The sequence below is a fragment of the Cellulomonas hominis genome (assembly GCF_901521055.1).
GTDB classification, from domain to species: domain Bacteria; phylum Actinomycetota; class Actinomycetes; order Actinomycetales; family Cellulomonadaceae; genus Cellulomonas; species Cellulomonas endometrii.
The window spans coordinates 1-57270 of record NZ_CABEGA010000024.1 but is presented as its reverse complement, the minus strand read 5'-3'; the positions used below and the strand labels follow the sequence as shown (position 1 = coordinate 57270).

The window sequence follows — 57270 nt, the reverse complement described above, 5'->3', positions numbered from 1 at the left end:
CGAGCCCGGCGGGCGGCGCGGGCCGGGCGGCGGCGACGCGGGCGTCCAGCTCGCGCAGGCCGGCGTCGTCCGCGGCGCGCGGCGTCCGGTCGCCGTAGACGACGTCGTCGAAGAGCGACGCGGCCGCCCGCAGGTCGACGGCGTGCGGCGGCAGCCGGAGCCCGGCCACCTCGACGGCCTCGTGCGCGGTGCGGCCCGGTCGCTCGTCCAGGACGGCGCGCTCCTCGAGGGAGCGCACGACGGCGCGGAACCGCTCCGCGACGGCGGTCGCCCAGTCCTCGCGGGCCGCCGCGGCGTCGGCCGCCGCGCGCAGCTGGGCGGCCGTGCGGGTGTCGTCGGCGCCGAGCACGGCCCCGGCGGTGCCGCCGACCCGCCGGCTGCGCCGCACCGGGCCGGTCACCAGGAACGTGACGAGCACGAGCGCGGCGACGACGGCGAGCACGGTGACGAGCGTGCCGACGTTGCCGATCGGGACGCCGTCCGCGTTCTCGAACAACCGGCCGAGCCAGTCGAGGAACCGCTGCGCGAGGCTCGGCTGCTGGTGGTAGACCGGCTCCGCGAGCTCCCGCTCCAGCCACTGCCGCGCCTGCTCGGCGTCGGGCACGACGGGGACCTCCGTCCCCACGAGCAGGCCGGACGCGACGAGGGACCCCGGCGTCACCGCGTGGGCTCTCCCGCCGCCCGCGCCAGCTCGACGTCCAGACCCTCGCGGCGCATCCGCACGTCGATGTAGGCCAGGGCGATGACGCCCGCCATGAACACGGTGCTGATGGTGCTGGCGATCGCCTGCCCCACCGCGACCAGCGCGATGGACGCGCCGCTCGTGAGGAACGGGTCGTTCAGGGCGACGCTCGCGATGGTCGTGACCGGGAACGTCACGATCGACGACACGATGCCCACGAGGATCGAGATCAGCAGGTACAGCCCGAGCAGCCGCCAGAAGCTGCCGCGCGTCAGCTTCCACGCGCGCGCCACGGACGACCAGAACCGGCCGCCCTCCAGCATGATCGCCGCCGGCGCGAGCATGGTCCGGACGGTGAGCCAGAACGCGCCGACCACCACCACGAGCAGCGCCAGCAGGCCCGCGACGACGGTCAGGCCGGCGTTCTCGGTGCTCGCCCACACCAGCGCGACGAGCCCGGTGAGGGCGCCCATCACCAGCAGCACCACGACGAACTGCAGCAGGCTGAACGCGATGACCCAGACGATGCGCTTGCCGGAGCCGCGCACGACCTCGCCGACGCCGACGCGCTGCCCGATCACGGAGCGGCTCACCGACAGGATCAGCAGGCCGGTGAGGATGGACGTCGCGAGCGCCGTCAGCGGCAGCCCCGCGTACGTGCCCAGCGAGGTCCCGATGGAGTCGCCGAAGATCTCCGACTCCGAAGCGGTCACCGCGCCGGTGCCGGAGAACCAGCCGTTCACCTCGTCGGCCAGGAGGCCCGCGACGTACCACTGGATCAGGGCGCTGAGCGCGGTGGCCACCGCGACGACCGCCGCGGTGAGGCCGAACATCGTCTTGGGGTTGTGCCGGATCGCCCGGAACGCGCCGTCGAAGATCTCCCAGATGCTCAGCGGGCGCAGCGGCACGATGCCCGGCTGCGCGACCGGCGGCTGGTAGGGCGCGGGGCCCCAGCCGTACGGGGTCGGGCCGGGCTGCTGCCCGTAGCCGGGGTGCTGGTACCCCGGCTGCTGGTAGCCGGGCTGCTGGTACCCCGGCACCGGCGGGTACCCGGGCTGCTGCCCGTAGCCCGGCTGCTGCTGCCCGTACCCGGGCGGGTACCCGGGCTGCTGCCCGTACCCCGGCTGCTGCTGCCCGTACCCCGGTGCCGGCGGGTACCCCGGCTGCGCGGGTGCGCCACCGGCGGGCGCGTCACCCGGACGGCCGCCGCCCGCCGGGGTGGCGGCGCCGCCCCACGGGTTCGCCTGCGGCGCGCCCTGGCCCGGCTGCGACGGCTGCGGCGGCTGCGAAGGCTGCGCGGCGCCGGGCGCCTGCCACCCGGGGGGCGCGTACTGCCCGTACCGGGGTGCGGGACGCGGCTCCTCGCCGTACCGGGGGGCGTCCTCGGGGCGGCCCTCGTCGCGCGGCGTGCTCATCGGGTGGCTCCCTGGGGTAGTGCTGGGGCGGAGCGCCGGGTGCGGCGGTCGCGGCTGCGGCCATCGTGCCACGTCAGCACCGGCCCCGGGGGTGCGGCCGTTCGGGCGCCACGGACGGCGGACGCCCGCCGCGGGGGCCGCCGGGTGCGATCATGGTGCGATGAAGGGACGCGTTCTCGTGGTCGACGACGACACCGCCCTGTCCGAGATGATCGGCATCGTCCTGCGGTCCGAGGGTTTCGAGCCGGTGTTCTGCGCGGACGGCGACGAGGCACTGGAGATCTTCCGGGCCTCGCAGCCGGACCTCGTGCTGCTCGACCTGATGCTGCCGGGCAAGGACGGGACCGAGGTGTGCCGGCTGATCCGTGCCGAGTCGGGCGTGCCGATCGTCATGCTCACGGCCAAGGCCGACACGGTCGACGTCGTGCTGGGCCTGGAGTCCGGCGCCGACGACTACATCGCCAAGCCGTTCAAGCCCAAGGAGCTCATCGCCCGCGTGCGGGCGCGTCTGCGCCGCAGCGACGAGCCGGCGCCCGAGCACCTGCGGATCGGCGACCTGTCGATCGACGTCACCGGCCACCGCGTGACGCGCGACGGCGCGGCGATCTCGCTGACCCCGCTGGAGTTCGACCTGCTCGTCGCCCTGGCGCGCAAGCCGTGGCAGGTGTTCACGCGCGAGGTGCTGCTCGAGCGTGTGTGGGGCTACCGGCACGCCGCCGACACCCGGCTGGTGAACGTGCACGTGCAGCGGCTGCGGTCGAAGATCGAGGCCGACCCCGAGCGCCCGGAGATCGTCGTGACCGTGCGCGGCGTCGGCTACAAGGCGGGCGCGACGTCCCCGTGAGCGGTGCGGTCGGCGCGCGGACCGGCCCGGTGGGGCGGGCTGCCCGCGCCTGGCGGCTGGCGACGGTGCGCGCGGGGGCCCGCGCGCGGCGGCTCGCGCGGTCCTGGCGGGGCTCCCTGCAGGCGAAGGTCATCACCTGGACGCTGGCGGCCGGGATGGTCGCCCTGGTGATCATCGGCGGCTACCTGTCGGTCAGCGTGCGCGACGGCCTGTTCGACGCGCGCGTGGACCAGGTGCTGCGGGAGTCGGCGCGGGCGGCGTCGCAGGCGCAGGAGACGTTCGACGCGTCGACGGCGACCACCGCGCCCGAGGTGCAGCAGCTGCTGAACGACCTCGTCCTCGCGCTGCGGTCCGGCGGGTCCGGCGAGCGCGAGGTGTTCATCCTGCGCACGCGGGGGCAGCAGCAGCCGATCCTGGTGACCGGCCAGTCCACGGACTCCAACCTCGTGTTCCTCGTGTCGGACGACCTGCGGGACGCCACCGCGCAGGACGAGGGCCAGCGCTGGGAGTCGGTGGCCTGGCCCGACCCGGCCTCGACGACGGGCGCGGTGCAGCCCGCGGTGATGGTGGGCCAGGTCGTCACCGTGCCCGCGGCCGGGTCGTACGAGCTGTACTTCCTGTACTCGCTGGAGGCCGAGCAGGACCGGCTCGAGTTCCTGCAGCGCGTGCTGTCGTTCGGCGACCTCGCGCTCGTGGTGCTGCTGGTCACGATGACGTGGCTCGTCACCCGGCAGGTGGTCCGGCCGGTGCGGCTGGCCGCGCACGTGGCCGAGCGGATCGCGGACGGCAGCCTCACCGAGCGGATGTCCGTGCGCGGCGAGGACGAGATGGCCCGGCTCGGGCGGTCGTTCAACGAGATGGCCGAGAGCCTGCAGGACCAGATCGACCGCATGGAGCACCTGTCCACGATGCAGCGCCGGTTCGTCTCCGACGTCTCGCACGAGCTCCGCACCCCGCTGACCACGGTGCGGATGGCCGGCGAGATGCTGTACGAGTCCCGCGAGGACTTCCCGCCCGCGGTGCGCCGGTCCGCGGAGCTGATGCAGACCCAGCTCGACCGGTTCGAGGACCTGCTGGGCGACCTGCTGGAGATCAGCCGGTTCGACGCCGGTGCTGCCGTCCTGGACGCCGAGGCGCGGGACGTGCGGGACGTCGTCGCGGCGGCCGTGGACCAGGCCGTGCCGCTCGCCGCGGCCAAGGGCTCGTGGTTGTCCGTGACCGAGCCGGAGGAGCGGTGCGTCGCCGACGTCGACCCCCGCCGCGTCGAGCGGATCCTGCGGAACCTGCTGGTGAACGCCGTCGAGCACGCCGACGGCACCGACGTGGAGGTCACGGTTGCCGCCGACGACCGGGCCGTGGCGATCACCGTCCGGGACCACGGCGTCGGCATGACCCGCGACGAGGCCGCCCACGTGTTCGACCGGTTCTGGCGCGCCGACCCCGCCCGCGCCCGCACGACCGGGGGCACCGGCCTCGGGCTGGCCATCTCTCTGGAGGACGCGCACCTGCACGGCGGCTGGCTCGAGGCCTGGGGCCGGCCGCGGCAGGGCGCCTGCTTCCGGCTGACGCTGCCGCGGCGCGCGGGCATCGTCCTGGACGGCTCGCCGCTGCCGCTGGAGCCCCCCGCGGCGCCCGACGCCGAGCCCGCCGCGCAGCGGCACGCCGACGGCGTGGACCCCGCGGCGCTGCCCGACCTCCCGCCGACCACCGGGTCGCTCGACGTGATCGACCGGGTCCGGCACGCCGTCGCGCAGCGCGGCGGGTCCGACACGACGACGGGGGACGGCCGATGAGCCGCTCGCACACCGGCACGCCCGCCACGCCCGCCACGTCCACCCGCACGCACCGCGCCCGGGTCGCGTCCGCGGCCCTGCTGACGCTCGTGCTCGCGGCGCTGTCCGCCTGCGTCGGCATCCCGACGTCCGGGCCGGTCGAGGTCGGCGTGGAACGCGTGAGCGACCAGGGCGCCGTGGAGCCGCTCGGCGACCCGCCGCCCCAGGACGGCGCGCCGGAGGACATCGTCCGGGGCTTCCTCGGCGCCAGCGCGGCCGGGTTCAGCCGCGACCCCGAGGGGTCCGAGACGGCGGACGACTTCCGGAACGCCCGCGAGTACCTGTCCGGGGAGACGCGCCGGTCGTGGAGCCCCCGCGAGCGCGTGGTCGTGTACTCGACGGCCTCCAGCCCGGACATCCGGCTGGAGGGCGAGTCGCAGGTCCGGGTCGACGTGCGGGTCGCGGCGCGCATCGACGCCGAGGGCCGGTACGCGCAGGCGGGGCCGGACGCCCAGGAGACGCTGATGTTCGACCTCGTGCAGGACAGCGAGGGCCAGTGGCGCATCTCCGGCCTGGAGGACGGCGTGGTCCTGTCCGAGCCGAACTTCGAGGCGATCTACCGGTCCGCGACGCTGTACTTCCTCTCGCAGGACGCCCAGTACCTCGTGCCGGAGACGCGCTGGTTCCCGTTGCGGAACCTGGCCACCTCCATCGTGCGGGCCCTGCTCGCGGGGCCGTCGGACTGGCTGCGCGACGCGGTGCGCACCGCGATCCCGGAAGGGGCGGCGCTGCAGCCGGACGCGGTGTCCGTGGACGAGGACGGCGTCGCGGCGGTGAGCCTCGCCGCGGGCGGGCTGCCCGTCGAACCCGACGACCGGGCGCTGATGCAGGCGCAGCTCGAGGCCTCCTTGCGGATCGCGCGCGTCCGCACGGTGGAGGTGTCGGCGGCCGGTGTGGGGCTCGGCGCGGACGCCGTGCAGCTCGCGCGCGGCCAGGACTGGGGCGGCTCGCTGGAGGCGGTGCAGGGCGACGCGCTCGTGGAGCTCTCGGGCGGCTCGCTGGTCCCGGTGGAGGACGTCGGCTCGCTCGCCGGTCTCGACGCGCGGGACCCCGCCCGTGACGGCTCGGGCGCGCTGCGCGTGATGCTGTCCGGGCCGGACCGGCTCGTCACCGTGCCGACGGCCGAGGACCCGTCGCAGCTCCTGCTGACCGGCACCGACCTCGTCGCCCCCTCCGTCGACCGCCTCGGGTGGGTGTGGACCGCGTCCGGCGACGCCCAGGGCGGGCTGGTCGCGGTCGATCCCGGCGGTGACGTCGTCGACGTCGAGGCGGAGTGGCTCCAGGGGCGCACGGTCCGGTCGGTGCGGGTCGCCCTCGACGCCAGCCGGGTGGCCGTGGTGTCCAGCGGCTCGGACGGCGTGCACGTCGACGTGGCGTCCGTCGTGCGCGACGACTCCGGCACGCCGCAGGTGCTCGGGGCGGCGTGGCGCACCGGCGTGACGCTGGTCGACGCGACCCGGGTGGTGTGGGTGGACGAGTCGACCCTCGGGGTGCTCGGCCGGTCCGGCAGCACCACCACGGCCGTGTACCACCTGGTGCCGCTGTCCGGGCAGGTGCAGGCGCGCCCGGCGATCGTCGACTCGATCGACATCGCCGGCGGCAAGGGCGACGGGGTGCTGTACGTCGCCACGTCGCGCGGCGAGCTGTACGCGCGGTCCGGGTCCAGCTGGACGACCGTCGGCACGGGCGTGCGGGACCCCTCCTTCCCGGGCTGAGCGGCTCCCGCCCCGCGACGAGCGGGAGCCGAGGCGTCCCCAGGTCCGTCGGGGGCGCGGGACGTCGACGACCTGGGGACGACCGCACGGGGACCCGGCCGGGCGCTGCGAGCGTGGGGGCGTGCCACCACGTGACCTCGCCCTCGACCTCCTCGACCTCGTCCTGCCGGTGACCTGCGCCGGGTGCGGCGTGCCGGGGCGTGCCCTCTGCCCGGCGTGCCTGCTCCGGTGGGCGGGGGAGCCGCGCCGGTGCGAGGACGCCGCCGGCCGGCTCGACCGCATGGACGGGACGACGCTGCCGGTGTGGGCGCTCGCGGAGAACACCGGACCGGTGCGCCGAGCCGTCGTGGCGTGGAAGGACGGCGGCCGCGCCGACGTGACCGCGTGGCTCGCCGCGCTGCTCGGCCGCGCGGCGGCGTGGCTCGCGGCCCGCGGCGCGATCCCGCCGGGGGTCCTCGTCGTGGGTGCGCCGCCCTCGGCGGCCGGTGCGCGCCTGCGGGGAGAGGACCTCGTCGCCGCGCTCGCGACCGCCCACGCCCGGGCCGTGCCGGGGGCCGTGCCCGCGCGCGCCCTGCGGCTCTCCGGCCGGGGTCGCGACCAGGTGGGCCTCGGCGTGCGGGGGCGTGCCGCGAACCTCGCCGGGCGCGTCCGGGTGCGGGAGCGCTGCCGCGCGGAGCTGGCCGGCGCCCGGGTCGTCCTGGTCGACGACGTGCTCACCACCGGGGCGACCCTGGCCGCGTGCCGGGCGGCGCTCGAGTCCGCAGACGCGCAGGTCGTGGGCGCGGTGGTGCTCGCCGTCACCCGTCCGCCAGGGACGCCGACCGCCTGGTTGGTCGCGTCGCCCCACCCGGGCTAGCGTGGGGTCCCAGAGCGGTCGGGCGGCACGGACGTCGCCCGGCTCACGGGACTCGGCGGGCGTGCCCGCACGAGGAGGTGGTGCCGTCAACCCGCCCCACGAGGGCGTTCCGCGCATGCTGCCGGGCGGGGATGGACCCGCCCCCGGACCTCCAGGAGGTATCCCATGGAGATCGTCGTCGCAGGCCGTCACACCGACGTCCCCGAGCGGTTCCGTCGACACGTCGAGGACAAGCTCGCCAGGCTCGAGCCGCTGGCGCCGCGCGCCCAGCGCATCGACGTCGAGGTGACCCACGAGCCCAATCCCCGGCAGGCCTCGGCCGCCGAGCGGGTGGAGCTCACCGTGGTCGGCAAGGGACCGGTGATCCGGGCCGAGGCGTGCGCGGACGACCGCTACGGGGCGTTCGACCTGGCGATCGACAAGCTGGCGGAGCGGCTGCGGCGTGCCCGCGACCGCCGCAAGAGCCACCGGGGCAAGGTGCCGACGCCCGTCGCCGACGCGCTGCCGCCGCTGCCCGAGCCGGAGGCCGAGCCCGCCGCGCCCGAGCCGGACGAGGACGGGGTCACGGAGACGACCCTGGGGGACTCGCCCGTCGTCATCCGCGAGAAGGTGCACCTGGCCCGGCCGATGACGGTCGACGACGCGCTCTACGAGATGGAGCTGGTCGGTCACGACTTCTTCCTGTTCGTCGACGCCGAGACCGCCCAGCCGTCCGTCGCGTACCGGCGGCGTGGCTGGAGCTACGGGATCATCAAGCTCGACGCCGCGGTGACCTCGATCGGTGACGGTCAGGGCTCCGGCGGCGTCGCCGCACCCGCGGGGGCGGCCGCCGGCGCCTGAGCGCCGCCACCCCCGACGGACGACCGCGCCCGCCGACGACCCTCCGGTCGGCGGGCGCGGTCGCGTCCGGGGTCCGTCCGGGTCCGTCCCCGGGTCCGTGTGCGGTCTGGCCGGGGTGCCGCTCCGGGTGCCGCTCGGGTCGCCGTGTCGGTGGCGCGGGGCACGATGGGGCGATGACCACCAGCTCCGTCGTCGTGGCGCCCGCCCCCGGGCAGGCGCGGGGCACCGCGCACCGCCCGGCCGGGACCCTGTCGCTGTCCCAGGCCCGCCGGGTGGCCCTGCACGCGCAGGGCCTGGACCGTCCGCGGCCGGCCCGCTCCGGCGCCGCGACCATGCGCCAGCTGCAGCAGGTCGTCGACCGGCTCGGGCTGCTGCAGATCGACTCGGTCAACGTCGTCGCGCGCGCCCACCTGATGCCGACGTTCTCGCGCGTCGGGCCGTACGACACGGCGCTCCTGGACCGCGCGTCGGGCCGTGCCCCGCGCCGGCTGGTCGAGACCTGGGCCCACGAGGCCTCCTACGTGCCGCCCGAGACGTACGCGCTGCTCGGCTGGCGGCGGCGCGCGTACCAGGAGTACGCGTGGGGCTCGATCCGCGAGGTGCCGCTGCGGCACTCGCCGCTGGTCGGCGAGGTGCTGGCGATGATCGCCGACGACGGCCCCCTCACCGCCAGCGAGGTGCACGCCCGCGTCGAGGGCGACCTCCCTCGCTCCCGCCCGGAGTGGGGCTGGAACTGGACGGCCGCCAAGCGGGTGCTGGAGTACCTGTTCTTCACCGGCCAGGTGGCGTCCGCCCGCCGGAACCCCCAGTTCGAGCGCTGCTACGACCTCACCGAGCGGGTGCTGCCACCGCACGTCCTGGCGGCGCCGGTGCCGGACGAGGCCGAGGCCGTCCGCACGCTGCTGGACATCGCGGCGCGGGCGCACGGCGTGGCCTCCGAGCGGTGCCTGCTGGACTACTTCCGCATCAAGGGCGCCCGCGCCCGCCAGGGCGTGCAGAGCCTCGTGGAGGACGGCACCCTCGTGCCGGTCCGCGTCGAGGGCTGGGAGCGCCCGGTGTACCTGCACGCCGGCGCCGACCTGCCCCGCCGCGCGACCGGTCGCGCGCTGCTCAGCCCGTTCGACCCGCTGGTGTTCGAGCGCCGGCGCCTGGAGGAGCTGTTCGGGCTGCGGTACCGGATCGAGATCTACGTGCCCGAGCCGCAGCGGGTGCACGGGTACTACGTGCTGCCCTTCCTGCGCGGGGAGGGCCTCGCGGCGCTGGTCGACCTCAAGGCGGACCGGCGCGCGGGGCTGCTGCGCGTCCACGCCGCCCACCTCCCGGAGTCGGCCGCGCGGCCGGCGCGCGGGACCGACGACGGTCCGGCGGCCGTGGCGGACGACCTCGCGGCGGAGCTCCGGCTGCTCGCGACGTGGCTCGGTCTGGACGACGTCGTGGTGGGCGACAAGGAGGGCGCGCCGCGCGGGACGCTGGCCCCGGTGCTCACCGCCGCGCTCGCGTCGGCCTGAGAGGGCCTGCGTTCGCCACCGGCGCAGGCGCGGTGGGTTGCTGTCCCTCGCGGTGGCTCACCTACGATGGTCGGGGCCCGGCTGTGCAGCCGGGACGCCGGGACCCGGTGCGGACATCGCGCGGGGCGCAGCGAGTCGGGAGTGCACGTGCCAGCGATCCTCGAGAAGGTCCTCCGCCTGGGCGAGGGACGGATCCTCAAGAAGCTGTCGGGCGTCGCCCAGCAGGTCAACGCGCTGGAGGACAGCTTCACGTCCCTGTCCGACGCGGAGCTGCGCGAGGAGACCGACCGGTTCCGGGCCCGGCTCGCCGACGGCGAGACGCTCGACGACCTCATGGCGGAGGCCTTCGCCGCGGTGCGCGAGGCCGCGCGCCGCACGCTCGGGCAGCGGCACTTCGACGTCCAGCTCATGGGCGGCGCAGCCCTGCACTGGGGCAACATCGCCGAGATGAAGACCGGTGAGGGCAAGACGCTGGTCGCCACCGCGCCGGCGTACCTCAACGCGCTGACCGGCAAGGGCGTGCACGTCGTCACCGTCAACGACTACCTGGCGAGCTACCAGGCGGACCTCATGGGCCGCGTCTACCGGTTCCTGGGCCTCACCACCGGCGTGATCGTCACGGGCCAGACGCCCGCCGAGCGCCGCGTGCAGTACGCCGCGGACATCACCTACGGCACGAACAACGAGTTCGGCTTCGACTTCCTGCGCGACAACATGGCGTGGAGCACCGAGGAGCTCGTCCAGCGGGGCCACCACTTCGCGATCGTCGACGAGGTCGACTCGATCCTCATCGACGAGGCCCGGACCCCGCTCATCATCTCGGGCCCCGCGTCGGGCGACGCCAACCGCTGGTACGCGGAGTTCGCCAAGGTCGTCCGCCGGCTGCAGCCGGAGCGCGACTACGAGGTGGACGAGAAGAAGCGCACCGTCGGCGTGCTCGAGCCGGGCATCGAGCGGGTCGAGGACTACCTCGGCATCGACAACCTGTACGAGTCGCTGAACACGCCGCTGATCGGCTTCCTGAACAACGCCATCAAGGCCAAGGAGCTGTTCAAGCGCGACAAGGACTACATCGTCGACAAGGGCGAGGTCCTGATCGTCGACGAGCACACCGGCCGCGTCCTGCCGGGCCGCCGGTACAACGAGGGCATGCACCAGGCCATCGAGGCCAAGGAGGGCGTGCCGATCAAGGCGGAGAACCAGACGCTCGCCACGATCACCCTGCAGAACTACTTCCGGCTGTACGACAAGCTCGCCGGCATGACCGGTACGGCCGAGACCGAGGCCGCCGAGTTCCAGGGCACGTACAAGCTCGGCGTCGTGCCGATCCCGACCAACCGCGGGATGCAGCGCATCGACCAGGCCGACCTCGTCTACAAGGCGGAGGAGGGCAAGTACGACGCGGTCGTCGCCGACATCGTCGAGCGGCACGCGAAGGGCCAGCCCGTCCTCGTCGGCACCACGAGCGTCGAGAAGTCCGAGATCCTCTCGCACAAGCTCCGCAAGGCCGGCGTCCCGCACGAGGTGCTCAACGCGAAGCAGCACGCGCGGGAGGCCTCGATCGTCGCGCAGGCCGGCCGCAAGGGCGCCGTGACCGTGGCGACCAACATGGCCGGCCGTGGCACCGACATCATGCTCGGCGGCAACGCGGAGTTCATGGCGGTCGCGGACCTCGCCGCCCGGGGCCTCGACCCGAACGAGAGCCCGGAGGACTACGAGGCCGCGTGGCCGGCCGCGCTGGAGAAGGCCAAGGAGGCCGTCGCGGCCGAGCACGACGAGGTCGTGGAGCTCGGCGGCCTGTACGTGCTCGGCACCGAGCGGCACGAGTCCCGCCGCATCGACAACCAGCTGCGCGGGCGCTCCGGCCGCCAGGGCGACCCGGGGGAGTCCCGGTTCTACCTGTCGCTGCAGGACGACCTCATGCGGCTGTTCAACTCCGGCATGGCCGAGTCGATGATGACCCGCGCGGGCTTCCCCGACGACCTGCCGCTGGAGTCGAAGATCGTCACCCGCGGCATCCGGTCCGCGCAGTCGCAGGTCGAGGCGCGCAACTTCGAGATCCGCAAGAACGTCCTCAAGTACGACGACGTCCTGTCCCGGCAGCGCGAGGTCATCTACGAGCAGCGCCGCCGCGTCCTGGAGGGCGAGGACCTGCAGGACCAGGTCCAGCACTTCCTCGAGGACACCATCGACGAGTACGTCACCGCGGCCACCGCGGACGGGCACCCGGAGGACTGGGACCTCGACCAGCTCTGGACGTCGCTCAAGGCGGTGTTCCCCGTCTCCATCGAGGCGGACGAGGTCGTGGAGCAGGCGGGCGGCATCGGCCGGCTCACCGCCGAGCTGCTGAAGACCGAGCTGCTGTCGGACGCGCGCATCGCGTACCAGGAGCGCGAGACGGCCCTCGGCGAGCCGAACATGCGGCAGCTGGAGCGCCGCGTCGTGCTGTCGGTGCTGGACCGCAAGTGGCGCGAGCACCTCTACGAGATGGACTACCTCAAGGAGGGCATCGGCCTGCGCGCGATGGCGCAGCGCGACCCCCTGGTGGAGTACCAGCGCGAGGGCTACCAGCTGTTCCAGGCGATGACCGACTCCATCAAGGAGGAGGCCGTCGGGTTCCTGTTCAACCTCGAGGTCAAGGTCGCGGAACCGGCCGAGGGCGCAGCGGCGCAGGCGGCCGGCGACGGCGTCCCGGCCGCGGCCCCGGCGGGTGCCTCGTCCGACGGCGCTCCCACGATCGGTGGCGCGCCGGTGCTCGTCGCGAAGGGCATCGACGGCCCGGAGCGCAAGGTCCCGCTGCAGTACTCCGCGCCCAGCGTGGACGGCGACGCGCCCAGCGTGACCCGCAGCAGCGGCCGCCGGGCGGCGGGTCCGGCCGTGGCACCGGCCGCAGGGGCGGCTCCCGCGGCCGCGCCCACCGGGGACGGCCCGGCGGACGACGCGGCCGGGAACCGCGAGGCGCGCCGCAAGGCGGCGAAGCAGCAGCGCCGCCGCGGCTGACCCGCCGCACGCGCGAGCACGACGCCCGCCCTCCTACCGGGAGGGCGGGCGTCGTCGCGTCCGGCGCGTCGCTCCGCCGTCAGCCGACCACCAGCGCCGCCGGCCGACCACCCCGCCGTCGGCCGACCACCTGCGCCGTCAGCCCACCACCAGCGCCGATGCGCGCCACCGGCCGGTCGCACGGGTGAGCCGCACCGCGACCGCCCGCACCCGGTCCGCGTGGGTCACGATCACGGACGCCTCGACGACGTGCTCGCTCACGGGGAAGGCGCGCACCCGCCGCACGGAGGGCCGCCGCACGGCGCCGTCCGGCGGCCCCACGTCGGCGCTGCCGGCTGCGGGGTCGAGCACGCGGCCACCCGGTGCCGTGAGCGCCGCCCGGCGGGCCAGCGAGTCGTAGACCTCCGGCGTCACCCACCGGGCGAGCTGCGCGAGCGGCCGGCTGCCGCTCAGCACCTCCACCGCGGCGAGCGCGACCATGCAGCAGGCCTGGCGCGGGTCGAGCGACGCCACCCCTCCGGCGACCGTGCCGGAGGGCAGCGCCGGGAGGCCGGTGGTCGCGACGGGGGAGCGGGGCGTCGCTGCGGCGTGGGTGTAGCTGGCGACGGTGCTGCCGCCGAGCCGCTCGACCGTGGGCTGGCTCGGCCCGGGTGGCGGCTCGGCCGCGGCAGGCCGCCGTGGAGGGGCGACCTCTGCGCGGTCCCGGGTCCGTCCCGGCGGTTGCGGCGCGGCCGGCCGGCGCGACGGGGTGACCGCTGCGCCCGCAGGCGCCCGTTCGCGGGTCGCCGGGTGCCGCGCCGGCGTCTCCTCGCCCCCGCCGTCCTCCGGGGACCGCTGCGGTGACGGCAGCACCGCCGACCGGGCACCGGCGGCCTCCGTGCGGGGCACGGCCGGCAGCGCGGGTACCCACCGCACCGTCGGCAGTGCGGGTGCCGACCGCGACGTCGGCAGTCCGGGTGCCGGCCGCGACGTCGGCAGTCCGGGTGCCGACCGCACCTCGGGTCGCGCCTCCGGTCGCGTCTCAGGTCGCGCCTCCTGACGCGCCTCCTGTCGCCCGGGGGTGCGGGGCGCGGTCGTCGTCCGGGTGGTGGGGCGTTCGGTGCTCATGGGTCCTCCGTCGCTGCCGGTTCGCACACGGTCCGCGGCCCGGTCTACCCGTGGCCGCCCGCGCAGACCAAGCCCGTCCCGTCCCCTGTGGACGACGACCGGGGTGTCGCAGTCCGGTCGGCCCGACTCGCCCCGGTTCGCCCCGATGTACGTGCGGGACGCCGACGGGCGGCACACTGGACCCGTGCGCCTCTACCTGCCTGCCACCCTGGACGAGCTCGACGACCTGCTGCAGGGCCGGGGGCCGCTGACGGCACCCCGCCGGGCCCACGCGGTCACCCCGGCGCTCAGCGCCCTGCTGCCCGAGGAGGACGAGGAGGGCGTGGAGTTCGCCGCGCAGCTGATGGCGGCCGACGACGCCCTGGTCCTGCTCGCCGCCCGCCCGCAGGCGCCGGGCCTGCGCCTGGTCGTCACCGTGGAGGTGCCGGACGACGCGGTCAGCGAGGGTGCGCCCGAGGGCGCCGAGGGTGTCGACGACGAGGCCGCCAGCCTGGTGACGCTCACCGCGCCGGTCGTGCTGGACGACGTGGTCTGCGCGCACGTGGACGAGCCGGCCGCCCGGGACGAGGTCGCCCGTGCCCTCGACGGCGACGACGCCGCGCTGGACGCCCTGGCCGAGCGCGACCTGCTCTGGTACGACGCCACGGAGCTGGACCGCATCCCGCGCTGACCCGCACGCCCGGCGCCGCCGGGTGGAGCGATCGGCCGGACACGCCGGGGTGTGTCGGGCCGGACGCTCCACTCTGCGGGGTGCAGCGGCCGGGGCGTCAGTCGATGAGCGGGTCCAGCACCTGCAGCGCCGCGCCGTGCAGGCGCCCGTTCGACACCAGGGCCGACCCGCCGAACGGGCCGTCGACGCCCTGCACCGACGTGAACCGCCCGCCGGCCTCGGTGACGATCGGCACGAGCGCGGCCATGTCGTGCAGGGCGAGCTCGGGCTCGGTGGACAGGTCCACGGCGCCCTCGGCGACGAGCACGTGGGACCAGAAGTCGCCGTACCCGCGGGTGCGCCACACCTTGCGCGTGAGGTCGAGGAACCGGTCGAGGCGGCCCTGCTCCTCCCAGCCGCTCAGGCTGGAGTAGGACAGCGACGCGTCCTGCAGCCGTCCGACCTCGGAGACCTGCAGGCGCGTCGCGGCGGCCAGGGACCGGCCGGTCCACGCGCCGGAGCCCTGCGCGGCCCACCAGCGCCGCCCGAGCGCCGGTGCGCTCACGAGGCCCACGACCACCTCGTCGCCGTCCAGCAGCGCGATCAGCGTGGCCCACACGGGCACGCCCCGCACGAAGTTCTTGGTGCCGTCGATCGGGTCCACGACCCAGCGGCGGGGGCCGTGGCCGGTGTCGGGCATCTCCTCGCCGTGCACCGCGTCGCGCGGGCGGGTGCGGGAGAGCTGCGTGCGGATGAGCTCCTCCGCGGCGCGGTCGGCGTCGGAGACGGGCGTCAGGTCGGGCTTCGTCTCGACCCGGAGGTCCTGCGCCTTGAACCGCGACATGGTGAGCCCGTCCACCTGGTCGGCGATCACGTGGGCGAGGCGCAGGTCGTCGTCGTACCGGGTCATGGCCTCAACCTATCCGGGCGCCGAGGCTGCCCGTGCCGGTCCCGTGCCGCTGCCCGGGCTCAGTCCGCTGCGCCGGACCGGCTCACCAGCAGCCGCCGGAACGAGTCGACCCGCGCCGTGCGGGCGTCCTTCGTCTCCTCGTCCGGCGCCGCGGCGACCCAGTCGTCCAGCGCGCAGTCGGGGGCGTCGTCGGCGTGCGTGCAGCCGCGGGGGCACTCCTCGGCGACCGCGGCGAGGTCGGCGAACGCCCCGAGCAGGTGGTTCGGGTCGACGTGCGCCAGCCCGAACGACCGCACGCCCGGGGTGTCGATGACCCAGGTGCCGGCCGGCCCGGGCACGCGCAGCGCCACGGCGGAGGTGGAGGTGTGGCGGCCGCGCCCGGTGACGTCGTTCACCACGCCCGTCGCCCGGAACGCGTCGGGCACGATCGCGTTGACCAGCGTCGACTTCCCGACGCCGGAGTGCCCCACCAGCACCGAGGTCCGCCCCGCGAGGGCGTCGCGGAGGGCGTCGAGGCCGTCGATCTCCTCCGGTCGCTCACCCGTGCCGTGGGCGACGCCCTCGTGGGCCCAGCGCGTCACGACGACCCGCACGCCGATGGGCTCGTACATCTCGCGGAGGGTGGCCGGGTCGGCCAGGTCGGCCTTCGTCAGCGCGAGCAGCACGTCCATGCCGGCGTCGTACGCCGCGACGACGCACCGGTCGATCATCCGGGTGCGGGGCTCGGGGTCGGCCAGGGCCGTGACGACGACGAGCTGCTCGGCGTTGGCGACGATGACGCGCTCGACGGGGTCGGTGTCGTCGGCGGTGCGGCGCAGCACCGTCGACCGGTCCCGGATGCGGACGATGCGCGACAGCGAGCCGGCGGACCCCGACGTGTCGCCCACGAGGTCCACGCGGTCGCCCGGCACGACCCGCTCGCGCCCGAGCTCGCGGGCCTTCATCGCCGTCGCGACCCGCTCGTCCGGGCCGTCCGGGTCCACCAGGACGGTGTACCGGCCGCGGTCGACTCCCGTGACCAGGGCCTGCTCCGCGTCGGCGTGCTCGGGGCGGGTCTTGGTCCGGGGGCGCGAGCCGCGGCGGGTCGGACGGACCCGGATGTCGGACTCGTCGAGCGACCGGCGTGCCACGCTCAGCGCTCCCCGTGGGCGGCGCGGGGGCGGGCGCCGGCGCTCACGCGAGCATCCCGTCCCACAGCCCGACGAAGTCGGGGATGGTCTTGGCGGTCGTCGCGACGTCCTCGACCAGCACGCCCGGCACCGCCAGCCCGAGCAGCGCGCCGAACGTCGCCATCCGGTGGTCCGCGTACGTGCGGACGGTGCCGCCGTGCAGGGGGCGCGGCGTGATGACCAGGCCGTCCGCGGTCTGCTCTGCCTGCCCGCCCAGCCGCGTGATCTCCGCGGACAGCGCCGCGAGCCGGTCGGTCTCGTGCCCCCGCAGGTGCGCGATGCCGCGCAGGCGGGTGGGGGAGTCGCCGAGCGCCGCGACCGCGGCGATGGTCGGGGCGATCTCCCCGGCCGCGCGCAGGTCCAGGTCGACCCCGCGGACCACGCCGCCGCCGGTCACCGCCAGCACGTCGCCGTCGAGGCGGGTGGTGGCGCCCATCTGCTCGAGGATCCCGGGCAGCAGGCCACCGGGCTGCGTGGTGCTCGACGGCCACCCCGGGACCCGCACCGTGCCGCCGGCCACCAGGGCCGCGCAGAGGAAGGGCGCCGCGTTCGACAGGTCCGGCTCCACGCGCACGTCACGTGCGCGGACCGGCCCCGGCTCGACGTGCCAGATCTCGGGCCGGGAGTCGTCGACGACCACGCCGGCGGCGCGCAGCACCGCGACGGTCATCTCGATGTGCGGCAGGCTCGGCAGCGTCGGCCCGGTGTGCCGGACGGTCAGCCCCTGGTCGAACCGCGCGGCCGCGAGCAGCAGCCCCGACACGAACTGGGAGGACGCGGACGCGTCGACGTCGACGTTCCCGCCCCGGACGGCGCCCGTGCCGGCCACCGTGAACGGGAGGAAGCCCGGCTCGCCGTGCTCCTCGACGCCGACGCCCAGCGCCCGCAGCGCCCGCAGCACGGGACCCATCGGCCGGACCCGGGCGCCGGCGTCGCCGTCGAACCGCACCGGCCCGTCGGCCAGCGCGGCGACCGCGGGCAGGAACCGCATGACCGTCCCCGCGAGACCGCAGTCGACGGTCCGGGGCCCGCGGATCGTCCCCGGCGTGACCAGCATGTCGCCGGGCGCGGCCGGGTCGTCCTCGATGCCCGTGCCGAGGTCGCGCAGCGCCTGCGCCATGAGGAGGGTGTCCCGCGACCGCAGCGCCCCGCGCAGCCGCCCCGGCCCGTCCGCCAGGGCGGCCAGGACGAGGTAGCGGTTGGTGAGCGACTTCGACCCGGGCACCTCGACGGTCGCGCCCAGCGGGCCGCGCGCGGTCGGGGCGGCCCAGTCGGGGGCGGCGGCAGCGGCGGCCCCGCTCGGCGAGGCGTCGACGTCGGGGCGGGAGCTCATGCGGCCAGGTTATCGGCCCCGCCCGGCACGCCCCCGCCGGTGTCCGGGGGCGCGGCGGTGGCTCAGCGGGCGGCGGGCTTCCGGCCGCGCTTCGCCGACGCCTTCTGGGCCGAGGCGAGCCGCTGGGCAGCGGCCTGCTTCTGCGGCGCCGCGGCCTTCTGCGCCGCTGCGGCCTTCCGCTGCGCGGCTGCGGCAGCCGTCGCCGCCGCGGCCGTCTGCGCCGCGACCGCCTTCTGCGCCGCCGCCGCCTTCGTCGTGACGGCCTTCTTCACCGCCGCCTGCTGGGCGACCACGGCCTTCTTCGCGCCCGCCGACGTCTTCCCGGCGGCGGCGGTCGCCGCGGCGGCGGCCACCTTCGCGGTCGTGGCGCGGGTCGCGCGGGCGTGCTCGACGCGCCACCGCATGCCCGGACGGCCGGCGGTGTCGGCGGCGACGATGAGCGCGGCACCGCTGAGGGAGAGCCCCCGCAGGAACCGGGCCTTGCGGTCCTTCTTCTCCTGCTCGCTCAGGTGCCCCCGCTCGGAGCGGGACGCCGGGGCGTCCGCGGCGGCCAGCGGCAGCGTCAGCGCGGCGAGCGTCAGGGCGGCGGCGCGGGGTGCGCGGCCGGTGGCGAGCATGAGGGCCGCGAAGGCGGTGGCGCCGCCGTGCACGCGCACCACCGTGCTCAGCTGGCGGTCCGACGGGTGGCGGTACGCGTCGAGCGCCCCGCCGAGCGCCCCCGCGGGCACCACGGACGTGAGCCGGTCGACGGCGCCGCGCGCGACGGCGACGTGCGCGGCGGGTCGGCGCAGGGCGTCGACCCCCTCGCTGAGGAACCACGACGCGAACAGCGGTCGGGCGATGCGGCGCAGCAGCATGACGTCCTCCTCCGGGGCACCCGCGACGCACGGACGCCTGCGCCTCAAACTAGTGGCCCGCGAACCTGTGCGCCGCCCGGGAATGGACCGGGTCCGCGGTGGCGTTGTGCAGGCCATGACCTGTTCCACCCTGGAGCGCCCCGTGGCGTGGCCCTCGACCGGCACCCCGGAGGGTGCCGTCGCCGTGCTCCCCGCGCCGCGCGACACCGGCGGCACCCCGCCGCGCGGACTAGGCTTCGCCGTGATGAGCGAGGACACCACACGCGCCCCCGAGTCCGAGGACGACGCGGCGCGCAGCGAGCGGTTCGAGGCCGAGGCGCTGGTCTACCTGGACCAGCTCTACGGCGCCGCCCTGCGCATGACCCGGAACCCGTCGGACGCCGAGGACCTGGTCCAGGAGACGTTCGCCAAGGCGTTCGCTGCCTTCCACCAGTACCGCCCGGGGACGAACCTCAAGGCGTGGCTGTACCGGATCCTGACGAACACCTTCATCAACACCTACCGCAAGAAGCAGCGCGAGCCGCAGCAGTCCCGGGCCGACGAGATCGAGGACTGGCAGATCGCGCGTGCGGAGTCGCACACCTCGACGGGGCTGCGCTCCGCCGAGGCCGAGGCGCTCGACCACCTGCCGGACTCCGACGTGAAGGACGCGCTGCAGCGCCTTCCCGAGGAGTTCCGGATCGCGGTGTACCTCGCGGACGTCGAGGGCTTCGCCTACAAGGAGATCGCCGAGATCATGGGCACCCCGATCGGGACGGTGATGTCCCGGTTGCACCGCGGGAGGGGCCAGCTGCGCGACATGCTGGCCGACTACGCCCGCGGCCGGGGGCTCGTGGCATCGGCCCCGGCCGAGGGCACGGCCGGTACGGGATCGTCGAGGAGGGCACGATGACGGGCTGGGACGCTGCGGGAGCGACGCCGGCGGAGGACGCGTCCGAGGGCTGCGGCCCGGACTGCGAGCAGGCGCTCGGCCGGCTGTTCGCCTACGTGGACCACGAGCTGGAGCCGGTCGACGCCGACCGGGTCCGCGCGCACATCGAGGACTGCCGGCCCTGCCTGGACGAGATGGCGGTCGACACGATGCTCAAGGAGCTCGTGAAGCGGTCCTGCCACGAGCAGGCGCCGGAAGAGCTCCGCGTCAAGATCCACGCGCGGCTCACGACGCTGAAGGTCACCCGCACCACCACGCTGTAGGTCGCGGGGACGACGAAGGGCCCGGTGCGATGCACCGGGCCCTCGTGCTGTGTGCGGCAGTGCCGTCCGACGCTCAGGCGTTGGGGCGCTTGCCGTGGTTGGCGGAGCTCCCGGCGCGGGAACGGCGCTTGCGACCACGCTTGCTCATCGATCTCTCCCTGGTCTGGCTTGCCGGCGACGTGCTGCCCGCCGGCGGGGTGACCCCCCATGTTCCCACATCCGGCGGCCCGCTCCGGACGGGCGGGTGACGGACGGGCCGCCGGCGGTCGCACCCGGTGCGCGCGGACCGTTCAAGGACGGCGGCGTTCCGGCCGATGGGGAGAGGGTGAGCGACCAGCCGCAGTCCGTCGTCCCCCTCCTGCACGCCCTGGCCCAGGCGGGCGGGTCCGACCTGCACGTCAAGGTCGGGTCCGAGCCGCGTGTGCGCGTCGACGGGCGCCTGCGCCGGCTCCAGGTGCCGTCCCTGACGCCGCGGGACACCGAGCACATGCTCGGGGAAGTGCTGCCGGACGACCTGACCGAGACGTTCGTGCGGACCCACGAGGCCGACTTCGCGTTCTCGCTGTCCGGCGTGGGCCGGTTCCGGGTGAACGCCTACCAGGCGCGCGGCACCTACGGCATGGTGTTCCGCCTGGTCGCGATGGGTGCGCAGTCGCTGTCGGAGCTCGGGCTGCCGCCGGTCCTGGGCGAGCTGGCCCTGGAGCCGCGCGGCCTCGTGCTGGTCACGGGCCCGACGGGATCCGGCAAGACGACCACGCTCGCGTCGATGATCGACCTGATCAACACCACGCGTGAGGCCAACATCGTCACGATCGAGGACCCGATCGAGGTCCTGCACCCGGACAAGCGGGGCATCGTGTCGCAGCGGGAGATCCGGCAGGACACCGCGGACTTCACCGTCGCGCTGCGCGCCGCGATGCGCCAGGACCCCGACGTGATCTTCGTCGGCGAGATGCGCGACGTCGAGACGGTCCGGGCCGCGCTGTCCGCCGCCGAGACCGGGCACCTGGTGCTGTCGACCCTGCACACGATCGACGCCGCGGAGTCCGTGAACCGCATCGTCGACTTCTTCCCCCCGCACGAGCAGCAGCAGATCCGCGTCGCGCTCGCGCAGGCGCTGCGGGGCATCGTGTCCCAGCGGCTCGCCCGGCGGGCCGACGGGCAGGGCCGCACCGCGGTCGTCGAGGTGCTGGTCAACACGGGGCGGACCGCCGAGGCGATCGTCGACCCGGCGGACAGCGAGCCGCTGCTGGACCTGATCCGCCAGGGCGACTACTACCAGATGCAGACGTTCGACCAGCACCTCGTGCGGCTGGTCGCCAAGGGCGTCGTGACGTACGACGAGGCGCTGGCCGTCGCGACCAACCCCCAGGACCTCACCGTCGAGCTGCGCTCCGTCGGCCTGATCGCCTGACGCCGCGTCCGCCCTTGTGCGGACCGGTCCCGCGGGATAGCGTCGCAGGACGCGATATATCTCGACGAAGGAGTCGTCATGGCCACGGAGTCCTGGGTCGTCATCGGCCAGCAGATCATCGAGGTCGAGGACGTGCGCTCGTTGCGGGTGCAGGTCAACGGCGGCCGGGTCGACGTCGTGGCGCACGAGGACCCCGCGGTGACGACGGCGCGGATCGAGGTGCACCGGGTCGACGGCCTGCCGCTCGAGGTGACGTTCGCCGACGGCGCGCTGTGGGCGGGCGTCCGCTCCGTCACGGGGCTCGACGGGTTCCTCGACCGCCTCCGCGGGCCCAGCCAGCGCGACCGCGTCGACGTCCACATCGCGGTGCCCCGGCGCGTCGTCGCGTCGCTCTCGTCCGTGAACGCGGACCTGCTGGTCGCGGGTCTGCAGCAGGACGCCACGGTCTCGACCGTCGGGGGCGCGGTCGTCGTCGACGGCACGCGCGGCGCCCTGTCCGTGAAGAGCGTGTCGTCCGCGGTCGTGGTGCGGGACCACGCGGGTGACCTGTCGGCGGGCACGGTCTCCGGCGCCGTCACCGCGGCCGGCGGTCTGTCGCGGGTCAGCGTGAGCACGGTGTCCGGCGAGGTCACGCTCGACTGCCTCGCCGCGAGCTCCGTGTGCCACGTCCGGACCGTCTCCGGCGACGTCGCCGTCCGGCTGCCCGCCGGGCACGGCGTCGGCATCGAGGCCCGCAGCGTGTCCGGCCGGGTCGTCCTCGACGGCGTCGAGCGCGGTGACCGGCGCCCGGGCCGCACCAGCGTGGACCTGCGGGACCCCCAGGCCACGTGCTTCGTGTACTCCCAGACCGTGTCGGGGCACCTCACGGTGCTGCACGGCGCGCCGCTGGCCGCGGCCGCCGGGGACGACGTGCAGGGCGGCGCGGGCGCAGGGATCTGATGGCGGTCTTCGCGCACGGGCAGCTGCGGCTCTACCTGCTGTCCCTGCTCGAGGCGGGTCCGCGGCACGGGTACGAGCTGATCACGGCGCTGTCCGACCGGTTCGGCGGCATGTACCGGCCCAGCGCCGGCACCGTGTACCCGCGCCTGGCCCGGCTGGAGGAGGAGGGCCTGGTCGAGCGGACCGAGTCGGGCCGCAAGACGCTCTACGCGCTCACCGACCGGGGGCGGGCGGAGGTCGAGTCGCACCGCGGGGACCTCGCGGACCTCGAGCACGAGCTCGCCGTGACCGTCCGGGACCTCGCGGCCCGGGTGCGGGCCGACGTCGCCGGCTCGATGGCCGGGATGCGCGCGGACGTGGCGGCCGCGGCGCAGCAGGCGCGTGCGGCGGCGGTGCAGCAGGGCCGGGAGCGTCGCGGGGCCACGGCCGCGGGCGCCGACGTGCCGGAACAGCTCGACCACGCCGTGCGGCGGGCGGGGGCGAGCGTGCGGGCGGCCGGCGCGGACGCGCGGGCGGCCGGGGCGGACGCGCGGGCGGCCGGGGCGGACGCGCGGCGGGAGGCGCGCGCCCGGCGGTCGGCGGTCGAGGCGGAGCTCGTGACGTTCCGCGCCGAGGTCCGCGCCCTGGTGCGGGCGTCCGAGGCGCAGGGCGGTCCGTCACCGCTCACGGTCGACACCGTCCGGACGGTCCTGGCCAGCGCCCGCGCCGCGATCGCGTCGACCCTGCGCTGAGCGCGCCCGGCCCCACGAGGCCCGTCAGACCACGTCCTCCGGCAGGCCGAGCCAGGCGTTCCAGTGCGAGTGCAGGACCAGCCACGCCATCAGGCCGTAGCCCGCCTGGCCCGGCAGGGCGCCGTCGCCGGCGGCGAGGTCGGCCAGCCACTGCTCGTGCCCGGCCAGCGGCGTGAACGTGTCGACGTACGGCACCCGGCGGCGCGTGGTCACGTCCGCGAACGCGGCGGACAGGTCGGCGAGCGTCGTGGCCTCGATGCCCGCGCCCGGGGGCGGGCCGACGACGAAGGCGGGCATCCGGCGCTGCTCGGCGGCGTCGAGGATGTTCGCGAGGTTGAGCCGGCTGCGGGCCAGCGACAGGCCGGCCTGGGCGTCCGCGCGGCCGAGGGCCACGACCAGGCGCGTGTCGACGTCGGGGGAGGACCGGCGGGCGACCTCCTCGTCCCAGCGGGCGGAGAGCCCGGACGTCGTCTCGCCCGGGACGGCGAGCGTGAGGACCGTGGGCGGAACCGGCGTCGTCGTCCGGGCGGCGACCCGGCCGACCCAGCCCAGCGCGCGGGGGTCACCGGCTCCCGCGGCCAGCTCGTCCCCGACCACCACCAGGCGCAGCGCCTGCTCGCCCACCCCGGACCCCCGACCTTCGCTCGACCACCGGCGTCCCGCGGGACGCGGTGACGCAGTGCCCCAGTGTCGCAGCCGCCGGACGGGATCCGCCTGACCGACGCGCGCCCGCCTGCCGTCGACGGGGGAGGCGGGTAGGGCCGGGGTCAGGGCGGGGGGTCAGCGGAGGTAGGCGTCGGTGGACTCGGTCCAGTCGTGGCGGGACGCCGGCGGCGAGCGGTGCCCGAGGCCGTCGTGGCGCACCCAGTCGTACAGGCGGGCGGCCAGCCACACGGTGAGGGTCAGGAGCGCGAGGGCGAGGATCAAGGTGAACATGGCAGAAAGTCTGCCGGTGTCGAAGTCGCGCCACGAGTGGCAGGACGGCCGTGTGCCATCGACATCCCGCCAGTTCCGTGGGAGGCTCACCGCATGCTGCAGCGTGTCGCCGCCATCGCGGTCAACGGCGTGTCCGCCTTCGAGCTCGGGCTGGTCTGCGAGGTGTTCGGCATCGACCGCTCGGACACCGGCGGCCCGACGTTCGACTTCACGCTGTGCACCCCGGAGCCGGGGCGGGTCGCCATGGAGCCCGGGCTCGCGGTCGAGGTGACGGCCGGCCTGGACGTCGCGGCCGACGCCGACCTCGTGGTGTTCCTGCCGTACAAGGCGCCCTACACGCTGCCGGAGGAGGCGCGGGACGCCCTGCGCGCGGCGCACGACCGCGGCGCCTGGGTGATGAGCATCTGCTCGGGCACGTTCGCGCTGGGGGAGGCCGGCCTGCTGGACGGCCGGCGCTGCACCACGCACTGGATGTACGCCGACGACCTGCAGCGCCGCTACCCGACGGCGCAGGTCGACCCCGCCGTGCTGTACGTCGAGGACCGCGGGGTGATCAGCAGCGCCGGGACGGCCGCGGGCATCGACGCGTGCCTGCACCTGGTGCGTCGGGAGCTCGGGGCGCAGCAGGCCGCCGCCGTCGCCCGCCGGATGGTCGTGCCGCCGCACCGCGACGGAGGTCAGGCGCAGTACGTCGACACGCCGCTGCCGTGCGACGCCGACACCCTGGCCCCGCTGCTCGCGTGGATGACCGAGCACCTGGACGAGGAGCTCACCGTGCCGGACCTGGCCGCGCGCGCCCTGATGTCCGAGCGGACGTTCGCGCGCCGGTTCCGCGCCGAGACGGGGACGACGCCCGCCGCCTGGGTCACCCGGCAGCGGCTGGTCCGCGCGCAGGAGATGCTCGAGCGGACCTCCGTGGGCGTCGACGAGATCGCCCGGGCCAGCGGCTTCGGCAGCGCCGCCATCCTCCGGCACCACTTCTCCCGCGTGCTCGGCACCAACCCCCAGGCGTACCGCCGGCAGTTCGCGTGCACCGACGAGGCGCAGGAGGCCGCGGCGGCGTCGGTCGCCTGACGCCACCGCCCCTGGCTGACGCGCACGACGCGCACGACGCGCGAGAGGCCGGCCACCCCCGCGGGGTGACCGGCCTCTCGTCAGCGGCGGCTCAGCGCTCGAACGCCTGCCGCAGGAGCTCGGCCTGCTCGGCCTGGTGCGCCTTGGCCGACCCGGCGGCCGTGGACGCCGACGCCGGGCGGGACACCGCGCGGACCGGGGCACCGACGACCTGGGGCAGCGCGAGCGACACGTACGCCCACGGCCCCTGGTTGCGCGGCTCGTCCTGCACCCACACCAGCTCGGCCCCGTCGAACGGCGCGAGCGCGGAGCGCAGGCCCTCGTGGTCGAGCGGGTAGAGCTGCTCGAACCGGACGATCGCGGTCCGGTCGTCGCCGAGCTTCTCGCGCTGCGCGACCAGGTCCCAGTAGACCTTGCCGGAGCAGAGCAGCACCCGGTCGACCCGCCCGGCGTTCTCCGCCGCGACGGCGTCGCCGATGACCGGCCGGAACGTGCCGGACGTGAAGTCCTCCACCGCCGAGGCCGCCGCCTTGAGGCGCAGCATCGACTTCGGCGTGAACACCACCATCGGGCGGCGCGGCCGTGCGTACGCCTGGCGGCGCAGCAGGTGGAAGTACGACGCGGGCGTCGTCGGCTGCGCGACCGTCAGGTTGCCCTCGGCGCACATCTGCAGGAACCGCTCGATCCGCGCGGACGAGTGGTCCGGCCCCTGGCCCTCGTAGCCGTGGGGGAGCAGCAGCACGACGGACGAGTGCTGGCCCCACTTCTGCTCGGCGGAGGAGATGAACTCGTCGATGACGGTCTGCGCGCCGTTGACGAAGTCGCCGAACTGCGCCTCCCACAGCACCAGGGCGTCGGGCCGCTCCACGGAGTAGCCGTACTCGAAGCCCAGGGCGGCGTACTCCGACAGGGACGAGTCGTAGATCCAGAACTTGGCCTGGTCCGCCGACAGGTACAGCAGCGGCGTCCACTCCGCGCCGGTCTCGCGGTCGTGCAGGACGGCGTGCCGCTGCACGAACGTCCCACGCCGGGAGTCCTGGCCGGCGAGGCGCACCGGGGTGCCCTCGATCAGCAGGGAGCCGAACGCGAGGATCTCGCCGAAGCCCCAGTCGATGTTGCCCTCGCGGGACATCTGCTCCCGCTTGGCCAGCAGCTGGGCGAGCTTCGGGTGGATCGTGAAGCCCTCCGGCGCCCGCACGTGCGCGGCACCGATCCGCTCCAGCACCTTGGCGGGCGCGGCGGTCTGCCAGCCGATGATGACGCCGGCGTCCTCGCGCTGGGACTCCGGGCGCTCCAGGCCGGCGACCGGCTCCGCGTCGGGCGACGGCGGCGTCCAGCCCTCCTCCCGGGTCTCGGCGAACACCCGCTCGAGCTGCGCCTGGTAGTCGCGCAGGACGTGCTCGGCCTCCTCCAGCGTGATGTCCCCGCGGGACACCAGCGCCTCGGTGTAGAGCTTGCGCACCGACCGCTTCGCCTCGATGAGGTTGTACATCAGCGGCTGCGTCATCGAGGGGTCGTCGCCCTCGTTGTGGCCGCGGCGGCGGTAGCAGACCATGTCGATGATGACGTCGCGGTCGAACTGCTCGCGGTACTCGAACGCGAGCTCGGCGACCCGCACGCACGCCTCGGGGTCGTCGCCGTTGACGTGGAACACCGGGACCTGCAGGCCCTTGGCGACGTCGGTGGCGTACTGCGAGGACCGCGAGGACGACGGGCCGGTGGTGAAGCCGACCTGGTTGTTGATGACGACGTGGATGGTGCCGCCGGTGCGGTAGCCGCGCAGCTGCGCGAGGTTGAGTGTCTCGAACACCACGCCCTGACCCGCGAACGCCGCGTCGCCGTGGATGAGGATCGGCAGCACGGAGAAGCCGTCGCCGCCGAGGTCGATCCGGTCCTGCTTGGCCCGGACGATGCCCTCGAGCACCGGGTCGACGGCCTCCAGGTGCGACGGGTTCGCCGCGAGGTACACCCGGGTGCTGGCGCCGGACTCGGCGTGGAACACGCCCTCGGTGCCCAGGTGGTACTTCACGTCGCCGGAGCCCTGCACGGACTTCGGGTCCTGGTTGCCCTCGAACTCGCTGAAGATCTGGCCGTAGGACTTGCCGGCGATGTTCGCCAGCACGTTGAGCCGGCCGCGGTGCGCCATGCCGATGGCGACCTCGTCGAGCCCGCCCTCGGCCGCCCGGGACAGGATCGCGTCCAGCAGCGGGATGACGGACTCGCCGCCCTCCAGGGAGAACCGCTTCTGCCCGACGTACTTGGTCTGCAGGAAGGTCTCGAAGGCCTCGGCGGCGTTCAGCCGGCGCAGGATGCGCAGCTGGTCCTCGCGCGGGGTCGGCGCGTAGCCGGCCTCCAGGCGCTCCTGCAGCCACCGCCGCTGGCGGGGGTCCTGCAGGTGCATGTACTCGACGCCGGTGGTGCGGCAGTAGGAGTCGCGCAGCAGCGCGAGCACCTGACGCAGCGTGGCGCGCGGCTTGCCCGTGAACCCGCCGGTCGGGAACGTCCGGTCCAGGTCCCACAGGGACAGGCCGTGCGTCTGCACGTCGAGGTCCGGGTGCTTGCGCAGGCGGTAGGCCAGCGGGTCGGTGTCGGCCATGAGGTGGCCGCGCGACCGGTAGGCGTGGATGAGCTCCGCGATCCGGGCCGGCTTGATGGCCTCGGCGTCCGGGTCGGCGGCCTCCTTGACCCAGCGGATCGGCTCGTATGGCACGCGCAGGGACGCGAACACCCGGTCGTAGAAGCCGTCCTCGCCGAGCAGCTTGCGGTGCAGGATGCGCAGGAAGTCGCCGGACTGGGCGCCCTGGATGATGCGGTGGTCGTAGGTCGACGTCACCGTCAGGACCTTCGACACGCCCATCTTGTTGAGCTGCTCGTCGGACGTGCCCTGGAACTCGGCCGGGTAGTCCATCGCGCCGACGCCGATGATCGTGCCCTGCCCCTGCATGAGGCGCGGCACGGAGTGCACCGTGCCGATGGTGCCGGGGTTGGTGAGCGACAGGGTGGTGCCGGCGAAGTCGTCGACGCCGAGCTTGCCGCCGCGGGCGCGCCGCACGACGTCCTCGTACGCGTTCCAGAACTGCGCGAAGTCGAGCGTCTCGGCCTGCTTGATGCTCGGCACGAGCAGCTGGCGGGTGCCGTCGGGCTTCGCCAGGTCGATCGCGAGGCCGAGGTTCACGTGCGCGGGCGTCAGGACGCCCGGCTTGCCGTCGACCAGGGTGTAGGAGCTGTTCATGGCCGGCATCTCGCCGACCGCCTCGACCAGCGCGAAGCCGATGAGGTGCGTGAAGGACACCTTGCCGCCCCGGCCGCGGGCCAGGTGGTTGTTGATGACGATCCGGTTGTCCACCAGGAGCTTCGCCGGGATGGCGCGCACCGACGTCGCCGTCGGCACCTCCAGGCTCGCCTCCATGTTGACGACGACGCGGGCGCTCGGGCCGCGCAGGCGCTGCACCTCGTCGGACGCCTCGGGGGCGGCCTGCTCGGCCTCGCGCGCCGCCTTCGCCGCGGGGGCGTAGGGGGCGGTCGCCGGCTGCGCGGTCGCGACCGGGGAGGTCGCCGGCGTCGGCTCGGGGTCGCGCGGCGCGTCCTGGACCTTGGGCCGCTCGGCGGCCGGCGCGGGAGCCGGCGGGACCGGGGCCCCGTCGCCGGTGTGCGCCGGCCGGGCGGGGCTCGGCTGCGCGACGGTGCCCGGGCGCTCACCGGCCGGCGCGCCCTGCGGGGCAGCCGAGGGTGCTGCGGTCGCCGGCGGCGTCGCGGCCTGCGGTGCCGGAGCCGCCGGGGGAGCGGCCGGCGAAGCAGGGGCAGCCGGGGCCGCCGGTGCCGCGGCACCGTTGCTCCGCGCGCCGTCCGTCGCCGCCGGACCGCCCGGCGCCCCGGAGGTCGTCGCGGCGGGCGCCGAGGGACGGTAGCCCTCGAAGAAGTCCCACCACGCGGGATCCACCGCGGTCTTGTCCTGGAGGTACTGCTCGTACAGCTCGTCCACCAACCACGTGTTCGCGCCGAAGTCGGCACGGTTCACGTCTGGCTCCGCATGCTGGGACACGCGAGGATCGCCCACTTCCTCCGCGGTCACGGACCGCGTCTTCGCCGGATCTGTTCGTGGACAACCCTACGTCCTGACCCCGCGTCATCTCCTCTCGGGAGGCGCGGCGCGCGGAGGGTTCACACGCTCGTCACACGGCGGGTCGGCTGGGGGTGTCCGCCGCCCCATGGATGCGTCCGCGGGGGTTCTGGCGCAGGTCAACTCGGTCATGGCGGGGTCGGGAGAGACGCGCACGCCCCCGCCACCCGGCACGACGGCACGGGGGACGGGGGCGTGCGGCTGCCGCCCGCGATCAGGTGATGTCGCGGCGCAGCGTGGTCAGCCGGCCGAGCAGCGCCAGCACGAGCGCGTATCCGACGAGCACCAGGGCGCCCGCCACCGGGCCGAGGATGTCGCCCGAGCCCGTCGCCGAGTAGAACGACCCGCCGCTGATCGCCTCGCCCGCGGCACCCGGCAGGAACCGCCCGATGCCCGCGGTCGCGTCGTTGAGCGTGAGCACCAGCCGCAGGATCGGCTCGACGAACTGGGTGAACGCCAGCACCACGACGATCGCCACGACCTGGTTCGGCATCGCGAACCCGAGCCCGACGCCGACCATGCACCACACGGTGAGGGCCAGCGCGGTGCGGGCGATGATCGCCCACACGCCTCCGTCGTCCAGCAGGGTCGGCGCGTCGGTGAACGCGAACGCCGCGACGCCGGCACCGACGGTCGCGAGCGTGCCGAGCACGCCGTAGAGCAGGCCCATCGGGAGCCCCGCGAGGAGCTTGCCGGCCACGAACCGGTTCCGGTCGGGCTGCGCGAGCAGCGTGGGGGTCAGGGTGCGGTGCCGGAACTCGGCGGTCACCGACAGCACGCCCACCAGCAGCGGCAGCGCGTACCCGAACGACGCGGGCAGCGTGTAGACCGCCGTGGCGACGGCCTCGGGGTCCATCGCGACCGGTTCGCCGCCCGCGCCGCTGACGTCCGCGCCGTCGAAGGTGAACGCGAACGCGAGCATGCCGCCGATGAACGCCATGTAGACGACCATCACGATCAGCAGGACCCACCAGGTGCGGGTGGTGATGATCTTCCGGTACTCGGAGACGAGGGTGTCCTTCATCGCGCACCTCCGGCGGCGGTCGGGGCGGCGGCGGGAGCGGTGTGCGCGCCTGCGGGAGCGACCGCGGCGGGCGCGGTGAGGCGGAGGAACACGTCCTCGAGGCCGACCTCGTGCGTGGCCAGCTCGTGCAGCTCGAGGCCGGCGGCGTACGCGGCGTGGCCGACCGTGGCGACGTCGGTGCCGACGAGCTCCGCGCGGCCCGGGACCGCAGCGGCCCCGTCCCGGACCTGCCAGCCGGCCCGCGCCACGAGGGCGTCGAGCGCGGCGGCGTCCGGCGAGGCGACGCGGACCCGCGGCTCCGCGAGCCGGCCGAGCTCCTCGAGGGTGGAGGCGTGCACCAGCCGGCCGCCGGCGATGATCACGACGTCGTCGACGGTCTGCTGCACCTCCGACAGCACGTGGGAGGACACGAGCACCGTGCGGCCCTGCGCGGCGAGCGCCCGCAGCAGGTCGCGCAGCCAGCGGATGCCCTCCGGGTCGAGGCCGTTCGCCGGCTCGTCCAGCAGCAGGACCGGCGGGTCGCCCAGCAGGGTGGTCGCGAGGGCGAGCCGCTGGCGCATGCCGAGCGAGAACCCGCCCACCCGCCGGCGGGAGGCCGCTCCGAGCCCGACCAGGTCCAGGACCTCGGTTGCGCGGGCGTCCGGCACGCCGGCGTGCGGGGCGTACACCCGCAGGTGGTCCAGGGCGGTGCGCCCGGGGTGGAAGTCGGCGGCCTCGAGGGCGGCGCCGACCGTGCGCATCGGGCGGTCGAGCTCGGTGTACCGGCGGCCGCCGATGGTGGCCGAGCCGGCCGTGGGGGAGACGAGGCCGAGCAGCATCCGCAGGGTCGTCGTCTTGCCCGCGCCGTTGGGGCCGAGGAACCCGGTGACCCGCCCGGGACGGACGGTGAAGCTCAGGTCGTCGACGGCCCGGACCTGGCCGAACGTCTTCGTGAGGTGGCTGACCTCGATGGCGTGCGCTGCGTCGGGTGGCATGCCTCGACCCTAGGAGCCCGCGGCCCGTCGGCGGATCCGCCGCGAGACGGAACCGCTGCCCGGCGGCCGGTCCGCCGCCAGGCGGAGGCCACCGGGCAGGCGCCGGTCGGACGGCGGGAGCGACGGGTCAGAAGGCCCCGGTGGCGGGCCGGGTCTGCCGCCGGGACGGCAGCATCACGCGCATCGTGCAGCCGCTGTCGGTGTCCGCGACCTCGACCGTGCCGCCGTGCAGCGTGACGGCCCACCGGACGATCGACAGCCCGAGGCCCGTGCCGCCGGTGGAGATCTGGCCGGTGATCGCCGGGGTGTTGCCGCGGGCGAACCGCTCGAAGACGCGCTGCCGCTGGTCGGCGGCGATGCCGGGGCCCTCGTCCACCACGTCGAACCGGACCCAGCCGCCGGCGCGGTGCGCCTCCAGGCGGACGGGCGCGCCGCGGGGGGAGTGCCGCACGGCGTTCTGCACGAGGTTCGCGATCACCTGGTGCAGGCGCTCGCGGTCGGCCGGCACGGTGAGGTTCGGCGGGTCGACGACGACGGGGAAGGTCAGGTCCTTCGACGCGCCGACCAGGCGGCCCTCCTGCGCGGCCTCCTCCAGGAACTGCTGCACCGGGACGTCGGTGACCTGCAGGTCGACGGCGCCGGCCTCCAGCCGGGACAGGTCCAGCAGCGTCGCGACGAGCCGGCTCAGGCGCTGGGTCTGCGCGAGCGCGGCCTTCATCGCCTCGGGGTCCGGGTCGCTCACGCCGTCGACGATGTTCTCGAGCTGGGCCTGCAGCGCGGTGACGGGCGTCCGCAGCTCGTGCGAGACGTTCGCGACCATCTCGCGCCGGACGGTGTCCGCCTGCTCCAGGTCGTCCGCCATCCGGTTGAAGGCGGTGGCGAGCTGCCCGACCTCGTCGCGGCTGGTCGCCTGCACCCGGCGGCTGTAGTCGCCGGCGGCCATCGCCCGGGCCGCGGCGGTCATCTCCCGCAGGGGCGAGGTCATCCCGCGCGCGAGCACCTGCGTCATGACGAGGGCGATGATGATGACGATCGGGAAGGTCCGGGTCGGACCGAGCGCGTTGTTCAGGCCGATCCAGGTGAGCGACGCCGCGACGAACACCGCCGCCGCCACCAGGACGCCGAGCTTGATCTTGATGGAGCGGAGCCGGTCGAGCGGGCGGACGTCGGGCAGCCGCGCCATCCGCGGCGACCGCTGGTGCCGGGGGACGGTCACGCCGACCCGTTGCCCGCCCCGCCGGCGGGCTCCAGGGCGTACCCGACGCCGTGCACGGTCCTGATCAGGTCGGACCCGAGCTTCCTGCGCAAGGCCTTCACATGCGAGTCGACCGTGCGGGTCCCGGAGGCGTCCACCCAGTCCCAGACCTCGGCCAGGAGGCGCTCGCGGGTGAGCACGGTCCGGGGGCTGGCGGCGAGCGCGAGCAGCAGGTCGAACTCGGTCGGCGTCAGGTGCACCTCCTGCCCGCCGCGGTGCACCCGGCGCTGGGCGCGGTCGATCACGACGTCGCCCACGGCCACCGGCGGCTCGGTCTCGGCGGACCCGGCGGCCAGCTCGGCGGCGAGCGCGGCGCGCTGCTGGCGGCGCAGGAGCGCCTTCACCCGCGCCACGAGCTCGCGCATGGAGAACGGCTTGGTCATGTAGTCGTCCGCGCCCACGCCGAGCCCGATGAGCATGTCGGTCTCGTCGTCGCGCGCCGTGAGCATCAGCACGGGCACGGGGCGCTCCGCCTGGATCCGGCGGCACACCTCCAGCCCGTCGATGCCGGGGAGCATCACGTCGAGCACCACGACGTCGGGGGTCAGGCGCGCGGCGGCGTCGACCGCCTGGAGGCCGTCACCCACCGTCTCGACCTGGTAGCCCTCGGCGGCGAGCCGGCGCGCGACGGCGGTCGCGATGGCGGGCTCGTCCTCGACGACGAGGACGGTGGTGGACGTGGCGCCCGGCGTGGCCGCGGGGCTGCCGGCGGCGGCGCCGGGGCGGGATGCGAACGTCATCCCGCCAGCGTAGGACGGACGTGTGGAGGTTTCGTATGATTGCGCCACCATGAGCAGCTCAAGTCGCTGCCGGCGTCCTCCCCGGGCCGACGAGCCCGGGGGCGACCATGCCGGCCCCCACTGCCTCCTGATCCTCCCCGCGCGCGGCCGTCGACCCGGCGGTGACCCGTGCTGACGGAGTGGCTGCTCGTCCTGCTGGGCGTGGCGCTCACCGCCGGCACCGCCGTGTTCGTGGCGAGCGAGTTCTCCCTGGTGACGCTCGACCCGGGCGTCGTCGAGGGCCAGACACGCCCCGACGACCGGCGCGGCCAGAGCGTCCTGAAGGCCCTGCGCCGGCTGTCCACCGAGCTGTCCGGCGCCCAGGTCGGCATCACGGTCACCACCGTGCTGCTCGGCTACACGACGCAGCCCGCCGTGAACCGCCTGCTCGCGGAGCCGCTGCGGGACTCGTTCCTCGGCGCCGCGGCCGGCGGGGTCGTGGCCGTCGTGCTCACGCTCGTGCTGGTGAACGGGTTCTCCATGCTGTTCGGGGAGCTGGTGCCCAAGAACTTCGCGATCAGCCGGCCGCTCGGCACCGCCCGGTGGGTCGCGCCGCTGCAGGCCGGGTTCACGACCGCGCTGCGCCCGCTGATCACCCTGTTCAACTCCAGCGCCAACGCGCTGCTGCGCCGGGTGGGCGTCGAGCCGCGCGAGGAGCTGTCCGGCGGCCGGTCGCCGCAGGAGCTCGCCGCGCTGGTCAAGCGCTCCGCGCAGGTCGGGACCCTCGACGAGACCACCGCGACGCTGCTGACGAACTCGATCGAGTTCACCGACCTCACCGCCGTCGACGTGATGACCGACCGGCAGCGCGTCGTCGTGCTGCGCCGGGAGGACACCGCCGACGAGGTGGTGCGCCTGTCCCGGGAGACGGGGCACTCGCGGTTCCCGGTGATCGGCGACGACTCCGACGACATCGTCGGCCTGGTGCACCTGCGCCGCGCCATCGCCGTGCCGCACGAGCGCCGGGGCGAGGTGCCCGCCGCCGCGCTCATGGTGGAGGCGCCGCGCGTGCCGGAGACCGTGCACCTGGGCCCGCTGCTGGTGGAGCTGCGGGACCACGGCCTGCAGATGGCCGTCGTCGTGGACGAGTACGGCGGCACCTCGGGCGTCGTCACGCTGGAGGACGTCGTCGAGGAGCTGGTCGGCGACGTCGCGGACGAGCACGACCGCCGGCGGACGGCCGCCTCCCGCCGGGGCGACGGCGCCTGGGTGGTGTCGGGCCTGCTGCGCCCGGACGAGCTCACCGAGGTGACCGGGCTGATCGTGCCGGAGGACGGTCCCTACGAGACGCTGGGCGGCCTCGTGATGGCCGCGCTCGGCCGGGTGCCGCAGCCGGGGGACGAGGTCCGGGCCGGCGACGTGCGGCTGCGCGTCGAGTCGATGACCCGCCGCCGCGTCGAGCGCGTGGTCGTGCAGCCCGAGGGCGCCGCCGCCGACTCGGACACCCGGGCGGGGGGTGAGCGCGCATGAGCCCCGAGGTGGCCCTCGTGCTCGCCGTCGCCCTGCTGGCCGGCAACGCCTTCTTCGTCGCGGCCGAGTTCGCGATCATCTCCGCCCGACGGTCGGCGATCGAGCCGCTCGCGCAGTCCGGCGACCGGCGCGCCGCGACGGTGCTGTGGGCGATGGAGCACGTCTCCCTCATGCTCGCGTGCGCCCAGCTCGGCGTGACGGTCTGCTCGACGAGCCTGGGCCTGGTCGCCGAGCCGGCGATCGCCCACCTGATCGAGTCGCCGCTGCACGCCCTCGGCGTCAGCGAGAGCCTCACGCACCCGATCGCCTTCGTGGTGGCCCTGCTCGTCGTGGTGTACCTGCACGTGGTGCTGGGCGAGATGGTGCCGAAGAACCTCGCCGTGTCCGGGCCGGACCGGGCGGTGCTCGTGTTCGGGCCGCCGCTCGTGTGGCTCGCGCGGGTGGTCCGGCCGATCATCTTCGCCCTGAACTGGGTGGCGAACCACGTGCTGCGGCTGTTCCGGGTGGACCCGCGGGACGAGGTGGCCTCCGCCTTCACCGCCCAGGAGGTGCAGTCGATCGTCGAGCAGTCCCAGGCCGAGGGGCTGCTGGACGACGAGCAGGGCCTGCTGTCCGGCGCGCTGGAGTTCTCCGACCGGACCGCTGCCGACGTGATGGTCCCCGTGGCGGACCTGGTCCCGGTCGGCGTGGACGTCACGCCGGACGAGGTCGAGCGGCTCGTCGCGCGCACCGGCTACAGCCGGTTCCCGGTCGTCGACCGCCAGGGCACGCCCACCGGCTACCTGCACGTGAAGGACGTCCTGTACGCCGACGACGAGTCGCGGCGGCTGCCCGTCCCGACGTGGCGGGTGCGGGCGCTCGCCGTCGTGGCCCCCGGCGACGAGGTGGAGGAGGCGCTCGCGGCCATGCAGCGCTCCGGCGTGCACCTGGCCCGCGTCGAGGACGACGGCCGGGCGGTCGGGGTCGTGTTCCTGGAGGACATCCTCGAGGAGCTCGTGGGCGAGGTCCGGGACGCCATGCAGCGCGGGGCGTTCCGCCGCTGAGCGCGCGGCCGGGTGGCGTGCGCGCCACCCGGTCGGCCCAGCGGGGTGGGACTTTCGTCACACGTCCGGGTGGCCCAGCAGGGTGAACTGCGCCGACACGCCGATGATGCGTCAGCCACCGGGCCCGGAGGGGCTTGGCCGGGCCGCTGTCGTGCCGTTATGGTTTCGTGATCGTCCTCCCCGGAACGCCGGCAGCAGCGCAGTCGCGCGCCCGCCGACCGGGGCGGCAGCCCTCGTCAGCAAGCCAGCACCCGGAGGTTCCGTGGCGTCGCACCGCGTGCAGCCCGCTGCCACGGCGACCCCTACCCGGCGCCAGCTCCGCGAGGCGTCCCGCGCGTCCTCCGGCGTCCGCGCCGTCGCGACGGCCACCGACACCCCCGTCCTCCCGGCGGACCCCGCCGCCCGCCGGCACGGCAACCCGCTGGCGCGCTGGGGCACCCGCGCCGGCGTGCTCGTGACGCTCGCGGCCGTCACCGTCGCCATCCCGCTCTCGCAGGGCCCGGCGCGCAGCGACGACCGGGTCAGCGACGCGCAGGCGGACGCCACGCTGCCCGACACCGTCGAGGCGCTGACGTCGTCCGCGTCGTCGGTCCTCCCGCCCGCCTCGCTGCTGTCCAGCGACGCCACGGCCGTCCGCGCCCAGCTCGGCGTCAGCCGCAGCGAGGAGCGCGAGATCCTGCCGGGCTGCGACGGCGAGGCCGGCACCGGCTCCGCGAACGGCCAGCTCCCGCAGTCCGACCTCTGCTACCTGTGGGACGGCGGGACCGAGCTGCGCGCCGACGCCGCCGAGGCGCTGGCGGAGCTCAACGCGATGTGGGTCACGCGGTTCGGCACCGACCTCTGCCTGTCCAGCGGCTACCGCACGCTCGCGGAGCAGCGCGCGGTCAAGGCGCAGAAGGGCGGCCTCGCCGCTCCCGCCGGGCGCAGCAACCACGGCTGGGGCCTGGCGGTCGACCTGTGCAGCTCGCAGACCACCGGCGCGCAGTGGGAGTGGCTGAACGAGAACGCCCCGGTCTTCGGCTGGGAGAACCCGGCCTGGGCGCAGCCCGGCGGCAGCGGCCCGTACGAGCGCTGGCACTGGGAGTACACCAAGGGCGTCATGGCCGACGGCGAGTACTACGGCTGACATCAGCCCCTGACACGCACCCCCGACACGTAGAGAACGGCCCCCGCCTCGACGAGGCGGGGGCCGTTCTCGCGTCCGGGGGGTGCCGGGGCTCAGGCGAGGGTGAGGCCCCAGGTCACCTCGTGCGTCGCACCCGGCTCCAGGCGGACCAGGCGCTCACCCGTGCGGAACGCGTCCGCGATGCAGCTCATCGGCTCCGCCGCGACGCCGCGCCGCTGGATCAGCGGGATGCCGTCGCCCGTGCACACCTGCCAGGTGTCCATCGAGCCGTCCATCCACATCGCGGCGCCGTGGCCGTCAGGGGAGCCGAGCACGATCCAGGACAGGCCGTCGGCGTCCCGGGTGACGTCCACGAACGCGTCGTCCAGCGCGACCCCGGCCAGCGGCTGGGGGGTGCGGCGGTCCTCGGCGCCGGACAGCGCGCGGGTGCCGGTCGGGAGCAGCCGCTCGTCGACCGTGACCTGCGAGCCCGCGTCGACGCGCAGGGTGCACTCGTCCACGGCGGCGTCGCCGGGGGAGAGCCACGGGTGGAAGCCGATGCCGTAGGGGGCCGCGGTCGCGTCGAGGTTCGTCGTGGCGACGTGCACGCGCAGCCCGGCGTCGGACAGCGCGTACGTCACGTCGACCCGCAGCGACCAGGGGTACCCGGGCGTCGGCACGAGCTCGTGCCGCAGGGTCACCGAGGTGTCGCCGTCGGCGCCGGCCTCGGAGGCGACCTTCTCGAACCGGACCTGCGCCACCAGCCCGTGCAGGGCGGTCATGCGGTCGGGCTCCGTCACGGCGACCTGGTGCTCGGTCCCGTCCCACGTGTACTGCCCGTCGCGCAACCGGTTGGGCCACGGCGCGAGGACGGCGCCGGAGAAGGCGGGCGCGAGCTCGCTCTCGTCGAACGGCAGGACGACGTCGCGGCCGCCGACGGCGTAGGTGCGCACGCTGGCACCCACCTCGGCGATCGTCGCGCGGTGCTCACCGTGCGCGAGGTGGTGCTGGCGTCCGGAGGGTGCGGGTGCGGCAGGCGTGTTCACGCTCACACCGTAGTGGCTGCGGGTGGGGGTGCCGGCGCCCGCTCGGTGCGCTCCGGGGGCACTCTGCTCGTGGGCACCCGCGGCAGCCGGTAGCCTGGACCGTCGTGGCAGCCACCGACTTCCCCGCCGAGATCCGCGACCTGCGCAGCACCCTGCAGTCGATCCAGGCGGTGTCCGACCCCGAGGCCCTGCGCGCGAGGATCGCCGACCTCTCGGAGCAGGCGTCCGCGCCCGACCTGTGGGACGACCCCGACGCCGCCCAGAAGATCACCAGCGCGCTCTCCGCGTCGCAGTCCGAGCTGGACCGCGTCAGCCGGATCGGCGGGCGGATCGACGACCTCGAGACCCTGGTCGAGATGGCGACGGAGGACGGCGGGGACGCCGACACCCTCGCGGAGGCCGAGGCCGAGCTCGTGGGCATCCGCAAGGACCTGGGCGAGCTCGAGGTGCGCACGCTGCTCGCCGGCGAGTACGACCAGCGCGAGGCCGTCGTGACGATCCGCGCGGGCGCCGGCGGCGTCGACGCGGCGGACTTCGCCGAGATGCTCATGCGGATGTACCTGCGCTGGGCCGAGCGGCACGGCTACCCGACGTCGGTGCTGGACACCTCCTACGCGGAGGAGGCGGGCCTGAAGTCCGCGACCTTCGAGGTGAAGGCGCCCTACGCGTTCGGCCACCTGTCGGTCGAGGCGGGCACGCACCGCCTGGTGCGGATCTCCCCGTTCGACAACCAGGGCCGCCGGCAGACGTCGTTCGCCGCGGTCGAGGTCATCCCGCTCATCGAGCAGAGCGACGACAACGTCGAGATCCCCGAGTCGGAGATCAAGGTCGACGTGTTCCGCTCCTCCGGGCCCGGCGGCCAGTCGGTCAACACCACCGACTCCGCGGTCCGGATGACGCACATCCCGACCGGCATCGTCGTGTCGATGCAGAACGAGAAGTCGCAGATCCAGAACCGCGCCGCCGCGCTGCGCGTCCTGCAGTCCCGCCTGCTGCTCGTCCGCAAGGCCGAGGAGGACGCGAAGAAGAAGGAGCTCGCGGGCGACATCAAGGCGTCGTGGGGCGACCAGATGCGCTCGTACGTGCTGCACCCGTACCAGATGGTCAAGGACCTGCGCACCGAGCACGAGGTCGGCAACACGTCCGCGGTGTTCGACGGCGACATCGACGGGTTCATCGAGGCCGGCATCCGCTGGCGCCGCAACGCCCAGAACTGAGCGGGGTCTGAGCCGGCTCGCGCGGGCCTGAGCCGGGCAAAACCGGGCAAAGGGTACGGCTTGGCCCCCGGCGGGCCGGACTCACAGGTCCGCGGGCGGCGTGTCACGGCCAGGTCACGGCGGCGTGCTGCCTACTCTCGACGCGGCCAGGACTGCACGACACCCTCCCGTCCCCCACCTCTGGCCGCCTCAAGCCTGTGATCAGATTCGAGAACGTCACCAAGGTCTACGCGCGCGGCGCACGCCCCGCGCTGGACCAGATCTCCCTGGACGTCGAGCGCGGCGAGTTCGTGTTCCTCGTCGGCGCGTCCGGCTCCGGGAAGTCCACCTTCCTGCGCCTCGTGCTGCGCGAGGAGCGGCCGTCCGCCGGCCGGGTCTTCGTCGCGGGCAAGGACCTGACGACCCTGTCGTCGTGGAAGGTCCCGCACCTGCGCCGGCAGATCGGCGCGGTGTTCCAGGACTTCCGGCTGCTGCACAACAAGACGGTGTTCGAGAACGTTGCGTTCGCGCTGCAGGTGATCGGCAAGCCGCGGCACCACATCCTCACGACCGTGCCGGACGTGCTGGAGATGGTCGGCCTGGCCGGCAAGGAGAAGCGGCGCCCGCACGAGCTGTCCGGCGGTGAGCAGCAGCGCGTGGCCATCGCCCGCGCCTTCGTGAACCGGCCGTCGATCCTGCTCGCCGACGAGCCCACCGGCAACCTCGACCCGACGACCTCCCTGGGGATCATGCGCCTGCTCGACCGGATCAACCGCACGGGGACGACGGTCGTCATGGCGACGCACGACGACGAGATCGTCGACCAGATGCGCAAGCGCGTGATCGAGCTGTCCGGCGGCGAGATGGTGCGCGACCAGTCGCGCGGCGTCTACGGCTCGGACCGCTGAGGGGGGATCGACGTGCGACTGCAGTTCATCCTCTCGGAGATCGGCATCGGCCTGCGCCGGAACCTGTCGATGACGATCTCGGTGGTCCTCGTGACCTTCGTGTCCCTGACGTTCGTCGGCGCGGCCGCGCTGCTGCAGATGCAGATCGGCAAGATGCAGGACGACTGGTACGACAAGGTCGAGGTCGCGGTGTACCTCTGCCCGGCGGGCCAGTCCCCGGAGCCGACGTGCGCCGCCGGTGAGGTCACCGACGAGCAGAAGCAGGCGATCATGGACGCGCTCGACGCGCCCGACGTCGCCCCGTACATCGACGAGGTCTTCCCGGAGTCCAAGGAGCAGGCGTACGAGACGTTCCAGCGCCAGTTCGAGGGCCAGTACTGGGCGCAGGTCACGACCGTCGACGACATGAACGAGTCGCTGCGGATCAAGCTGACCGACCCGGAGAAGTTCGAGGTCGTCGCCGACGTGCTGCAGGGCCGGCAGGGCATCGAGACGGTCCAGGACCAGCGCGAGCTCTACAACACGCTGTTCCGGGTGCTGAACAGCGCGACGCTGCTGTCGCTCGGGCTCGCGGGCGTGATGCTGCTGGCCGCGGTGCTGCTCATCACCACGACCATCCGCCTGTCCGCGATGAGCCGCCGGCGCGAGACCGGCATCATGCGGATGGTCGGCGCGTCGAACCTGTTCATCCAGCTGCCGTTCATGCTCGAGGGCGCGCTCGCGGCGACGGTCGGCGCGGTGCTGTCGGTCGCGGGGCTGTACGCCGGCGTGCGGTACCTCGTCACCGACTGGCTGGGCGGGCAGATCGCGTGGATCCCGTACGTCACGACGGGCGAGGTGTGGCAGATCGCGCCGTTCCTCGTGGCCGCCGCCATCCTGCTCGCGGCGATCTCGTCCCTGGTCACCCTGAGCCGCTACACGAAGGTCTGACATGCGCGTGACGCCTCGCACCTCCCGCCGGACGCCCGGCCGCACCCGGCTGCTCGCCGGGTCGCTGGCCGGCACGCTCGCGGTCCTCGTCGGCGTGACCGCCGCCGGCCCGGCCGCCGGCGACCCGCTGGACGACCAGCGGGCGGCGCTCCAGGCCCAGCAGCAGCAGAAGGACCAGCAGCGGGCGGACGCGCAGGCGGCGCTCGAGGGGCTCAGCGCGCAGTACCAGCAGACCGCGCTGGACCTGCAGGCCGTCGAGCAGCAGCTGCCGGTCGCGCAGGCGGCGCTGGACGCCGCGGAGGCCACGCTCGCCGGGTACGAGCGGGAGGCGGCGCTGATCGCCGCGCGGCTCCAGGACGCGCAGGACCAGGAGTCGACGATCAGCGCGACCATCGACACCGACTCCGCGCGCGCGGACGAGATCCGGGCGCAGATCGGCCAGATGGCCCGCCAGGCGTACCAGGGCGGCCCGGGGCTGTCCGGGCTGAGCATCGTCGTCGGCGCCGAGACCGTCGAGGACTTCACCGAGCAGTACGGCCTCGCGAACGCCGCGCAGCGGGCGCAGAGCGCGGTGCTCGACGAGCTCGCCGACATCGAGGCCGACAACCGCAACAGCGCGGCGCGGCTGACCGCGGTGCGCGAGCGGATCACGGAGCTCAAGGCGGAGGCCGACCGGAAGGTCGCCGAGGCGGAGGCCGCCCGGCAGGAGGCCGCCGACCGCCAGGCGGAGGTCGAGCGGCTCGTCGCCGAGCAGGCGGCGAAGAAGGCCCAGCTGGAGAGCCAGAAGGCCGCCGCGCAGGCCGAGGTGAACCGGATCGACGCCGAGGCGGCGAGCATCCGCGCGCAGCTCGAGGCCGTCGCGGCCCAGCAGCGCGCCGCCGCCGCGGCCGCTGCCGCCGCGGCCGGGAAGCCCGCGCCGGTGGCAGGTTCGGTGAGCGGGTCGCTGTTCGGCAACCCGACGTCGATCAACCCGATCTACGTGACCAGCGAGTACGGGATGCGCCTGCACCCGCTGCTCGGCTACTACCGCCTGCACGCCGGCATCGACCTGCGCACCTACTGCGGCACCCCGATCTACGCGGGCCGCGAGGGCACCGTGCAGTGGGCGCGGTGGCGCAACGGCTTCGGCAACCAGGTGATGGTCGACCACGGCCTGGTCAACGGGAACTCCGTGATGAGCTCCTACAACCACATGACGAGCTTCGTCGTGGGCGGCGGGCAGCACGTCGACCGCGGTCAGCTGCTGGGCTACTCCGGCAACACCGGCACGTCCGCGGCCTGCCACCTGCACTTCGAGGTGTACGTCAACGGCGCGACCGTGAACCCGCGCCCCCTGCTCGGCCTGTAGCGGAATCCGGTGGGCGGCGGCGGCGTGGCCGGATAGGCTGCTGCGTCGCCCGGGTCCGGGCAGCACCCGCACACGCAGGAGGAGGAGTCATGGCCAAGCAGAGCGGACGGTCGCTGGTGGCGTCCAACCGCAAGGCGCGCCACGACTTCCTCATCGAGGACGTGTTCGAGGCCGGTGTCGTGCTGACCGGCACCGAGGTCAAGGCGCTGCGCGCCGGCCGGGCGTCCCTGGTCGACGGCTGGTGCACGATCGACGGCGGCGAGGCGTGGCTCGAGGGCGTGCACATCGCCGAGTACTCCCAGGGCACCTGGACGAACCACGCGCCGCGACGCAAGCGCAAGCTGCTCCTGCACCGCCAGGAGATCGAGCGCCTGGAGTCCAAGACGCGCGAGAAGGGGCAGACGATCGTCCCCCTGGCCCTGTACTTCCTGGACGGGCGCGCGAAGGTCGAGATCGCGCTGGCCCGCGGCAAGAAGGAGTGGGACAAGCGCCAGGCGCTGCGCGAGCGGCAGGACAACCTCGAGGCGCAGCGCGCCATCCGGGAGAAGCGCGACCGCTGACGCGCGGCCGGGCCGGCGCCGAGATGGCAGAACGCGCCTGTGCCGCTGAGGCGGACGCAGGCGCGTTCTGCCATCTCGCCGGGGCGAGGTGACGTGGCTACGACAGCGCGGTGCGGAGGGCGCCCGGGTCCGTCGTCGGGCGGTCGCAGACGAAGCCCCTGCACACGTAGGCCGCCGCGCGCCCGCCGACGAGCGGACGGTCCCGGAGCAGCCCCACGGCCGCCGGCGACCCCGCGACCTCGTCCGGGTCGCCCTGCGCGAGGACGAGGCCGGGCGCGGGGGAGCGGACCGCGGTGCGGACCAGCGCGACCCGCCCGGGGTCGTCGGCGCGCCCGAGCACGGCCACCTCGCGCGGGCCGTCCAGCACGGCCTCGGCGGTGGCCAGCGCCCAGGCGACGGCCCGGGGGTGCCGGTGCGCGAGGGACAGCGGGCCGGCGAGGGCGAGCTCGGCGGCGCGGCGGTCGGTCGCGGAGCCCGTCAGCGCGGCGCGGGCCAGCAGGGCGCCCGCCGCCGCCGACTGCCCGCCCGCCGAGGGGCCGTCCGTGACGTCGGGGCGGCCCGAGAGCCGCGCGACGACCGGGTCGGTCTGGTCGTCGGCGGTGTCGCGGAACCCGTGCGCCGGCGCGCGGAACCGGGCGAGCACCGTGTCGAGCAGCGCGGAGCCGCGCTGCGACCAGCCCGGGTCGCCCGTGACGCCCGCGAGCACCAGGAAGCCCTCCGCGACGGCGGCGTAGTCGGTCAGCACGCCGGGTGCGGTGCCGACGGCCCCGTCGCGCGAGGCCCGCACGAGCCGGACCAGGCCGTCGCCGCCGGCCAGCGTGTGCACCTCGTCCAGGACCCGCGCGGCGTCGACCGCGGCGGACACCCACTCGCGCCGCTCGAGCATCGCGCCGGCCTCGGCGAGCGCGGCGACCGCGAGCCCGTTCCAGGCCGCGACCACCTTGTCGTCCCGGCCCGGCTGCGGGCGCCGCGACCGTGCCGCGAGCAGCGTGCGGCGGACGCGCTCGAACCGGATCTCGTCCTGCGGGGGCGGGTCGGCACGGAGCTGCAGCACGGACGTCCCGGCCTCGAACGTCCCCGCGTCGGTGACACCGAACAGCTCGGCTGCCCACGTGCCGTCCTCCTCGCCGAGCGCCTCGACCAGGGTGGCGGGCGTCCACACGTAGGTCGCGCCCTCGACCCCGTCGGTGTCCGCGTCGAGCGACGACGCGAACGCGCCCTCGGGCGTGCGCAGGTCCCGCAGCAGCCAGTCCGCGGTGCCCTCGACGACCCGGCGCGCGAGCGGGGAGCCGGTCTGGCGCCACCAGTGCGCGTACACGCGCAGCAGCATCGCGTTGTCCTCGAGCATCTTCTCGAAGTGCGGCACCGTCCACGTGGCGTCGACGGCGTACCGTGCGAACCCGCCGCCCACCTGGTCCGCCATGCCGCCGCGGGCCATCGCCTCCAGCGTGCCCTCGGCCATCGCGAGGGCCTGGGCGTCGCCCGTGCGCGCGTGCCGGCGCAGCAGCCACTCCAGGGTGGTGGACGGCGGGAACTTCGGTGCGCCGCCGAACCCGCCCTGCTCGGCGTCGTACGTCCCGGCCAGCGCGGACACCGCGAGGTCGGACACCTGGCGCACCGCGTCGAGGTCCAGCGCGGCGGCGTCGTCCGCCTGCGGGTCGTGGGCGTGCCCGGCCTCCCCGTCGGCCGCGGCCCGGCCGTCGTGCGGGTGAGCCGGCGCCGCGCCCCCGCCGAGCGCGGCCAGCAGCTCCGCCGCCCCGCCGCGCACCTCGTCGCGCCGTTCCCGCCACGCGCGGGACAGGGCGTCGAGCACCTGCGGGAACGAGGGCCGCCCGCCGACGGGCACGGGCGGGAAGTACGTGCCGCAGAAGAACGGGTCGCCCTCGGGGGTCGCGAACACCGTCATCGGCCAGCCGCCCTGCCCGGTCATCGCCTGGGTCGCGGCCATGTAGGCGGCGTCCAGGTCGGGGCGCTCCTCGCGGTCGACCTTGACGTTGACGAACCGGCTGTTCATCACCGCGGCGACCCCCGGGTCCTCGAAGGACTCGTGCGCCATCACGTGGCACCAGTGGCACGCGGCGTACCCGACGGAGACGAGCAGCGGCACGTCGCGGCGCCGCGCCTCGGCGAAGGCCTCGTCGCCCCACTCGTACCAGTCGACGGGGTTCTCGGCGTGCTGGCGCAGGTAGGGGCTGGTGCTGCGGGCGAGGCGGTTGGGCATGCCTCCACTGTCGCGCGCGGTCCTCGCGGTCGCGACCGGACCGGGGTCGAATCGATTCATCCGCACCCCGGGCGAGCGGGCACGAGAGCAGGAGGACACGGTTCGGTCACGAGCCCTTGACGTGGGACCAAGGGCCCATCTAGGTTTCCGAGCATCCGCTGTTGAAACGTTCCACAAGCGTTCCCCTCAGCCGGCCCGTCCCCGAGGGCCCGTCCGACCAATGGAGGTCTGATGAACACGTCATCCCCCGCGCGCCGCCTGCGCGTGGTGTCCCTGCTCGCGGTGGGCGGCCTCGCCCTGACCGCGTGCTCCGCGGGCAGCCTGGGATCCAGCGACGACGACAGCGGCGACGGCATCACGCTCTCGCTGCTGATCGACAACTCCGAGCAGTCGATGGTCCCGATGCAGGGCGTCATCGACGCGTTCACCGAGGAGCACCCGGACATCACCGTCGAGATGGAGACCCGTCCGCAGGGCTCCGAGGGCGACAACGTGCTCAAGACGCGGCTCGCGACCGGGGACATGACGGACCTGTTCCAGTACAACTCCGGCTCGCTGCTGCAGGCCCTCGACCCGGCGGGCAACCTCGTGCCCCTCACCGACGAGCCCTGGATGGACCTGGTCGACGACTCGTTCCTGCAGGCCGTGCAGAGCGGCGACGACTACTACGGCGCCCCGCAGGGCCAGGCCAGCGCCGGCGGCATCCTCTACAACAAGGACGTCTACGCCGACCTGGGTCTCGAGGTGCCGCTCACCTGGGACGAGTTCATGGCGAACAACGAGAAGATCAAGGCGGCGGGCATCGCGCCCGTGGTCCAGACCTTCCAGGACACGTGGACGTCCCAGATCCTGCTGCTGGCGGACTTCCACAACGTGCTCGCCGAGAACCCGGACTGGGCCGAGCAGTACACCGCCAACGAGGCGAAGTACGTGGACGAGCCCGCGCTCGCCGGCTTCCAGCACATGGAGGACGTCGCGTCCGCCGGGTACCTGAACAGCGACTTCGCGTCGATCAAGAACGAGGCGGGGCTCGACCACGTCGCCACCGGTGCCGGCGCGCACTACCCGATGCTCACGTTCTCGATCGGCCCGATGGTCGCCGCGAACCCGGAGGCGGCCGAGAGCGTCGGCTTCTTCGCGCTGCCCGGCACCGACGCCGAGAAGAACGGCCTGACGGTGTGGCCCACCGGCGGCATCTACATCCCGAAGTCCACGGAGGGCGAGAAGCTCGACGCGGCGAAGCAGTTCCTCGAGTTCCTGGTGTCGCCGGAGGGCTGCGACGCGCAGACCGCCGCGATGCCGCCGTCGGGGCCGTACCAGATCGAGGGCTGCACGGTGCCCGACGACCTGCCGGCCGCGGTGGACGACATGACGGCGTACTTCACGGCGGGCAACACCAGCCCGGCGCTGGAGTTCCTGTCCCCGGTGAAGGGCCCGGCGCTCGAGCAGATCATGGTCGAGGTCGGTTCCGGCATCCGCTCCGCCGCCGACGGCGCCGCCCTCTACGACGAGGACGTGAAGAAGCAGGCCCAGCAGCTCGGCCTCGAGGGCTGGTGACCTCACCGGCCGGGCCCCGCTCGCCGGGGCCCGGCCGGTCCTCTCACGGAAAGGGCGGTTCGATGACGACCACCACCCCCACCTCCCCGCAGGCCGCCGCCGCGGCGCGGGCGGTGACCACCCGGCGGCCGAAGGTCGCGCACCGCGGCTACGCCCGGCGGACGTACCCGCTGTGGTTCTACGTGCCCGCCGCCGTCGTGTTCGGCGTGCTGTTCGTGGTGCCGACGTTCGCCTCGTTCTACTTCAGCCTCACGCGCTGGACGATCTTCGACTCCGAGTTCATCGGGCTCGGCAACTTCCAGCAGTTCTTCCGCGAGCCCGCGCTGGTCAAGGGCCTGACGAACACGCTCGTCTTCGGCGTCGTCACGTCGGTCGGCAAGGTCGTGCTCGGCATGGCCCTGGCGCTGCTGCTCACCGCCCCGATCATCGCCCGCGGGTACCTGCGGTCCGTGGTGTTCTTCCCGGTGCTGGTCTCCACCATCGGCGTCGGGCTGACGTTCCAGGTGCTGATGAACCCGACCGAGGGCCTCATCAACCAGGTGCTCGCCGCCGTCGGGATCGACGGGCCCGCGTGGCTCGTGGACCCTGACCTGGCGCTGCTGTCCGTCGCCGCGGTCGACGTCTGGAAGGGGCTCGGGCTCGCGGTGGTCATCTACATCGCCGGCATCGTGTCCATCCCGGCGGAGTACTTCGAGGCCGCGAAGGTCGACGGCGCGGGGTGGTGGCAGCAGTTCCGCAGCATCATCCTGCCGCTGTCGATGCCCGCGACCTCGACGGTGATCCTGCTGTCGCTGATCGGCGGCCTGCGGTCGTTCGACCTGATCTGGGCGATGACGCGCGGCGGCCCCGGGTTCACCTCCGACACGATCGCGTCGGTCATCTACAAGCAGTACCAGGCCGGGTTCTACGGGCTGTCGACCGCCGGCAACGTCGTGCTGTTCCTCGTCGTCGCCGCGATCGCGTTCCCGCTGTCCCGGTTCTTCAACCGGCGGGAGGTGAACCTGTGAGGCGCCCCGGGGCCTGGCTGCTCGGCGGCGTGGGCATCGTGCTGACCACCGTGCTGTTCGTCGTGCCGTTCCTGTTCATCTTCCTCACGGCCGGCAAGACCACCGAGGAGGCGCGGCTGCTGGACTTCTCGTGGCCGAGCGAGTGGGCCATCGTCGAGAACGTCCGGGCGGTGTTCGAGGCGCGCGACTACATGCTCGTGATCGCCTTCATCAACTCGACGATCCTCACCGTCGCGAGCGTCACGATCCTCGTGGTGCTCGGCTCCATGGTGGCGTTCGTGCTGCAGCGCCGGAAGTCGCGGATCAACCCGCTGGTCGACTTCCTCATCCTGTCCGGGCTGATCATCCCGCCGGCCGTGGTGCCGACCATCTGGGTGCTGCAGGGCATGGGGCTGTTCCGGACGATGATCGGCCTGATCCTGGTCGAGGTGGCGTTCGGCATGGCGTTCGTCGTGCTGCTGATCCGGGCCTTCGTCTCCACGATCCCGCGGGACCTGGACGAGGCCGCGATCATCGACGGCGCCGGCCCGGTGCGGCTGTTCTTCCGGGTGATCCTGCCGCTGCTGAAGTCGGTGATCATCACGGTCGTCGTGGTCCAGTCGGTGGCCATCTTCAACGACTTCGCGAACCCCCTGTACTTCCTGCCCGGGGACGAGAACGCCACCGTGCAGCTCACGCTCTACAACTTCCAGAGCCAGTACTCCACCCAGTACAACCTGCTCTTCACCAACATCCTGCTGATCACGATCCCGCCGCTGGTGATGTTCCTGTTCTTCAACAGGCGGATCGTCGCGGGCATGACGGCCGGCGCCGTCAAGGGCTGAGCGCACGCTCGCCAGATCGGAGAACCCCGTGGAACCCACTGCCACCACCGCCGACGTCCTGGACGTCCTCGGCCGCACCCACATCGAGCTGCCCTCCTGGGCGTTCGGCAACTCCGGCACCCGGTTCCGGGTGTTCCCGTCCGCGGGCACGCCGCGGACGGTCCAGGAGAAGATCGCCGACGCCGCCCAGGTGCACCGGTACACCGGCGCGGCCCCGACCGTCGCCCTGCACATCCCGTGGGACCGCGTCGAGGACTTCGCGGCCCTGCGCCGGTACGCGCAGGACCAGGGCGTGCAGCTCGGGACGATCAACTCGAACACGTTCCAGGAGGAGACCTACAAGTTCGGGTCGCTGGCCTCCCGGGACCCGGGCGTGCGCCGCAAGGCGGTCGACCACCACCTCGAGTGCCTGGAGATCATGGCCGCGACGGGCTCGCGCGACCTGAAGATCTGGCTGGCGGACGGCACGAACTACCCGGGGCAGGACGACATCCGCGCCCGGCAGGACGCCGTCGCCGAGTCGCTCGCCCAGATCTACGCGCAGCTCGGGCCGGAGCAGCGGCTGGTGCTGGAGTACAAGCTGTTCGAGCCGGCGTTCTACCACACGGACGTCCCGGACTGGGGCACGGCGTACGCGCACGTGGTCGCGCTGGGGGAGCGGGCCGTGGTGTGCCTCGACACCGGCCACCACGCCCCGGGCACCAACATCGAGTTCATCGTCGCGCAGCTGCTGCGGCTCGGCCGGCTCGGCGCGTTCGACTTCAACTCGCGGTTCTACGCCGACGACGACCTCATCGTCGGGGCCGCCGACCCGTTCCAGCTGTTCCGGATCCTCGCCGAGGTCGAGCGCGGCGGCGGCCTGGCGCCCGGGTCGGACCTCGCGCTGATGCTCGACCAGTGCCACAACATCGAGGACAAGATCCCCGGCCAGATCCGGTCCGTGCTGAACGTGCAGGAGGCGCTCGCCAAGGTCCTCCTCATCGACCGGGAGGCGCTCGACGCCGCGCAGCGGTCCGCCGACGTGCTCGCCGCGAACCAGGTGCTGATGGACGCGTTCTGGACCGACGTCCGCCCGATGCTCGCCGCGTGGCGGGCCGAGCGCGGCCTGCCCGAGGACCCGATGCGCGCGTTCGCGGCGTCCGGCTACCTCGCGCGCATCACCGAGGAGCGCGTCGGCGGCACCCAGGCCGGCTGGGGCGCCTGAGCGCCGCTCCCGCCCGCCGCACCCACCGCCGTACTGACCCCCCGTCCCGGAAGGACACCTCGCATGACCCACCCCGCTGCCGCCGACCTGATCGCCCGGTCCCGCCGGCTCGGCGCCGACCCCCGCACCACCAACTACGCCGGCGGCAACACGTCCGCGAAGGGCACCGCGACCGACCCGGTCACCGGCGGCCCGGTCGAGCTGCTGTGGGTGAAGGGCTCCGGGGGCGACCTGGGCACCCTCACCGAGCAGAACCTGGCCGTGCTGCGCCTGGACCGGCTCCGGTCGCTCGCCGGCGTCTACCCGGGGGTCGACCGCGAGGACGAGATGGTCGCGGCTTTCGACTACTGCCTGCACGGCCGCGGCGGGGCGGCGCCGTCGATCGACACAGCCATGCACGGCCTGGTGGACGCCGCCCACGTGGACCACCTGCACCCGGACGCCGGGATCGCGCTGGCGACGGCCGCCGACGGCGAGGCGCTGACGTCGGAGGTCTTCGGCGACGCGGTCGTGTGGGTGCCGTGGCGCCGGCCGGGCTTCCAGCTGGGCCTCGACATCGCGGCGGTCAAGGAGAAGAACCCGCAGGCCGTCGGCTGCGTGCTCGGCGGGCACGGCATCACCGCGTGGGGCGACACGTCGGACGAGGCGGAGGCCCGGTCGCTCGAGATCATCCGGACCGCCGAGCGGTTCATCGAGGAGCGCACCGCGGCCCTCGCGGCGGACGGCCGGCACCCGTTCGGCGACCTGCGACCGGGGTACGAGGCGCTGCCCGAGGCGGAGCGGCGGGCGCGGGCCGCGGCCCTGGCCCCGGTGGTCCGCGGGCTGGCGTCGACGGACCGCCCGCAGGTCGGGCACCTGACCGACTCCGACGTGGTGCTGGACTTCCTGTCGCGGGCGGAGCTCGGCCGGCTGGCGGCGCTCGGCACGTCGTGCCCCGACCACTTCCTGCGCACGAAGGTCTCCCCGCTGGTCGTCGACCTCCCCGCGGACGCGCCGGTCGAGGACGTCGTCGCGCGCCTGCGGGAGCTGCACGCCGCCTACCGCGAGGACTACCGGGCGTACTACGAGCGGCACGCGACCCCGGACAGCCCGCCGATGCGCGGGGCGGACCCCGCGATCGTGCTGGTGCCCGGCGTCGGGATGTTCTCGTTCGGCAAGGACAAGCAGACCGCGCGGGTCGCCGGCGAGTTCTACGTCAACGCGATCAACGTCATGCGCGGCGCCGAGGCGGTCAGCACGTACGCGCCCATCGACGAGGCCGAGAAGTTCCGCATCGAGTACTGGGCGCTGGAGGAGGCCAAGCTCGCGCGGATGCCGAAGCCCAAGCCGCTCGCCACGCGGGTCGCGGTCGTCACGGGCGGCGGGTCGGGCCTCGGGAAGGCGATCGCGGAGCGGCTGGCCGCCGAGGGCGCCTGCGTGGTCGTCGCCGACGTGAACCTCGAGGCCGCGCAGCAGGTCGCCGGCGAGCTCGGCGGCCCGGACGTCGCGGTCGCGGTGCACGCCGACGTCACGTCCGAGGAGGCCGTGGCGGAGCTGGTCCGGGCCACGGTCCTCGCGTTCGGCGGGGTCGACCTGGTGGTGAACAACGCCGGCCTGTCCATCTCCAGGCCGCTGCTGGAGACGACGGCCCGCGACTGGGACCTGCAGCACGACGTCATGGCCCGCGGGTCGTTCCTCGTGTCGCGGGAGGCCGCCCGGGCGATGGTCGCGCAGGGCATGGGCGGGGACATCGTCTACATCGCGTCGAAGAACTCGCTGTTCGCGGGCCCGAACAACATCGCGTACTCCGCGACCAAGGCCGACCAGGCGCACCAGGTCCGGCTGCTCGCCGCCGAGCTCGGCGCGCACGGCATCCGGGTCAACGGCGTCAACCCCGACGGCGTCGTGCGCGGCTCCGGCATCTTCGCCGGCGGCTGGGGGGCCCAGCGCGCCGCGACCTACGGCGTCCCGGAGTCCGAGCTCGGCGCGTACTACGCGCAGCGGACCCTGCTGAAGCGCGAGGTGCTGCCCGAGCACGTCGCCGCCGCGGTGGTCGCGCTGACCGGCCCGGACCTGGTCCAGACCACGGGGCTGCACGTGCCGGTGGACTCCGGCGTCGCTGCCGCGTTCCTGCGCTGACATGACCGGCCCCACTGTCGCCGCGGTCGACCTCGGCGCGTCCAGCGGCCGGGTGCTCGCGGGCCGCCTCGAGCACGGCCGGCTGGTCGCCACCGAGACGGCCCGGTTCCCGAACACGCCCGTCCCGGTCGTGGCCGGCGGCCGGACCACCCTGCACTGGGACCTGCTCGGGCTCTGGTCCGGCGTGCGATCCGGGCTCCGGGCGGCGGCGCGCGAGCACGGGCCGGTCGCGTCCGTCGGCGTCGACACCTGGGCGGTCGACTACGGCCTGCTGGACGCCGGCGGGCGCCTGCTCGGCGACCCCGTGCACTACCGCGACGCGCGCACCGCGGGCGCCCCCGAGCGGTTCTTCCGGCACCTCGACCCCGCCCGGCACTACGCCGTCACCGGGGTGCAGGTGCAGCCGTTCAACACGGCGTTCCAGCTCGCGGCCGCGGCAGGGGACGCCTCGTTCGGGGCCGCGCGGTCCCTGCTGCTCGTGCCGGACCTGCTCGGGAGCTGGCTGACGGGCGAGCACGTCACCGAGGTCACCAACGCGTCCACCACCGGCCTGCTGGACGCCGGGACTCGGCGGTGGTCCCCGGAGGTGCTGGCCGCGGCGTCCGCGGCGGCGGGGCGCGACGTCGGCGCGCTGCTGGCGCCGCTCGTCGAGCCGGGCACCGTGCTGGGGCCCGTGCAGCAGGCGGTGGCGGACGACCTCGGCCTCGCCGGGACGCGGTGGGTGACGGTCGGCTCGCACGACACCGCCTCGGCGGTCGCCGCCGTGCCGCTGGCCGACCCGTCGACCGCGGCCTACATCTCGTCCGGGACCTGGTCGCTCGTCGGGCTGGAGCTGGACGCACCGGTGCGGACCGAGGCGAGCCGGGCCGCGAACGTGACCAACGAGCTGGGCGTCGACGGCACCGTCCGGTACCTGCGGAACGTCGCCGGGCTCTGGCTGCTGCAGGAGTCCGTCCGCACCTGGACCGAGCGCGGGGACGCGGTCGACCTGCCGGCCCTGCTCGCCGCCGCGGCGGACGTGCCCGCGCTGCGCACGGTGGTCGACGTGGACGACCCGTCCCTGCTCGCGCCGGGGGACGTGCCGCGACGGATCGCGGACCTCGCGCGGGCGGCGGGCGAGCCGGTGCCCGAGGACCCGGCCGCGGTGGTGCGGTGCGTGCTGGACTCGCTCGCCCTGGCGTACCGCCGGGCCGTGCGGACCGTCGCCGACCTGGCCGGGCGGCGCGTGGAGGTCGTGCACGTGGTCGGCGGCGGCAGCCGGAACGCGCTGCTGTGCCGGCTCACCGCGCAGGCGACCGGGCTGCCCATCGTCGCCGGGCCCGCCGAGGGGACCGCGCTCGGCAACCTGCTCGTGCAGGCCTGGGGGCTCGGCGCGCTCGACGGCGGTCTGCCCGCGATCCGCGAGGTGGTCCGGGCCTCCGTGGACGTCGTGCGGTACGAGCCCGGCGCCGCGGCAGACGACGCGGCGTGGGACCGGGCCGAGCGGCGGCTGGCCGCGGCGCCCCGCATCGCGACCACCCCCGACCTGGTGCGAGGCTGACCGGCATGCGGATCGCGCTGTTCACCACCTGCCTGGTCGACACGCTGTTCCCGGGCGCGGCGGCCGCGACCGTGCGGCTCCTGGAGCGGCTCGGCCACGAGGTCGACGTCCCCGCGGGCCAGGCGTGCTGCGGGCAGATGCACGTCAACACCGGCTACGCGCCCGAGGCCGTCGGCGTCGTCCGCAACCACGTCCGGACGTTCGCGCCCGTGCTCGACGGGGAGTGGGATGCGGTCGTCGCCCCGTCCGGGTCCTGCGTCGGGTCCACCCGGCACCAGCAGGCCGACGTCGCCCGCCGGCACGGCGACCCGGCGCTCGCGGACGCCGCCGGCCGCGTCGCCGCCCGGACCTACGAGCTCACGGAGCTGCTGGTCGACGTGCTGGGCGTCACCGACGTCGGCGCGCACTTCCCGCACACCGTCACCTACCACCCGACCTGCCACTCGCTGCGGCTGCTGCGCGTCGGCGACCGGCCGACGCGCCTGCTGCGGGCGGTGGACGGGCTGGAGCTGGTCGACCTGCCCGACGCCGACCAGTGCTGCGGGTTCGGCGGGACGTTCGCGCTGAAGAACTCCGCGACGTCCTCCGCGATGGTGCAGGACAAGGTCGCCGCCGTGCGGTCCACGGGCGCGGAGGTGCTGACCGCGGGGGACTGGTCGTGCCTGATGAACATCGACGGGGCGCTGCGCCGGACCGGCGGGGGGACGCACGCCGTGCACCTCGCGGAGATCCTCGCGTCGACCGCGGAGCGGCCGTGGGAGCCCCGGCCCGCACGCGCGCGGCGCGGGCTGCGACGGGTGGCGGGGCGATGAGGGTGGACCTCGGGATGCCCGTCGTCGCGCCGAAGCCCGCCGCGCACCCGGACGACCCGCTGCGGTGGGGGCCGACGTTCCCCGACGCCGCCGACGTCACCCTGGCCGACGGGCAGCTGCGGACGAACCTGCGGCGCGCGACCCGGACCATCCGGGACAAGCGCGTCGCGGTCACCGGCGAGCTGCCCGACTGGGAGGCGTTGCGGGACGCCGGGTCCGCCGTGAAGGCCGACGTCATGGCCCGGCTCCCCGAGCTGCTGGTGCAGCTGGAGGAGTCCGTCACCGCGCGCGGCGGGACCGTGCACTGGGCCCGGGACGCCGCCGAGGCGAACCGCGTCGTCACCGGCATCGTCCAGGCCGCCGGGGCCCGCGAGGTGGTCAAGGTGAAGTCCATGGCCACCCAGGAGATCGGCCTGAACGAGCACCTGGAGCAGCACGGGATCGAGGCGACCGAGACCGACCTGGCCGAGCTCATCGTGCAGCTCGCCGGGGACCTGCCGTCGCACATCCTCGTGCCCGCGATCCACCGCAACCGCGACGAGATCCGGCAGATCTTCACCGACCGGATGGGCGACGCCCCCGACGGACTCACCAGCGACCCGCGCGCGCTCGCCGAGGCGGCCCGGGCGCACCTGCGCGCCCGGTTCCTGCGCGCGGACGTGGCGATCAGCGGGGCGAACCTCGCGATCGCCGACACCGGCACCGTCGCGGTCGTCGAGTCCGAGGGCAACGGGCGGATGTGCCTCACGCTCCCGCGGACGCTGATCACCGTCATGGGCATCGAGAAGGTGCTCCCGACGTTCGAGGACCTGGAGGTGTTCCTCCAGCTGCTGCCCCGGTCGTCCACCGGCGAGCGGATGAACCCGTACACGTCGATGTGGACCGGCGTGACACCGGGCGACGGCCCGCAGGACTTCCACCTGGTGCTGCTGGACAACGGCCGCACCCGGGCGCTCGCGGATGACGTCGGGCGCCAGGCCCTGCACTGCATCCGGTGCTCCGCCTGCCTCAACGTCTGCCCCGTGTACGAACGCACCGGCGGGCACGCCTACGGCTCGGTGTACCCGGGGCCGATCGGCGCGATCCTCACCCCGCAGCTGCTCGGCCTCGGCGAGCCCGGCGGCGCCCACGACCCGCACGACCCGACCGCGACCCTGCCGTTCGCGTCGTCGCTGTGCGGGGCGTGCTTCGACGCCTGCCCCGTGAAGATCGACATCCCGTCCGCCCTCGTGCACCTGCGCGAGCGCGCCACCCACCCGGAGGGCCGTGCGGCGCCCGGTGCCGTGACCGCCGCGATGTCCGTCGCCGCGGTCGCCCTGTCCGGCGGGGCCCGGTTCCGGTGGGCCGGTCGCGCGCTCGCCCTCGCCGGACGGCTCACCGGGGGCCACAGGTTCCGGCGGCTGCCCTGGCCCGCGTCCCTGTGGACCGCCAGCCGGGACACGCCCGCGCTGCCCGGTCGGACGTTCCGGGACTCGTGGGCCGCGCGGACGCGGCGGCGGCGCGGGGGAGCGCGGCCGTGAGCGACGCGCGGGACGAGGTGCTCGCGCGGGTGCGGGCGGCGCTGGGCAGGCCGGTTGAGCCTGGTGCGCCCGGTGCGCCCGGTGCGCCCGGTGCGCCCTCCGCCCCGGCCCCTGTCGAGCGCGCGTACCGGCGGGCGGGCTCCCTCGCGGCGGCCGGCGACGCGGCGCTGGTCGACCGGCTGGTGGACCGCCTCGAGGACTACCGCGCCACCGTCGTCCGGTGCACGGCGGCGGACCTGCCCGCCGCCGTCGCCGCCCAGCTCGCCGGTGCCGGGTCCGTCGCCGTCCCCCCGGGGCTGGACCCCGCGTGGGTCGCGGCCCTCGACGGCCGGGTCGGCGTGCGGGTCGACGACCCGGACGCGCCGCTCACGCACGCCGACCTGGACGGGGTCGGCGCGGTGCTCACGGCCTGCCGGGTGGCGGTGGCGGAGACCGGCACGATCGTGCTGGACGCCGCGCCGGACCAGGGCCGGCGGGTGCTCACGCTGCTGCCCGACCGGCACCTGTGCGTCGTCCGCGCCGGCCAGGTCGTCGCCGGCGTGCCGGACGCCGTGGCCGTCCTCGGCGCGCACCCGGAGCGGCCCCAGACGTGGATCTCCGGTCCGAGCGCGACCAGCGACATCGAGCTCGTGCGCGTCGAGGGCGTGCACGGGCCGCGCGACCTGCGCGTCCTCCTGGTCGATCCGTAGGCGCGGGGCCCCCCGAGCGGTCGCGCCGCACCTGCTCCGGCGGTAGACAGGCAGCGTGACGGACGAGGAGCGACCCGGGCCGGGGGTGGAGGACGCGCGCGTCACGGTCGTGGTGATGAGCCGCGACCGGCGCGACGAGCTCGTGCAGTCCCTCGGCCGGCACCGCGCGCCCGTGATCCTGGTCGACAACGGCTCCACCGACGGCACCGCGGCCGCCGTCCGGGCGGCGCACCCCCACGTGCGGGTCGTCGAGGCCGGGCGCAACCTGGGCGCCGCCGCCCGGACCCTCGGCGTGCGCCTCGCGGAGACGCCCTACGTCGCGTTCGCCGACGACGACTCGTGGTGGGCGCCCGGGTCGCTCGCGCTCGTCGCCGACGTGCTGGACGCCGACCCGGACGTCGCCGTCGTCCAGGCCCGCGTCCTGGTCGGGCCGCAGGAGCGGCCGGACCCGTTCAACGACGTCCTCGCGACGTCCCCGCTGCCGCGGCCGCCGCGGACGGACCTGCCCACCGCCCTCGGGTTCATGGCGTGCGCCGCGATCGTCCGGCGCGACGCGTTCCTCGCCGCCGGCGGGTTCGACGACGTCGTGCGGTTCCCGGGCGAGGAGGAGCGGCTCGCGCTCGACCTGGCCGCCGCCGGGCACGCGATCGTGCACGCACCGCAGGCCGTGGTCCACCACCACCCCTCGCCGCGCCGGCACAGCCCGGGGGCGCGCGTGACGGCCGCGACCCGCTCGCACCTGCTCACCGCGATCCTCCGGCTCCCGTGGCGGGACGTCGCCCGCGACGCGCGCTCCGCCGCCCGGACCCCCGCCGGCCGGCGCGGGCTCGCCGCCGCCGTGCGCGACCTGCCCCGGGCGCTGCGGGAGCGGCGCGTCACGCCGCCGCACGTCCTGGCGCTGCGGGCCCTGCTCGACGCGCCGCCCGCCGCCGGGTCCACCCAGCACCCCGCCCCGCCCGCCGACGGGTACGGGTGGCAGTCGGCGGAGCCGGGCTACGGTGAGGAAACACGCACG

General features: G+C 74.8%; 49 protein-coding genes (1 of these 49 only partly in view). 32 read left to right on the top strand and 17 right to left on the bottom strand.

Features of this window, described 5'->3' with window-relative positions; genetic code table 11:
- Both KJP73_RS07000 and KJP73_RS06995 read right to left on the bottom strand, forming a co-directional pair.
- Positions 1-661, bottom strand: the 5' portion of a protein-coding gene (locus KJP73_RS07000) for a DUF4129 domain-containing protein (RefSeq protein ID WP_249669177.1). The gene continues 35 nt to the left of window position 1, outside the view; only the first 661 of its 696 coding nucleotides appear in the window; the start codon lies at positions 659-661; the stop codon falls past the left edge of the window.
- Positions 658-2097, bottom strand: a complete 1440-nt coding sequence (locus KJP73_RS06995; protein ID WP_213282073.1) for a glycerophosphoryl diester phosphodiesterase membrane domain-containing protein — start codon at positions 2095-2097, stop codon at positions 658-660. The genes KJP73_RS07000 and KJP73_RS06995 overlap by 4 nt, the downstream gene beginning before the upstream one ends.
- A 160-nt stretch (positions 2098-2257) precedes the next feature.
- Between KJP73_RS06995 and mtrA the strand changes: the two genes are divergently transcribed.
- From mtrA to secA, 7 genes are all read left to right on the top strand, one after another.
- Positions 2258-2941: an MtrAB system response regulator MtrA gene (mtrA, locus tag KJP73_RS06990; RefSeq protein ID WP_213282072.1), complete on the top strand. Its 684-nt coding sequence runs from the start codon at positions 2258-2260 to the stop codon at positions 2939-2941.
- Complete coding sequence (gene mtrB, locus KJP73_RS06985; protein ID WP_349628293.1) at positions 2938-4734, top strand: MtrAB system histidine kinase MtrB; 1797 nt, start codon at positions 2938-2940, stop codon at positions 4732-4734. The genes mtrA and mtrB overlap by 4 nt, the downstream gene beginning before the upstream one ends.
- On the top strand, positions 4731-6488 hold the full coding sequence (locus KJP73_RS06980) for an LpqB family beta-propeller domain-containing protein (RefSeq protein ID WP_213282071.1): 1758 nt from the start codon (positions 4731-4733) through the stop codon (positions 6486-6488). The genes mtrB and KJP73_RS06980 overlap by 4 nt, the downstream gene beginning before the upstream one ends.
- A 121-nt stretch (positions 6489-6609) precedes the next feature.
- Positions 6610-7344: a ComF family protein gene (locus tag KJP73_RS06975; protein ID WP_213282070.1), complete on the top strand. Its 735-nt coding sequence runs from the start codon at positions 6610-6612 to the stop codon at positions 7342-7344.
- A gap of 165 nt (positions 7345-7509) precedes the next feature.
- Positions 7510-8184, top strand: a complete 675-nt coding sequence (gene hpf, locus KJP73_RS06970; RefSeq protein WP_213282069.1) for a ribosome hibernation-promoting factor, HPF/YfiA family — start codon at positions 7510-7512, stop codon at positions 8182-8184.
- A 173-nt stretch (positions 8185-8357) separates the two neighbouring features.
- On the top strand, positions 8358-9692 hold the full coding sequence (locus tag KJP73_RS06965) for a winged helix-turn-helix domain-containing protein (RefSeq protein WP_213282068.1): 1335 nt from the start codon (positions 8358-8360) through the stop codon (positions 9690-9692).
- Between the two features lie 147 nt (positions 9693-9839).
- Positions 9840-12692 carry a preprotein translocase subunit SecA gene (gene secA, locus KJP73_RS06960; RefSeq protein WP_213282067.1) on the top strand — a complete coding sequence of 951 codons (2853 nt, stop codon included), beginning with the start codon at positions 9840-9842 and terminating at the stop codon, positions 12690-12692.
- Between the two features lie 138 nt (positions 12693-12830).
- On the opposite strand, the gene KJP73_RS06955 is transcribed toward secA, so the two are convergent.
- On the bottom strand, positions 12831-13580 hold the full coding sequence (locus tag KJP73_RS06955; protein ID WP_213282066.1) for an Rv3235 family protein: 750 nt from the start codon (positions 13578-13580) through the stop codon (positions 12831-12833).
- A gap of 403 nt (positions 13581-13983) precedes the next feature.
- On the opposite strand from KJP73_RS06955, the gene KJP73_RS06950 reads away from it, so the two are divergent.
- Positions 13984-14469 carry a DUF6912 family protein gene (locus KJP73_RS06950; RefSeq protein ID WP_213282065.1) on the top strand — a complete coding sequence of 162 codons (486 nt, stop codon included), beginning with the start codon at positions 13984-13986 and terminating at the stop codon, positions 14467-14469.
- 97 nt (positions 14470-14566) lie between these two features.
- Here the strand turns inward: KJP73_RS06950 and hisN are convergent, their stop codons facing one another.
- The 4 genes from hisN to KJP73_RS06930 all read right to left on the bottom strand — a co-directional run bounded on the left by hisN (position 14567) and on the right by KJP73_RS06930 (position 18717).
- Positions 14567-15358 (bottom strand): histidinol-phosphatase, encoded by a 792-nt coding sequence (gene hisN / locus KJP73_RS06945; protein WP_213282064.1) that lies wholly within the window; start codon positions 15356-15358, stop codon positions 14567-14569.
- 59 nt (positions 15359-15417) lie between these two features.
- On the bottom strand, positions 15418-16488 hold the full coding sequence (gene rsgA / locus KJP73_RS06940) for a ribosome small subunit-dependent GTPase A (RefSeq protein ID WP_213282063.1): 1071 nt from the start codon (positions 16486-16488) through the stop codon (positions 15418-15420).
- Positions 16489-16531: 43 nt separating this feature from the next.
- Positions 16532-17860 (bottom strand): 3-phosphoshikimate 1-carboxyvinyltransferase, encoded by a 1329-nt coding sequence (aroA, locus tag KJP73_RS06935; protein WP_213282062.1) that lies wholly within the window; start codon positions 17858-17860, stop codon positions 16532-16534.
- A gap of 62 nt (positions 17861-17922) precedes the next feature.
- Positions 17923-18717 carry a hypothetical protein gene (locus KJP73_RS06930; protein WP_213282061.1) on the bottom strand — a complete coding sequence of 265 codons (795 nt, stop codon included), beginning with the start codon at positions 18715-18717 and terminating at the stop codon, positions 17923-17925.
- Between the two features lie 115 nt (positions 18718-18832).
- Here KJP73_RS06930 and KJP73_RS06925 point away from each other — a divergent pair, with 115 nt between their 5' ends.
- Together KJP73_RS06925 and rsrA are read left to right on the top strand one after the other, a co-directional pair.
- A complete protein-coding gene (locus tag KJP73_RS06925; protein ID WP_282945518.1) occupies positions 18833-19609 on the top strand; it encodes a sigma-70 family RNA polymerase sigma factor in 777 nt (258 codons plus the stop codon).
- Positions 19606-19911, top strand: coding sequence for a mycothiol system anti-sigma-R factor (gene rsrA / locus KJP73_RS06920; RefSeq protein WP_213282060.1), 306 nt, complete (start codon positions 19606-19608; stop codon positions 19909-19911). Before KJP73_RS06925 ends, rsrA begins: the two co-directional genes overlap by 4 nt.
- 73 nt (positions 19912-19984) lie before the next feature.
- On the opposite strand, the gene KJP73_RS19705 is transcribed toward rsrA, so the two are convergent.
- Positions 19985-20059 (bottom strand): 50S ribosomal protein bL37, encoded by a 75-nt coding sequence (locus KJP73_RS19705; RefSeq protein ID WP_123371254.1) that lies wholly within the window; start codon positions 20057-20059, stop codon positions 19985-19987.
- A 177-nt stretch (positions 20060-20236) separates the two neighbouring features.
- Here KJP73_RS19705 and KJP73_RS06915 point away from each other — a divergent pair, with 177 nt between their 5' ends.
- From KJP73_RS06915 to KJP73_RS06905, 3 genes are all read left to right on the top strand, one after another.
- On the top strand, positions 20237-21325 hold the full coding sequence (locus KJP73_RS06915; RefSeq protein ID WP_213282059.1) for a type IV pilus twitching motility protein PilT: 1089 nt from the start codon (positions 20237-20239) through the stop codon (positions 21323-21325).
- Positions 21326-21403: 78 nt separating this feature from the next.
- On the top strand, positions 21404-22264 hold the full coding sequence (locus tag KJP73_RS06910; protein WP_213282058.1) for a DUF4097 family beta strand repeat-containing protein: 861 nt from the start codon (positions 21404-21406) through the stop codon (positions 22262-22264).
- Positions 22264-22995 (top strand): PadR family transcriptional regulator, encoded by a 732-nt coding sequence (locus KJP73_RS06905; protein ID WP_349628292.1) that lies wholly within the window; start codon positions 22264-22266, stop codon positions 22993-22995. The genes KJP73_RS06910 and KJP73_RS06905 overlap by 1 nt, the downstream gene beginning before the upstream one ends.
- A 24-nt stretch (positions 22996-23019) precedes the next feature.
- Here KJP73_RS06905 and KJP73_RS06900 read toward each other — a convergent pair whose 3' ends face one another.
- Together KJP73_RS06900 and KJP73_RS06895 are read right to left on the bottom strand one after the other, a co-directional pair.
- Positions 23020-23619, bottom strand: coding sequence for a GDSL-type esterase/lipase family protein (locus KJP73_RS06900; protein WP_213282057.1), 600 nt, complete (start codon positions 23617-23619; stop codon positions 23020-23022).
- A 156-nt stretch (positions 23620-23775) separates the two neighbouring features.
- Positions 23776-23931: a hypothetical protein gene (locus KJP73_RS06895; RefSeq protein WP_213282056.1), complete on the bottom strand. Its 156-nt coding sequence runs from the start codon at positions 23929-23931 to the stop codon at positions 23776-23778.
- A 93-nt stretch (positions 23932-24024) separates the two neighbouring features.
- Between KJP73_RS06895 and KJP73_RS06890 the strand changes: the two genes are divergently transcribed.
- Positions 24025-25005, top strand: a complete 981-nt coding sequence (locus KJP73_RS06890; protein ID WP_213282055.1) for a GlxA family transcriptional regulator — start codon at positions 24025-24027, stop codon at positions 25003-25005.
- Between the two features lie 91 nt (positions 25006-25096).
- Here KJP73_RS06890 and KJP73_RS06885 read toward each other — a convergent pair whose 3' ends face one another.
- The 5 genes from KJP73_RS06885 to KJP73_RS06865 all read right to left on the bottom strand — a co-directional run bounded on the left by KJP73_RS06885 (position 25097) and on the right by KJP73_RS06865 (position 33118).
- Positions 25097-29023 (bottom strand): multifunctional oxoglutarate decarboxylase/oxoglutarate dehydrogenase thiamine pyrophosphate-binding subunit/dihydrolipoyllysine-residue succinyltransferase subunit, encoded by a 3927-nt coding sequence (locus KJP73_RS06885; protein WP_249669176.1) that lies wholly within the window; start codon positions 29021-29023, stop codon positions 25097-25099.
- Positions 29024-29339: 316 nt separating this feature from the next.
- Complete coding sequence (locus KJP73_RS06880; protein ID WP_213282053.1) at positions 29340-30149, bottom strand: ABC transporter permease; 810 nt, start codon at positions 30147-30149, stop codon at positions 29340-29342.
- Positions 30146-31123, bottom strand: a complete 978-nt coding sequence (locus KJP73_RS06875; protein ID WP_213282052.1) for an ABC transporter ATP-binding protein — start codon at positions 31121-31123, stop codon at positions 30146-30148. The genes KJP73_RS06880 and KJP73_RS06875 overlap by 4 nt, the downstream gene beginning before the upstream one ends.
- A 127-nt stretch (positions 31124-31250) precedes the next feature.
- Positions 31251-32306, bottom strand: coding sequence for a sensor histidine kinase (locus KJP73_RS06870; protein WP_213282078.1), 1056 nt, complete (start codon positions 32304-32306; stop codon positions 31251-31253).
- Between the two features lie 29 nt (positions 32307-32335).
- Complete coding sequence (locus KJP73_RS06865) at positions 32336-33118, bottom strand: response regulator transcription factor (RefSeq protein WP_213282051.1); 783 nt, start codon at positions 33116-33118, stop codon at positions 32336-32338.
- A 168-nt stretch (positions 33119-33286) separates the two neighbouring features.
- Here KJP73_RS06865 and KJP73_RS06860 point away from each other — a divergent pair, with 168 nt between their 5' ends.
- The 3 genes from KJP73_RS06860 to KJP73_RS06850 all read left to right on the top strand — a co-directional run bounded on the left by KJP73_RS06860 (position 33287) and on the right by KJP73_RS06850 (position 36796).
- Positions 33287-34627, top strand: coding sequence for a hemolysin family protein (locus KJP73_RS06860; RefSeq protein WP_213282050.1), 1341 nt, complete (start codon positions 33287-33289; stop codon positions 34625-34627).
- Positions 34624-35670 (top strand): hemolysin family protein, encoded by a 1047-nt coding sequence (locus tag KJP73_RS06855; RefSeq protein ID WP_213282049.1) that lies wholly within the window; start codon positions 34624-34626, stop codon positions 35668-35670. The genes KJP73_RS06860 and KJP73_RS06855 overlap by 4 nt, the downstream gene beginning before the upstream one ends.
- Positions 35671-35932: 262 nt before the next feature.
- Positions 35933-36796, top strand: a complete 864-nt coding sequence (locus KJP73_RS06850; protein ID WP_213282048.1) for a M15 family metallopeptidase — start codon at positions 35933-35935, stop codon at positions 36794-36796.
- A gap of 92 nt (positions 36797-36888) precedes the next feature.
- On the opposite strand, the gene KJP73_RS06845 is transcribed toward KJP73_RS06850, so the two are convergent.
- Positions 36889-37821 (bottom strand): aldose 1-epimerase family protein, encoded by a 933-nt coding sequence (locus KJP73_RS06845; RefSeq protein WP_213282047.1) that lies wholly within the window; start codon positions 37819-37821, stop codon positions 36889-36891.
- A 104-nt stretch (positions 37822-37925) separates the two neighbouring features.
- Between KJP73_RS06845 and prfB the strand changes: the two genes are divergently transcribed.
- From prfB to smpB, 5 genes are all read left to right on the top strand, one after another.
- Positions 37926-39038 (top strand): peptide chain release factor 2, encoded by a 1113-nt coding sequence (gene prfB, locus KJP73_RS06840; protein ID WP_213282046.1) that lies wholly within the window; start codon positions 37926-37928, stop codon positions 39036-39038.
- Positions 39039-39235: 197 nt separating this feature from the next.
- Entirely contained in the window at positions 39236-39925 is a 690-nt protein-coding gene (gene ftsE / locus KJP73_RS06835) for a cell division ATP-binding protein FtsE (protein ID WP_213282045.1), read from the top strand.
- A 12-nt stretch (positions 39926-39937) separates the two neighbouring features.
- A complete protein-coding gene (gene ftsX / locus KJP73_RS06830; RefSeq protein WP_213282044.1) occupies positions 39938-40855 on the top strand; it encodes a permease-like cell division protein FtsX in 918 nt (305 codons plus the stop codon).
- Position 40856: 1 nt separating this feature from the next.
- On the top strand, positions 40857-42203 hold the full coding sequence (locus KJP73_RS06825; protein ID WP_213282043.1) for a M23 family metallopeptidase: 1347 nt from the start codon (positions 40857-40859) through the stop codon (positions 42201-42203).
- An 89-nt stretch (positions 42204-42292) separates the two neighbouring features.
- The gene (gene smpB, locus KJP73_RS06820; protein ID WP_213282042.1) at positions 42293-42763 is read left to right on the top strand and encodes an SsrA-binding protein SmpB; all 471 of its coding nucleotides are present in this window, start codon (positions 42293-42295) and stop codon (positions 42761-42763) included.
- Between the two features lie 97 nt (positions 42764-42860).
- Here smpB and KJP73_RS06815 read toward each other — a convergent pair whose 3' ends face one another.
- Positions 42861-44984 carry a thioredoxin domain-containing protein gene (locus tag KJP73_RS06815; RefSeq protein WP_213282041.1) on the bottom strand — a complete coding sequence of 708 codons (2124 nt, stop codon included), beginning with the start codon at positions 44982-44984 and terminating at the stop codon, positions 42861-42863.
- Positions 44985-45215: 231 nt separating this feature from the next.
- Here KJP73_RS06815 and KJP73_RS06810 point away from each other — a divergent pair, with 231 nt between their 5' ends.
- The 10 genes from KJP73_RS06810 to KJP73_RS06765 form a co-directional block, all read left to right on the top strand.
- Positions 45216-46541: an ABC transporter substrate-binding protein gene (locus KJP73_RS06810; protein ID WP_213282040.1), complete on the top strand. Its 1326-nt coding sequence runs from the start codon at positions 45216-45218 to the stop codon at positions 46539-46541.
- 62 nt (positions 46542-46603) lie between these two features.
- Positions 46604-47548: a carbohydrate ABC transporter permease gene (locus KJP73_RS06805; RefSeq protein WP_213282039.1), complete on the top strand. Its 945-nt coding sequence runs from the start codon at positions 46604-46606 to the stop codon at positions 47546-47548.
- Positions 47545-48372: a carbohydrate ABC transporter permease gene (locus KJP73_RS06800; protein WP_213282038.1), complete on the top strand. Its 828-nt coding sequence runs from the start codon at positions 47545-47547 to the stop codon at positions 48370-48372. The genes KJP73_RS06805 and KJP73_RS06800 overlap by 4 nt, the downstream gene beginning before the upstream one ends.
- A gap of 28 nt (positions 48373-48400) precedes the next feature.
- The gene (gene rhaI / locus KJP73_RS06795; protein WP_249669175.1) at positions 48401-49576 is read left to right on the top strand and encodes an L-rhamnose isomerase; all 1176 of its coding nucleotides are present in this window, start codon (positions 48401-48403) and stop codon (positions 49574-49576) included.
- A gap of 63 nt (positions 49577-49639) precedes the next feature.
- The gene (locus tag KJP73_RS06790) at positions 49640-51694 is read left to right on the top strand and encodes a bifunctional aldolase/short-chain dehydrogenase (RefSeq protein WP_213282037.1); all 2055 of its coding nucleotides are present in this window, start codon (positions 49640-49642) and stop codon (positions 51692-51694) included.
- Position 51695: 1 nt separating this feature from the next.
- Positions 51696-53234 (top strand): rhamnulokinase, encoded by a 1539-nt coding sequence (locus tag KJP73_RS06785; RefSeq protein ID WP_213282036.1) that lies wholly within the window; start codon positions 51696-51698, stop codon positions 53232-53234.
- Positions 53235-53239: 5 nt separating this feature from the next.
- A complete protein-coding gene (locus KJP73_RS06780) occupies positions 53240-54046 on the top strand; it encodes a (Fe-S)-binding protein (protein WP_213282035.1) in 807 nt (268 codons plus the stop codon).
- The gene (locus KJP73_RS06775) at positions 54043-55566 is read left to right on the top strand and encodes a lactate utilization protein B (protein WP_249669174.1); all 1524 of its coding nucleotides are present in this window, start codon (positions 54043-54045) and stop codon (positions 55564-55566) included. The genes KJP73_RS06780 and KJP73_RS06775 overlap by 4 nt, the downstream gene beginning before the upstream one ends.
- Positions 55563-56255, top strand: a complete 693-nt coding sequence (locus tag KJP73_RS06770) for a LutC/YkgG family protein (protein ID WP_213282034.1) — start codon at positions 55563-55565, stop codon at positions 56253-56255. Before KJP73_RS06775 ends, KJP73_RS06770 begins: the two co-directional genes overlap by 4 nt.
- Positions 56256-56310: 55 nt before the next feature.
- On the top strand, positions 56311-57270 hold a 960-nt coding region (locus KJP73_RS06765; protein ID WP_249669172.1), incomplete at its 3' end, for a glycosyltransferase family 2 protein.

Bases quoted from the DNA above. Each gene is read 5' to 3' on its own strand.
- KJP73_RS06890 (WP_213282055.1), top strand. From the start codon at position 24,025: ATGCTGCAGCGTGTCGCCGCCATCGCGGTCAACGGCGTGTCCGCCTTC.
- KJP73_RS06780 (WP_213282035.1), top strand. From the start codon at position 53,240: ATGCGGATCGCGCTGTTCACCACCTGCCTGGTCGACACGCTGTTCCCG.
- KJP73_RS06905 (WP_349628292.1), top strand. From the start codon at position 22,264: ATGGCGGTCTTCGCGCACGGGCAGCTGCGGCTCTACCTGCTGTCCCTG.
- KJP73_RS06980 (WP_213282071.1), top strand. From the start codon at position 4,731: ATGAGCCGCTCGCACACCGGCACGCCCGCCACGCCCGCCACGTCCACC.
- KJP73_RS06805 (WP_213282039.1), top strand. From the start codon at position 46,604: ATGACGACCACCACCCCCACCTCCCCGCAGGCCGCCGCCGCGGCGCGG.
- KJP73_RS06775 (WP_249669174.1), top strand. From the start codon at position 54,043: ATGAGGGTGGACCTCGGGATGCCCGTCGTCGCGCCGAAGCCCGCCGCG.
- KJP73_RS06895 (WP_213282056.1), bottom strand. From the start codon at position 23,931: ATGTTCACCTTGATCCTCGCCCTCGCGCTCCTGACCCTCACCGTGTGG.
- KJP73_RS06995 (WP_213282073.1), bottom strand. From the start codon at position 2,097: ATGAGCACGCCGCGCGACGAGGGCCGCCCCGAGGACGCCCCCCGGTAC.
- KJP73_RS06910 (WP_213282058.1), top strand. From the start codon at position 21,404: ATGGCCACGGAGTCCTGGGTCGTCATCGGCCAGCAGATCATCGAGGTC.
- KJP73_RS06865 (WP_213282051.1), bottom strand. From the start codon at position 33,118: ATGACGTTCGCATCCCGCCCCGGCGCCGCCGCCGGCAGCCCCGCGGCC.
- KJP73_RS06875 (WP_213282052.1), bottom strand. From the start codon at position 31,123: ATGCCACCCGACGCAGCGCACGCCATCGAGGTCAGCCACCTCACGAAG.
- hisN (WP_213282064.1), bottom strand. From the start codon at position 15,358: ATGACCCGGTACGACGACGACCTGCGCCTCGCCCACGTGATCGCCGAC.
- smpB (WP_213282042.1), top strand. From the start codon at position 42,293: ATGGCCAAGCAGAGCGGACGGTCGCTGGTGGCGTCCAACCGCAAGGCG.
- KJP73_RS06930 (WP_213282061.1), bottom strand. From the start codon at position 18,717: ATGCTGCTGCGCCGCATCGCCCGACCGCTGTTCGCGTCGTGGTTCCTC.
- aroA (WP_213282062.1), bottom strand. From the start codon at position 17,860: ATGAGCTCCCGCCCCGACGTCGACGCCTCGCCGAGCGGGGCCGCCGCT.
- KJP73_RS06965 (WP_213282068.1), top strand. From the start codon at position 8,358: ATGACCACCAGCTCCGTCGTCGTGGCGCCCGCCCCCGGGCAGGCGCGG.
- mtrA (WP_213282072.1), top strand. From the start codon at position 2,258: ATGAAGGGACGCGTTCTCGTGGTCGACGACGACACCGCCCTGTCCGAG.
- KJP73_RS06785 (WP_213282036.1), top strand. From the start codon at position 51,696: ATGACCGGCCCCACTGTCGCCGCGGTCGACCTCGGCGCGTCCAGCGGC.
- KJP73_RS06870 (WP_213282078.1), bottom strand. From the start codon at position 32,306: ATGGCGCGGCTGCCCGACGTCCGCCCGCTCGACCGGCTCCGCTCCATC.
- KJP73_RS06790 (WP_213282037.1), top strand. From the start codon at position 49,640: ATGACCCACCCCGCTGCCGCCGACCTGATCGCCCGGTCCCGCCGGCTC.
- KJP73_RS06855 (WP_213282049.1), top strand. From the start codon at position 34,624: ATGAGCCCCGAGGTGGCCCTCGTGCTCGCCGTCGCCCTGCTGGCCGGC.
- KJP73_RS06880 (WP_213282053.1), bottom strand. From the start codon at position 30,149: ATGAAGGACACCCTCGTCTCCGAGTACCGGAAGATCATCACCACCCGC.
- KJP73_RS06815 (WP_213282041.1), bottom strand. From the start codon at position 44,984: ATGCCCAACCGCCTCGCCCGCAGCACCAGCCCCTACCTGCGCCAGCAC.
- rsrA (WP_213282060.1), top strand. From the start codon at position 19,606: ATGACGGGCTGGGACGCTGCGGGAGCGACGCCGGCGGAGGACGCGTCC.
- hpf (WP_213282069.1), top strand. From the start codon at position 7,510: ATGGAGATCGTCGTCGCAGGCCGTCACACCGACGTCCCCGAGCGGTTC.
- KJP73_RS06810 (WP_213282040.1), top strand. From the start codon at position 45,216: ATGAACACGTCATCCCCCGCGCGCCGCCTGCGCGTGGTGTCCCTGCTC.
- KJP73_RS06825 (WP_213282043.1), top strand. From the start codon at position 40,857: ATGCGCGTGACGCCTCGCACCTCCCGCCGGACGCCCGGCCGCACCCGG.
- KJP73_RS06925 (WP_282945518.1), top strand. From the start codon at position 18,833: ATGACCTGTTCCACCCTGGAGCGCCCCGTGGCGTGGCCCTCGACCGGC.